This window comes from Amycolatopsis sp. w19 (genome assembly GCF_051373225.1).
GTDB lineage: Bacteria > Actinomycetota > Actinomycetes > Mycobacteriales > Pseudonocardiaceae > Amycolatopsis > Amycolatopsis japonica.
In genome coordinates, this window is sequence record NZ_JBPQFM010000011.1 from 57,672 (window position 1) to 115,342 (window position 57,671).

A 57,671-nucleotide genomic window follows, 5' to 3' on the forward strand; every position below is an offset into this window, starting at 1 on the left:
GGCGCCGTACCCGTGTTCAGCGGGCGGCCTTCGTGTAACGGCGGGCCAGCACGGCGAAAGCCTCCCTGAGTTCGGGCGGCCCGACGACCTCGATGTCGGCGTCGAACCGGCCGATACTCGCCGCGAGCCCGGCCCACGACCACGACCCCAGCACCAGACGGCACCGATCAGGCCCGAGTTCCTCCACGACACCGTCGCGGACGTAGTGGGACACCGTGGCCGCCGGGAGGTCGAGGACGACTTCCCCGCGGCACGGCCATTCGCCGGACTCGGACGCGCCACGGAACCGGCTCGCGACGAAGGTGGCGACGTCGGGGACCGGCAGCTCACGCGGTGTGAACCGCGGGCCGGTCGGGGTGCGCGGAGAGATCCGGTCGGCCCGGAAGGTGCGCCAATCCGCGCGATCCAGATCCCAGGCGACGAGATACCAGCGGCCGTGCCAGGTGACGAGGTGATGCGGTTCGGCGCGGCGCCGCGCGTCCGCGTAGTCGAACCGCAGGACCTCGCGGGCGTGCACCGCCGCACCGAGCGCGAGCAGGACGTCGCCGTCGACGCGGGGCTCCGAGCGGCTCGCGGGCGATTCGACGGCGGTGACCCGCACCGTGTCGATCCGGCGCCTCAGCCGGGAGGGCATCACCTGGCGGACCGTGTGCAGCGCCCGCATCGCCGCCTCCTCGATGCCCGCGCCGCTGGTGGTGGCGATCTGGAGCGCGACGGCCAGCGCGACCGCCTGTTCGTCGTCGAACAACAGCGGCGGCAGCTCGGATCCGGCGTCGAGCCGGTATCCGCCGTCGGGACCCTTGATGGTCGCGATGGGGTAGCCGAGCTCGCGAAGCCTGTCGACGTCGCGCCGCACGGTGCGCGGGCTGATGTCCAGCCGCTCGGCCAGCAGCGCCCCCGGCCAGTCGCGGCGGGCCTGCAGCAACGAGAGCATCGACAGCAGTCGCGCGGAGGTCTTCGGCATGTTTTCCATCATGCCCGCAGTAGCGGCCACAACCTGTCCTCTACCCCTGCGAGAGTCGTGTCGTGCCAGAAAACGACAACACGGAGGGCCCGATGACCGCCACCATCCTCGACGCCGAGCGCGCCGACCTGCTCGAAGCCCTCGACACCGTCCGCGCCACGCTGACCACCACCGTCCAGGGGCTCACGGACGAGCAACTCGACGCGCATCCGACGGTCAGCGAGCTGAGCCTCGGCGGGCTGATCAAACACGTCGCCTCGATCGAGGAGATGTGGCTGCGTTTCGTGGTCGAGGGTCCGTCCGCGATGACCTACGACCTGCCGGAGGGCGTCACCTGGGCGGATCTCGGCGCCGGGACCGCCCGCGAGTTCCCGCAGTGGGCGATCGACCACCAGAACAACTTCAGGATGCTGCCCGGCGACACCCTCGCGGGGATCCTCGCGCGCTACGAGGAGGTGGCCGCGCGGACGACGGAGATCGTCTCGTCGATCCCGGACCTTTCCGCGACGCATCCGCTGCCGGAGGCGCCCTGGAACCCGCCGGGCGCGGTGCGCAGCGTGCGCCGGGTGCTGGCGCACGTCATCGCCGAGACCGCGCAGCACGCGGGGCACGCCGACATCCTGCGGGAGAGCATCGACGGCCAGAAGTCGACCTGATCCTGCCCGCGCCCTCGTGAGTGGCGCCCCACCACGCCACTGCCACGCTCGCTCGCCCCTGCAGTACGTGAAGGCCCCCTTCCTTGCGTCTAGCGCAGTGAAGGGGGCCTTCACGTACTTGCGATCAACTGCCACCCACACCACGAGGGGGCATAGCTTGCTCACAGCTTCCTGCCGTAGGGTCCCGGCCCGTCGGCGGCCGGTGATCATGGTGGTGGTTGTGTGCGGGAGACGGAGCGGCGGTTCCGCCCGGAAATCCAGGGACTGCGGGCGCTCGCGTGTGTGCTGGTGGTCGTCTACCACGTGTGGCTCGGCCGGATCTCCGGCGGCGTCGACGCGTTCTTCCTGATCTCCGGGTTCCTCGTCACCGGTCAGCTCTACCGCGCGGCGGCGCGCGGCAAGATCGAGTACCGGCCGATGTGGGGCCGGATGATCAAGCGGCTGTTCCCGGCCGCACTCACCGTGCTGTTGCTGGTCGTCGCGGTAAGCATGGTGCTGCTGCCGCAGAACCGCTGGTTCCAGACGATCAAGGAGGTCGTCACCTCCGCGCTGTACCTGGAGAACTGGCAGCTGGCGGCGGATTCCGCCGACTACTTCGCCCAGCACAACTCGGCGAGCGTCGTCCAGCACTTCTGGTCGCTGTCGATCCAGGGGCAGTTCTACGTCGTCTGGCCGTTGCTGGTCGGGCTGGTGCTCCTGATCGCCAAGCGGGCGGGCCGCGACGTGCTTCCGCTGCTGGCCACGACCCTCGGTGTGGTGTTCGCCGCCTCGCTCGCGTACTCGGTGTGGCTGACCGCGGTCGATCAGCCGCTGGCGTACTTCGATTCGCTGACGAGGGTTTGGGAGTTCGCGCTCGGTGGCCTGCTCGCCTTGCTCATCGACCGGATCCAGGTGCCCCGTCCGGCGCGGGTCGTGTTCGGCTGGGCCGGGGTCGCCGGGCTCGTTTCCTGCGGGCTGGTGCTCCAGGTCGGGACGGTCTTTCCCGGCTATCTCGCGCTCTGGCCGACCCTGTCGGCCGCGCTGGTGATCCTCGCGGGCGACACCGCGTTCAAAGCCGGCGCCGATCGTTTCCTCAGCAGCCGCCCGCTGAAGTACCTGGGCGATCTGAGTTACGCGCTCTACCTGTGGCACTGGCCGGTCCTGGTCTTCTATCTCGTCGCGCGTGACCGGGAAGAGGTCGGCCTGCGCGGGGGCGCGGTGATCATCGCGCTGGCGTTCGGCCTCGCCGTGCTGACCCATCATCTGGTCGAGAAGCCGGTCCGCGTGTCCGCGATCGGGACCGGGAACCGTTGGGGCGCCTACCGGTTCGGTGCCGCGACGCTCGCGGCCGTGCTCGCCGCGACAGGCGCCTGGCAGTGGGTGAGCGTGAGCCAGGCGGAGAGTTACTCGATCGCGGTCGACGATCCCGACCATCCCGGCGCGCTCGCGCATACCGAAGGGTTCACGTACTGGGGTGCCGCCGACGCCGCGCTCGTCCCGTCGTTCGTCGCGGTGTCCGAGGACTGGGCGGGGATCGACCCGGCCCGGTGCGGAACCTCGCCGCGCAACGCCGATCTCGAAGTCTGTACGTCGCAGACCACGGGGCATCCCACCCGCCGGATCGTCGTCGCCGGCGACTCGCACGCCGGGCAGTTCCTCGGCGCCCTGCTGCCGGTCGCCGAAAAGAAGAACTGGGAGGTCACGTCGATCCTCCGCGGCGGTTGCCCCTTCTCGACCGACTCCGACGCCGTACCGGGTGACCAGTCCTGTATCGACTGGAACACCGCCGTGGTGGACGAAATCGTCACCACCCGCCCCGACGCGGTGATGACGATCGGCACCAGGGACGTGAAGATCGGCGTCGAAGAGCGGGTTCCCGCCGGCTACATCGCGCAGTGGCGCAAGGTCGACGAGGCGGGCATCCCGGTGCTGGCGGTGCGGGACAACCCGCGTTTCGGCCAGTCGCCGTCGGCGTGCGTCGAGAGCCGCGGCGCGGAGTCGCCCGAGTGCGCCACGCCGCGCTACGACCTCTATGCGGCGGAGCCGCCGTACGAGACGCTGCCGGATCTGCCGTCCAACGTGCGGTTCCTCGACTTCAGCGACTACTTCTGCACGGCCGAGGTCTGCCCGCCGGTGATCGGCAACGTGCTCGTCTACCTTGATGACAACCACGTCAGCGGTACCTACATGTCGACGATGTCGGCCATCGCGGAGAAGGCGATCATCGAGGCGCTCGGCTGGGCGGACGATCACGCGGAGGAGCCGCCGCCGGGCGGGTGATCCAGACAACAGATCGCCGCTGGATTGCGTGATACCGCACTGACTCGCTGGTCTGCCAATCTCGTGCGCAACGATTCGCCCTTATCGGTGCATCGAAACGGCGGATATCGTCGTCGGTATGAGGGTCGCCGTCCATCAGGGCTCGTACGCCGAGCTGCCGTCCGCCGTCGAGGCATCGGGCGCCGATTTCGTGATCGCCGCCGAGATGATCACGACCGGCTACCACATCGGCGCTCGATCGCATGAGCTCGCCGAACCCGCCGACGGTCCGACAGCGGCCCGGATATCCGCGCTGGCAACGGAATCCGGCGTCGCACTGGCTTACGGATACCCCGAATCCGACGGCGGCCGCGTGTACAACAGCGTCCAGCTGATCGGTCGCGACGGACAACGTCTGGCGAACTACCGCAAGACGCATCTGTTCGGCGACATCGACCGCGACTGGTTCGAGCCGGGCGGCGAGGCGGTCGTGCAGGCGGAGCTCGACGGACTCCGGATCGGCCTGCTGATCTGCTATGACGTCGAGTTCCCCGAGCTGGTGCGGGCGCACGCGCTGGCCGGGACCGAACTGCTCGTGGTGCCGACCGCGCTGATGAGCCCGTACGAACTGGTCGCGGACACGCTGGTGCCCGCCCGCGCCTACGAGAGCCAGCTGTACGTCGCGTACGCGAACCGGTGTGACACCGAACGGGAACTGACCTACTGCGGCCGCTCCTGCGTCGTCGCCCCGACCGGTGAGGTGCTCGCGCGAGCGGGCGCCGGCCAGGAGCTGATCAGCGCCGAAGTGACCCGTGACGCGCTCGTCGCGTCGCGGCTGGAGAACACCCACCTGGCCGACCGACGGCCCGATCTGTACCGAGGACTTTCCGCATGACCTCCGCCCTCCCGACCGCGATCCACCACGACGAACCGGCGGGCCGCCCGATCACCATGTTCGGCCCCGACTTCCCGTTCGCCTACGACGATTTCCTCGCGCACCCCGCCGGGCTCGGCTCCCTCCCGGCCGAGCGGCACGGCACCGAGGTGGCGGTGATCGGCGGCGGTCTCTCGGGCATCGTCACCGCGTACGAACTGATGAAACTCGGGCTGCGCCCGGTCGTGTACGAGATCGCCGAGATCGGCGGCCGCCTGCGCACGGTGAACTTCCCCGGCTGCCCGGACGACGTCGTCGCGGAGATGGGCGCGATGCGCTTCCCGCCGGCGTCGACCGCGCTGTTCCACTACATCGACAAGGTCGGCCTGGAGACCACGCCGTTCCCGAACCCGCTGGCGCCGGGTACGCCGAGCACCGTCGTCGATCTCAAGGGGGAGAGCCACTACGCGCGCACGGCGGACGAACTCCCCGCCGTCTTCGGCAAGGTCGCCGCCGCGTGGGACAGCACGCTGTCCGAACAGGCCGCGTTCACCGAGATGCAGAAGGCGATCCGCGACCGCGACGTGAAGACGATCAAGCGGCTGTGGAACGAGCTCGTCCCGAAGCTGGACAACCAGACCTTCTACGGTTTCCTCTGCGATTCGCCCGCGTTCGCCTCGTTCCGTGACCGCGAGATCTTCGGCCAGGTCGGCTTCGGCACCGGCGGCTGGGACACCGACTTCCCGAACTCCATCCTGGAGATCCTGCGGGTGGTCTACACCGGCGCCGACGACGAGCACCGCAGCGTCGTCGGCGGCAGCAGGCGGCTTCCGTTGCGGCTGTGGGAACACGCGCCCGAGGACATCGCCTTCTGGCCCGCTGGAACGAGTTTGAGCTCGCTGCACGGCGGGAGCCCGAAGCCCGGCGTCGCCCGGCTGCACCGGACCGCGCCGAACAACATCACCGTGACCGACACCGAAGGCCGCATCCGCACCTATCCGGCAGCGGTGTTCACCGCGCAGAGCTGGATGCTGCTGTCGAAGATCGAATGCGACGAGGCGCTGTTCCCGATCGACCATTGGACGGCGATCGAGCGCACGCACTACATGGAGTCCTCGAAGGTCTTCGTCCCGGTGGACCGGCCGTTCTGGCTGGACAAGGACCCGGAGACCGGGCGCGACACGATGAGCATGACGCTGACCGACCGCATGCCGCGCGGCACCTACCTGCTCGGCGACGACCCGGACGCGCCCGCGGTGATCTGCCTGTCCTACACCTGGGCCGACGATTCGCTGAAGTGGCTGCCGCTTTCGGTGTCCGAGCGGGTCGAGGTGATGCTGCAGTCGCTGAAGGAGATCTACCCCGGCGTCGACGTCCGGCGGCACATCATCGGCGACCCGGTGACCGTGTCGTGGGAGGCCGAACCGCATTTCATGGGCGCGTTCAAGGCCAACCTGCCCGGTCACTACCGCTACCAGCACCGGCTGTTCACCCACTTCAAACAGGACCGGCTGGAGGAGCGCCACCGCGGTCTCTTCCTGGCGGGCGACGACGTCTCCTGGACGGCGGGCTGGGCCGAAGGCGCGGTGCAGACGGCCCTCAACGCGGTCTGGGGCGTCCTGCATCACTTCGGTGGCGAGACGGATCCGGCGAACCCGGGGCCCGGCGACGTCTACGACGACATCGCGCCCGTGGAACTGCCCGACTGAGCCCGGCGGCCCACCAGCCACGCCATACCCGCCGCGAGGAGGGCGCCGATGGTGTTCATCAGCCAGTCATTGGTGTCGCAGGCACGGCCGATCGCGGGCACGAACGCCTGCAGCGCCTCGATCACCGCGGACAGCGCCGAGCCTGCCGCGAGCATCGTCACGGGCCGCCGGGACGCCAGCGCGGCGAAGTAGACCGGCGGCAGGAACAGCGCGACGTTGGCGAGGAGCTCCACCGACCCGAGCGTGGGCAGGGAGAACTGGACCGTGCACAGGATCTCGTCGATCGTGTGCCGGGTGGGCACCAACGTCAGCGCGACGACCGGTATCAGCGCCACTCCCGCGAGCGTCCAGAGGACTCGATGCCTGCCCGCGAACAGCTGGCCAAGGACGGCGCAGACGAGCGCGACCAGCAGGATCGCCACCGGCACGAGGGCGGAGTGGTCGAGCAGGAAGTTCGTGATCATGGCGGGCCGATCCTACGGGCCGGTGAACTCGACTTCCGCCGACGGCACCACGCGCAGCCGTCCGCCGGGATGGATCGCCGTGCTCAGCAGCAGGTTTTGCCGGGCGACGACCTGTTCGGCGGTCAGCCCGGTGGTGGGGTCGCCGTCGGACGAGGGAGCGTGGCCGTCGGCGACCAGCACGACGTCCAGGCCGTGGCTCTGCGCGGACCGGGCGGTCGCGTCGACGCAGTAGTCGGTGGCCAGCCCGGTCAGCACCACGGTGTCGACGGCCCGGTCGACGAGCAGCCCCGCCAGTCCGGTGCGGTAGAAGGAATCCGTCGCGGTCTTGTCGACCACCACGTCGACCGGTTCGAGACCGAGCAGCGCGCTGACCCGGGTGCCCGGCGACTCGGGGTCGAAGTCGGTGCCGGGAGCGCCGATCTGCCGCAGCGCGATCACCGGGACACCGTTCTCGCGGGCCTTCCTGGCGAGTGCGGCGATCCGGGCCGCCAGTTCCTCGCCACGCCAGACCAGGGGAACGAGCATTTCCTGCATGTCGACGATCAGCAGCGCGGCCCTCATGCCGAGAGCCTAGGGCAGCGCGGCGGGTGACTCGGCCTCCGGGATGAGCAGACGCGGCGCGCCCGAGCCGTCTGCGGAGACGGCCCAGACGTCGGAGTGTCCTTGAGTGCGGGGGAGGGCGTAGGCGACGGTCCGGTCGTCGAGCCACGCGGGCTGGTCGTCGACGTTCCTGGTCTCCGCCAGCGGCGTCACGGCGCCGCTCGCGAGGTCGAGCACCGACACCCGCCAGCCCTTCGCGGGATCGCCGTCGATGGCGGCCTTGTAGGCGACACGGGTCTCGTCGGGGGAGAGGGACGGGCATTCGACGTTGTCCCGCAAGGTCTTCACGGTCCGTGCGGTCGAGTCGCCTTCGACGAGGTACCGATGGGAGCCGGTCGACATGGTGGCGTAGAACCGGCCCGGCTGCCGGGTGAAGGTGACACCCCAGAAGTTGAAGTCGGCCGCCTTGTACGGCTTGCCGTCCACGGTCACGGCGAAGTCCTCCAGCGTGCCCTCGACGTTGTCGGTGGTGAGGTCGAGGGTGCCGGCGCGGGTGGAGAACCGGCCGCCGTTGTAGGAATCGCCGGTGACGAACACCGTCCACGCCAGCCGTTTCCCGTCGGGCGAGACCCGCGCCCGGTTGGGCAGGCCGACCAGCGGGATCTCCTGCGTGACCGCGAGACGGCCGTCGAGCACGGCCAGCTGATACGTGGTGAGCCCGGTTTCCGGCCGCAGGCAGATCCCGGTGCCGCCCGCCGCGTAGACCCGGCTGCAGGACACGGTCGACACCGCCCGTGCGCCGCCGGGGTCGGCGGCGCTGACGCTGGACACGTGCCCGCGGTCGGCGTCGGCGGTGCTGCGGAAGAGCAACCGTCCGCCTTCGAGGGTGACGGCGCCGCTGGTGCCCGCCGACGCGGTGTCCTGGTTGCGCGCGCCCGCCACCCCGACGTAGATCACGGCGGCGGCGGCCAGCGTGAGTACTCCGGTGACGGCGATCAGGACGCGGGTGCGGGTGTTCACGGTCGTGCCTTCCTGCGGGGAACCAAGAGAACGAAGGTGGCGGCGACGGCGACGAGCACCGTCCCGGCGGCGATCGTGATCGCCGTGGTCGCGCCCCAGAACTGCCAAGAGAGTCCGAAAAGGACGGACGAGACGAAGTACGCGAGCGCCTGCCCGCTCTGCACGATGGCGATACCGGTGGTGCGCAACGCCTCGGGCAGCAACGGACCGGCCAGCGCCATCAGCACGCCGTCGGTCGCCGCGTAGAACACGCCGTACAGGCCGAGGGTGAGCGCGAACAACGCCCAGCCGGTGAGCGGGCCGAGCAGCAGCAGATAGACGGCGATCAGGGCGCCGTAACCGCCGAGCATCACCGGCAGCCTGCCGATACGGTCGGCCAGCGCGCCGAGCGGCGCGGCCAGCAGCAGGTACCCCAGGTTGGTCCCGACGGCCAGCAGCGGGAACCAGCCGGTGGCGATGTCCTCCTTGTCCTGCAACAGGAGATAGACGAACCCGTCCCCGATGGTGGCCAGGCCGAGGACGCACGCGGCGATCAGCAGCCGCCGCACGCCGGCGCCCCGCAGGAGCCCCGCGGCCGCTCGCAAGGACACGGTGCCGGACGGCGGTTTGGGCGCACGGTGGTCGCGGACGAACAACGCCAGCAGCAGCACTCCGGCGGTGGCGATGCAGAAGCTGGTCACGAAGACCGCGTCGAAGCCCTCGACCCCGGTCGCCGAGCCCGCCACGGCCAGCACCGCGACCGCGGCGAGCGGGCCGAGGAACGCGCCGACGCTGTCCATCGCCCGGTGCACGCCGAACGCGCGGCCCAGCATGTGTTCGGGGGCCGACAAGGTGATCAGCGCGTCGCGGGGCGCGGTCCGCAGCCCCTTGCCCGTGCGGTCCGCGGTCAGCACCACGCCGATCGCGGTCGCCGACGACCCCGCCGCCACGAGCCCCAGTTTCGCCACGGCCGACATCGCGTAGCCCAGCCCGGCGACCGCCTTGCGCCGTCGCACCCGGTCCGCGACGTAGCCGCCGACCAGGCGCAGCAGCGCGGTCGCGCCGGTGTAGAGGCCGTCCACCACGCCGTACGCCGCCGGGCCGAGGTGCAGCCCGAGCACCAGGTACACCGGCAGCACGGCCGTCACCATCTCCGAGGAGACGTCCGTGACGAGGCTGACGGTGCCCAGGGCGAAGACGTTCCCGCCCAGCAGGGCGAAGGACTTCTTGGACACGCCGCCGGGATGCTCCCGGCGGCCGATCGTGGACAGGTACACGCGACGAACCACCCTTCTCCGCCCGCGGGCGCGTCCACAGTGGACACGCCCGCGGGGTTCACCCGGCTACTGCCACACGCTGGTGATCGGCGCCTTGTTGGCCGCGTTGCCGATGCCCGGCAGGCCGAACGACGCCTCCATCGTGCGGAGGATCGAGTAGTGGTTGATGGATTCGCTGTAGCTGCCCGGCTTCACGTGGGCGCCGACGAACGTCGTGAAGATCTGGTTCACCGACGTCCCGCTGTCCTCGTCGAAATTGACGATCAGCAGGCTGTTGTGCGTCTTGGCCCACTGCGCGTACGCGTCGAGGTTCTTCTTCAGCCATTTGTCGCCGGTGTCGACCGAACAGTCGTGCATGTCGCTGCACAGGTCCGGGGTCACGAAAGCGACGTGGGGCAGCTTGGTGAAGTCGCTCGGGAACGACGAGAACCTTTTGTTCGCCGACGACGGCACATTGCTGAAGCTGACCCAGCTGTTGTGCTTGCGGGCGTAATTGCCCTTCGTGCAGCCGGTGTAGCCGTCGGAAGGCATGCTTTCCGCGTAACCGACGAACTTCTTGCCGATCCCCGCCAGCTGGGACGCGATGTTCTCCTTGTTCCCGAGATCCTGGCATTTGTTGCTGTCGACACCGTGCGTCGAACCCGCGAACTGGGCGATGTAGTTCGGCTGGCTGGGGTGCGTCGTCCCGTACGCCTTGGTGAACTTGGCGCCCTGTGAGGCGAGCTTGTTGAAGTACGGCGCCTTGGAGCTGCCGCTGATCTCCTTGTAGTCCTTGTTCTCGAACATCACGAGGACGATGTGGTCGAACGCGGGTACTTTCGCCGCGGCGGGCTCTATCGCGGCGGCGGGAGTGTCCTGATGGGACACCACCAGCGACGTGGCCAAACCGGTCGCGGCCACGGCCGCGACCGCGATCCGTTTCCAGAACATGGAAACCTCCTGGGAAAAGGTTGAAACTTTGACGACCAACCATCGGGTTCAGCGGCGCTCCGCGGGCGTCGACAGAGTTGAGACATCGGATGTCTCTGGTGCATTTAAACGGCAAAGAAGTCCTCGGCCCATCAAGATCGCCTGACTGGAGTAACCGAGGGTCGTGGAACACCCCAAATCAGGCATTGCTTGGCATGAAACCATGTAAACCGGCCGCCGACCTTGCGTTCGTCGCCGGGAACCGATGAACTTATGGCAACTCGCTGATTCAGCCGGTTGACAGTGGTGTCGCCATTGCCCCGGCTCTGTGGTGTACTCATCCGACCATTGGTTAAGCTGTCGGCGTGAAGCCCTTTTCGTCGAGGCCGGCCGGATACACGATCGAAGAACTTTCCACGATCGTCGGCATGTCGGCGCGCAATATCCGGGCCCATCAGACGCGGGGTCTGCTCGCCCCGCCGGTCCGGCACGGCAGGTCCGCCTACTACGGCCCGGCCCATCTGCGGCGTCTGCGACGCATCACGATGCTGCAGAAACAGGGCTTCAACCTGGTTTCCATCGCCGCGATGCTCGGAACGACCACAGTGGACCGTGCCGAGCGGCTGGACGCGGCGATGGCGGACATCGCCCGCGACCAGCCCGCCGTCGCCCGGTGCCTGGAACGCCACGGCGTGCTGGGCAGGGACGACACGGGAGCCCCGGCGGTCGTGCGTCCGTCCGTTTCGCGCGCGGTGACGGACCTCGCCGTGGCCGGGATCCCGCCCGTCGCCGCCCTGCGGTTCCTCGGGCAGTTCATGGACCGGGTCGCGCCCTTGGCCGGCGAACAGCTGGGCGCGCTGAAAGCTCAGACGGGAGGGGGCTCGGCGGCTCCTCGGGCCTGTTTCGCGGACCTCCTTGTAAGCGCTTTCAAGATCGCCGTGGAAAACGCGGCCGAAGTCACTTTCCCGGTCGGGGAACCAGGAACCTGGCCGCCGGGGTGACCGCCGTCGTCGGTCAGGAACGCTGCACGATGATCTGGTCGACGAGGGTGCCGTCGGCGCTGATCGCACGAACGTCCATTTTGGGCGGTGTGGTGCCCGTGCCCGCGACGACGTCGACCGCGACCAGGCTGTAGCCGCGGAACCGGACCCGGGACCAGGTGACCTTCTTGGTGCGGTCCTGGCCGTCGCGTTCCGAGTACTTCATCGGGACCGGGGAGTCGTTGCTCGTCTCATGGCCGAGGTACGTGTCGGGCGCCGGGAACTCGGAGACACTGCCGCCACCGCCGCCCGCGGTGATGTAGGTGGTCCCGTCCTTGACCGGGTCGGTGGTCCCGCGCGAGGGCACCTTCTTGACGGCCTTGCCCGCCCGGATCGGGTCGGTGCGTTCGTAGATGTGGTTGTGGCCGTTGAGGACCAGGTCGACCTGGTACTTGTCGAACAGCGGTGCCCAGTCCTTCTGCGCGCCGAGTTCGGCGCCGTTGGAATGGCAGGTGGAATACGTGCACTGGTGGCAGTAGACGACGATGAAATCGATCGTGGGGTCGGTGCGGAAGGCGGCGAGCGTCTTCCCGAGCCATTTGAGCTGCTTGCCCTTGGTGTAGTCCAGATTGGACGGACTGTTGTAACAGACGTCGTTGCCGTCCAGGCTGATCATGCCGACGTTCTGGTAGCGCCACGAGTAGATGCAGGTGGAGCCGTCCCAGGCGTTGTCCGGCATGGTGAAACGCGCCCGCACGCCGCCGTAACCGTCCTCGGAGTACCAGCCCTCCATTTCGTGGTTGCCGAGCGCCATCATCCACGGGATCCCGGCGGTGACCGGTTCGTTCTGCACGAAGAAGGAGTCCCAGAGCCGCGCGTCGTACTGGTCTTCCTCCGGATGCCCGCCCTCGCCTTCGAGCGCGTAGCTCAGGTCACCCATGGCGAGGTGGAAGGCCGGGTCGAGGCCCGCGATCAGGCTGCTGGTCGCGACGGCGTTGTAGCCGACGCCCTGGTCGCCGAAAGCGGTGAAGGTGAACGTGCCGTCGCCGCCCGGGGCGGGGGCGGTGCGGAAGCTCGCCATCTCGCCGAGCCGGGCGGCGGGGTCGTAGCCCTCGTGTCCGACGACGTAGTAGTACGTGGTGTTGGGCAGGAGGCGGTCGATCCGGGCGTGGAGGTAGTACTGGGTGATCGACTTCGGGCTGTTCGGCGGGACCTCCTCGACCGGGTGCTGCCAGGACATCTGGCTGGTCAGCGCCCGGACCTCGGCCTGGATCGGCGGGCTGAAGTCGCCGGGCACGGTGCCGATCCGGACGAACGGCGCGGTCACCGCCGCCGGCACCTGCCAGGAGACGACGACCTGCTGGGACGGGTCGGCCCCGTAGGCGATGTGCCGTCCGAACGGCCGTAGCGCCGAACCGGCGACCTTGTCGGCGTTGAGCAGCACCATCGGCCCGGGGGAGGCCGCGGCCGCGCCCGGGAGCAGGACGCCACCGGCGGCGAGTGCCGCGCCGCTCACCGCACCCACCCGGAACAGGGTCCGCCGCGAGTACTGATTGACGAACTTGTCGTGTTTCTCGGCCAAGCTGAGCCGACGGTAGGCTTGGGACCTGCTGTTTCGGGGAGTTTCGGCCATGAAATTGAAGTTAAGAAGGCTTCTTAACTAAGTCAAGAGGCCGATGGTCGTTGGATGACCGGCTGCATGGAACCGTGCAAGTGACTTCGGGCATAGGGGACTTTGTGCCCGAACGGCGATCACGCGTGATCAGACGGCGCACACACGTGATTGGACAGCGATCATGCGTGATCAGGCGGCGAGTATCGAGATCGCCGCTCAATCACGCGTGATCGCCGTCTGATCACGTGAGTTGCGGGTTTCGGGACGGTCAGACCAGCTCGGCCGAGACGACGGAGGTCAGCTCGCGCAGCCGGCCCAGCAGGGGCTCGACCTCGGCGGCGTCGATCAGGACGGCGCAGGTCATGGTGCTTTCCCGGACGCCGTCGCGGACGTCGACGGACAGGTCGTGGACCAGGCAGCCGAGCGCCTCGATCAGGCCGGGGATCCGTTCGACGCCGCCGACGAAGTACGTGGCGATCCGGCGGCGGACCAGCATGGACGAGCGAGGGGCGGGAACCTGGAAAGCGGTGATCGACATCGTGGTCTCCAAGGGCGGGAAAACGTACAGGCCATGGAGGGCCAGGTCCCGGGAGATGCCCCGTATCGAGGGGTCGCCGGAATGCGCGCCGGCGACCTGGTTCAGCCGGCGCGCTTGACTACGAGTCGGGTCCAGCGGCGCACGGCGACAGGCTAGCACGTCACGAGAGGCGCAGCCGGGAACCTTGCTCGCGGACGTGCGCGGCGGAGCCGCAGCCGAGGTCCAGTTGCCGCTGCCGCTCGGCGACGAACGCCCGGCCGAGGCCGGTGCGATCCGAAGTGGACAGTGTGCGCCGGAGTTCGTTCAGCAACCCGCGTTCCTCCGCGCGGATATGCGCGTCCACCGAATTCTCCAGTGCTGCCAACGCTTTCTCGGAGTCGCCGGACTCCAGTACGGCCAGCAGTTCGTCCGCGAGCCCGCTCTCCGTCGCATCGGGACGGACGATCCGCTCCGTCGCGGTCGCATGGGCGACCAAGGACGCCGAGAGCTCCGCGATCAGCGCCGGACGGTCGGCCTCGTCGTTGCGGAGGTCGCGGAACAGCTGTTCGATCCGGCGGTGATCGGCCAGGACGACCTCCACCAGGTCGGAGCCCGGGGGAGCGGCCGTCGGGCCGGGACGCATCCAGCCGAACGTCAGCTCCACGGCCTGGCGCCAGTGCGAATACTCACTGTCGCGGCGGGCGGGGTCCATCGTCGGCAGCCACTGCCCGGCGCGATGCCAGTTCCGCCGCAGACCCTCCAGATCCGGCCAGTACCCGACCGACAATCCGGCCGCGTACGCCGCGCCCAGCGACACCGTCTCGGCGACCATCGGACGCACCACCGGCACGTCGAGGACGTCGGCGACGAACTGCATCAGCAGGTTGTCGGCGGTCATCCCGCCGTCCACCTTGAGCGTCGACAGCGCGAGCCCGGAGTCGGCGTTCATCGCGTCGACCACCTCGCGGGTCTGCCAGCCCGTCGCCTCCAGGACGGCCCTGGCCAGATGCCCCTTGGTGATGTACGACGTCAGCCCGGCGATCACGCCGCGCGCCTCGCTGTGCCAGTGCGGCGCGAACAGGCCGGAGAAGGCAGGCACGATGTAGCAGCCGCCGTTGTCCTCGACCGTGCGCGCCAGCGTCTCGATCTCGGGCGCGCTGCCGATCAGTTCGAGCCCGTCGCGGAACCACTGCACCAGCGAACCGGTGACCGCGATCGACCCTTCGAGCGCGTACACGGCGGGCTCGTCGCCGATCTTGAAGCCGACGGTGGTCAGCATGCCGTGCGCCGAGAGCACCGGCGTCGGACCGGTGTTGAGCAGCAGGAAGCTGCCGGTTCCGTACGTGCACTTCGCCTCGCCGGGCGCGAAGCAGGTCTGGCCGAACAGCGCCGCCTGCTGATCGCCGAGCGCCGCCGCGATCCGGATACCCGGGACCACTCGCGACGTCGTCCCGTACACCTGGGTCGACGGGCGGATTTCCGGCAGCATCGCGCGCGGGACGTCGAAGAACTCCAGCAGTTCGTCGTCCCACGACAGCGTGCGCAGGTTCATCAGCATGGTGCGCGAGGCGTTGGTGACGTCGGTGACGTGGACGCCGCCCTCGGGGCCGCCCGTCAGGTTCCAGATCAGCCAGCTCTCCACCGTCCCGAACAGGACGTCGCCGCGTTCGGCGCGTTCCCGCAGGCCAGGGGTCCGTTCGAGCATCCACCGGATCCGCGGCGCGGAGAAGTACGTGGCCAGCGGCAGCCCGCACAGCCGCCGGACACGGTCGGCGCCCGGCTCGCGGGCGAGGTGTTCGAGCATCGCGTCGGTGCGGGTGTCCTGCCAGACGATCGCCCGCCCGACCGGGTTGCCGGTGTGCCTGTCCCACAACACCGTCGTCTCGCGCTGGTTCGCGATGCCGAGGCCGACCACCTGCCCGGCTTCGACGCCGGCGTCGGCCAGCGCCTGCGGCACGATCCGGCCGACGTTGCGCCAGATCTCCGTCGCGTCGTGTTCGACCCAGCCCGGCCGCGGGAAATGCTGCTGGTGTTCGCGCTGCGCGACCGACACCAGCCTGCCGCGCGCGTCGAACAGGATGCACCGCGTCGAGGTGGTGCCCTGGTCGATCGACATCACGTAGCGCTGGACCACGCGAGCACCTCCATCACCATCGGGACGCGCCGAGATCGCGGGAGACCGCCCGTGCCGCGTCGCGCACGTGGCCGAGCAGCCGCGGGAGCGGGCTGCCGTCGGCTTCACAGATCCGTTCCGCCGCGCCGGAGACCCCGATCGCGCCGACCACGATGCCGCCGTGGCCGCGGATCGGCGCGGCTATCCCGGCCTCGCCGGTGATCATCTCGCCGTTCTCGCTCGCCCAGCCCGCCTCGCGCACCTTGCCGCAGGCACGTTTGATCGCGGTCTGGGTGACCAGGGTCCGGCGGGTGTAGGCCTCCGGTCCGCCGGTGCGCAACGATGCCACGAGACCGGTGTCGTAGGCCAGAAGGACTTTCCCGAGCGCCGTCGCGTGCAACGGCAGAAGCGTGCCGACGTCGAGCGTCTGCAGGCTGTCGTCGGGCCGGAACACGTGGTGCACCACCAGGACCCGGCCCTCCAGCGGCGCACCGATGCGGACGGCCTCACCGCTGCGCGCGGCCAGCGCGTCGGCCCAGTTGATCGCGCGGGAGCGGAGTTCGTTGACGTCGAGGTAGCTCGTGCCGAGGTGCAGGAGCGCCGCGCCCAGTTGGTATTTCCCGGTGTCGCGGTCTTGTTCGACAAAGCCGACCCCTTGCAGGGTACGGAGGATCCCGTGCGCCGTCCCCTTGGCGAGTTCGAGGGAATCGGCGATCTCGCCGACCCCGAGACGGCCGGAACCGCGCGCCAGCAACCGCAGGATCGCGGCGGCGCGCTCGATGGACTGGATCGGACCGGGCACGGCCCAACCGTAGCCCGACCGGCCCTGATTCGACAATGTCGAACATCGTCTTCGGGCGTTCGACAATGCCGACCGGCGTCCGTTGACCCCGGGTTTCCGCGAACTTAACTTCGGCCTCAACAGGGCAACGGTGTCCTTTGTGGAGGAAGCAATGGTGCGAAACCTCAAGGCTCGCGGACTGGCGGGCGAACTGGCGGCGGAGTTCGTCGGGACGATGATCCTCATCCTGTTCGGCTGCGGGGTGGTGGCCCAAGTCGTCGCCGCGGGCATCGGGGACCACGACAGCATCGCGTGGGCGTGGGGAATCGGTGTCACGCTGGGTATCTACGTGGCTTCACGGATCAGCGGCGCGCATCTGAACCCCGCCGTCACCGTGGCGCTCGCGGTGTTCAAGGGCTTCTCGTGGCGCAAGGTCGCCCCGTACGCCCTGGCGCAGACCGCCGGCGCGTTCCTCGCCGCGCTGCTGGTGCGCTGGAACTACACCGAGGTGCTCAACGCCGCGGACCCCGGCCTGACGATCAAGACACAGGGCGTGTTCTCCACTCTTCCGGGTAACGGAACCCTGCCGGTGGGTGACTGGGGCGCCTTCCGGGACCAGATCATCGGTACCGCGATTCTGGCTCTGGTGATCTTCGCCATCACCGACCTGCGCAACACCGCGCCCGCCGCGAACCTCGCCCCGGTCGTCGTCGGCTTCCTGGTGGTCGCGATCGGCATGGCCTGGGGCACCAACGCCGGCTACGCGATCAACCCCGCCCGCGACTTCGGCCCGCGCCTGATGTCCTGGCTCACCGGCTACGACACCGCGTTCACCGATCAATACGGCTATCCCTACTGGTGGATCCCGATCGTGGCGCCGGTGATCGGCGCGGTCATCGGCGGGGCGATCTACAAGTTCTTCATCGAGCGTTACCTGCCCGCCGAACCGGCACCGGAAGCCTTGCCCGCCAAGGACATCGAGCGCGTTTCCTAAGGAGAGAAACCCATGTCTGACTACATCGGCGCCGTCGACCAGGGCACCACCAGCACGCGTTTCATGATCTTCGACCACGGCGGCAACGAGATCGCCCGCCACCAGCTCGAGCACGAGCAGATCCTGCCGAAGCCGGGCTGGGTCGAACACGACGCCACCGAGATCTGGGAGCGGACCCGCTCGGTCATCGCCACCGCGCTCAACAAGGCGAAGCTGACCGCCGCCGACCTCGCGTCGCTCGGCATCACCAACCAGCGTGAGACCACTGTCGTGTGGAACCGCCGCACCGGGCGCCCGTACTGCAACGCCATCGTGTGGCAGGACACCCGCACCGACCGGATCGCCTCGGCGCTCGAACGCGAGGGCAAGGGCGACGTCATCCGCCGCAAGGCCGGTCTGCCGCCCGCCACCTACTTCTCCGGCGGCAAGCTGCAGTGGATCCTGGAGAACGTCGAGGGCGTCCGCGAAGACGCCGAAAAGGGTGACGCGCTCTTCGGCACCACCGACAGCTGGCTCATCTGGAACCTCACCGGCGGGCCCGACGGCGGCGTGCACGTGACGGATCCGACCAACGCGTCGCGCACCATGCTCATGGACCTGGAAACGCTGGAGTGGGACGACGAACTGCTGTCGTTCTTCGGTGTCCCCAAGCAGATGCTGCCGGCGATCGCGCCGTCGTCGAACAACGGCCGGTTCGGCGTGACCCGCGCGGACGGCCCGCTCGGCGGCGAGGTCGCCATCACCGGCGTGCTCGGCGACCAGCAGGCGGCGACCGTCGGCCAGGTGTGCTTCCGCCCCGGCGAGGCCAAGAACACTTACGGCACCGGAAACTTCCTGCTCCTCAACACCGGGCACGAGGTCGTGCGGTCGAAGCACGGGCTGCTCACGACGCTGGCCTACCAGTTCGGTGACGAGAAACCGGTGTACGCGCTGGAAGGCTCCATCGCCGTCACGGGTTCCGCCGTGCAGTGGCTGCGCGACCAGCTGGGCATCATCAGCGGCGCGTCCCAGAGCGAGAGCCTCGCGCGTCAGGTCGAGGACAACGGCGGCGTCTACTTCGTCCCCGCGTTCTCCGGGCTTTTCGCGCCGTACTGGCGTTCCGACGCGCGCGGCGCGATCGTCGGCCTCACCCGCGCCACCACCAACGCGCATCTGGCGCGGGCGACGCTCGAAGCGATCTGCTACCAGACCCGCGACGTCGTCGAGGCCATGCAGAACGACTCCGGCGTCACGCTCGACGTGTTGCGTGTGGACGGTGGCGTGACCGCCAACGAACTCTGCATGCAGCTGCAGGCCGACATCCTCGGCGTGCCGGTGTCGAAGCCGGTCGTCGCCGAGACCACCGCGCTCGGCGCCGCCTACGCGGCCGGGCTCGCCGTCGGGTTCTGGAAGAGCACCGACGAGCTGGAACAGAACTGGAACGAGGACAAGCGCTGGGAACCGTCGTGGACGGACGAACAGCGCGCCGAGGGCTACGCGGGCTGGCAGAAGGCCGTCGGCCGCACGCTCGACTGGGTCGAGGTCGAGTGAGCCCGATGAACAGGAGGAACAAGGTGACACCCGTACCGCTTTCCCCGGTCTACCGTGCCGAGACGCTGCGCAAGCTCGCTCGCGAGGAGATCGACGTGCTCGTCGTCGGCGGGGGAGTGACCGGTGCCGGCGTCGCACTCGACGCGGCGTCGCGCGGACTCTCCGTCGCGCTCGTCGAGGCCCGCGACTTCGCCGCCGGAACGTCGAGCCGGTCGTCGAAGCTGATCCACGGTGGCCTGCGTTATCTGGAGAATCTGGACTTCAAGCTGGTCCGCGAGGCGTTGAAGGAACGGAGCCTTCTCCTGCAGACCCTCGCGCCGCATCTGGTCCGGCCGGTGAAGTTCCTGGTGCCGCTCAAGCACCGTGTCTGGGAACGCGGCTACATCGGCGCGGGTGTCACGCTTTACGACACCCTCGGCGGAGCGCGGGCCCTGCCGCGGCACCGGCATCTGTCGAAGCGCGGCGCGGGCAAGGTCGCTCCCGGCCTCGCGGACGACGCCCTGATCGGCGCCATCCAGTACTACGACGCCCAGGTCGACGACGCCCGCCACACGATGACCATCGCGCGGACCGCGGCGGAACAGGGCGCTTCCGTCCTCACTCGGGCGCGGGTGACCTCGCTGATCCGCGACGGCGAACGTGTCGTCGGGGCCAAGGTCGTCGACCGCGAGAGCGGTGCGGAGATCGAGGTCCGGGCGAAGACGGTCGTCGCGGCCACCGGCGTGTGGAGCGACGACATGGCGGAAGCGGCGGGCATCCCCGCGCCGTTCACCGTGCGCGCTTCGAAGGGTATCCACCTGGTGGTGCCGCGCGAGAAGATCGACCTGGACACCGGGCTGATCCTGCGCACCGAGAAGAGCGTGCTGTTCGTCATCCCGTGGGGACGGCACTGGATCGTCGGCACCACCGACACCGAATGGGACCTCGACCGCGAGCACCCGGCGGCCAGCCAGGCGGACGTCGACTACGTGCTCGACCACCTCAACGCCGTCCTCCGCACGCCGCTCACCGCCGACGACATCGAAGGCGTGTACGCGGGGCTTCGGCCGCTGCTGGCCGCGAAGGCGACGTCGACCACGAAGCTGTCGCGGGAGCACGCTGTGGCGCATCCGGTGCCGGGGCTGGTGATCGTGGCCGGCGGCAAGTACACGACGTACCGGGTGATGGCCGCCGACGCGGTCGACGTCGCGGTGGAGGACCTCGGCCGCCCCGCGCCGTCGTCGTGGACCGAGCGGCTGCCGATCGTCGGCGCGACCGGCTATCACGAGATGTGGGGAGCGCGGCACTCGCTCGTGCAGCGCACGGGGCTGCCCATCGCCCGTATCGAGCATCTCCTCCAGCGCTACGGCACCGCGATCGAGGACATCCTGGAGTCGATCTCGGAACGTCCCGAACTGGGCGAAGCGATCCCGGGGACCGCGGAGTACCTGAAGGCGGAGGTCGTTTACGCGGTCTCGCACGAGGGCGCGCTGCACCTGGAGGACGTCCTGACGCGGCGCACCCGGATCTCCATCGAGGAGCGGGATCGCGGCGTGACCGCGGCGCCGGTGGTGGCCGCGCTGATGGCGCCGCTGCTGGGCTGGGACTCGCACAAGCAAGAGCGCGAGGTCGCCAACTACCTCGCGCGGGTCGAGGCGGAACGGTCCGCGCAGGCCCAGCCGGACGACGAGGCGGCGAACGCCGAGCGTCTCGCGGCTCCGGCGCTGCTGCCGAGCTGACGTGGGCTGAAGGGGCCCTTCGCCGCATGCGACGCGGCGAAGGGGCCCTTCGTCGCGTCGCATGCGGTCATGGTTCCCTTCAGCCCGGCTACTTGAGCCAGTCGAGGTAGCGGGTCTCGGCGATACGGGCGCCGTCCTTCGTGGTGAGCACGTCACCCTTGACGGCGGCGAACATGCCCGCGGTCTCGTCGACGGTCACCGGACGCGTGTCTCCCTTGGCGGACAAGGTGATCCGGCCCAGTTCGTCCAGCGGGTAGACGTCCGGGCCGCCCACGTCGAGGGTGCCGTTCAACGGTTTTCCCGCCGAGACCTCGGAAACCGTGGCGGCGACGTCGGCCGCGGCGATCGGCTGGATCGGCGTGCTGGGCAGGCGGACGGCGGTCTCGTCCGAGGTCCAGGACAGCACCGCGTCGACGAATTCCATGAACTGGGTGGCGCGGACGATCGAGTAGGGAACGCCGCTCTCCTTGAGGATGTCCTCCTGCAGGGTCTTCGCCCGGTAGTAGTCGAGCTGCGGCACCTGGTCGACGCCGACGATCGACAGGATCACGAAATGCCCGGTGCCCGCCTTCTTCGCGGCCGCCACGAGGTTGTCCATCGACGTCCGGAAGAACGCCGGGGAGGCGTCGTCGAAAGTCGGCGAGTTCGTGAGGTTGACGACCACGTCGGCGCCGTCGAGCGCGGTGCCCAGGCCCTGGCCGGTGAGCAGGTCGACCCCGGTGGACGGCGAATGCGGCACCGCATCGTGACCCGCTTCGTTCAGGTTGCGCACGACCTGCGAGCCGATCAGCCCGGTCCCGCCGATGATCGCGAATTTCATGACCCAGTGCCCTTCGTCGGTGGCGCCCGCAAACCCGGACACCGCATGTCCGAGATATTACTCGGATACATTGTGTCCGAGTCAAGAGGCGGGTTAGAGTCATCCGGGTGAAGATGTCCGGTGGGGTCGAGTGGGCCCTGCACTGCTGTGTCGTGTTGACCTCCGTCGACGAGCCCGCGCCCGCCGCGCGCTTGGCGCAGCTTCACGACGTCTCGCCGAGCTACCTCGCGAAGCAGCTCCAGGCGCTTTCCCGGGCCGATCTCATCCGGTCGGTGCAGGGGAAGGCCGGCGGCTACGTCCTCACCAGGCCGCCTTCGGAGATCACGGTGCTCGACGTCGTCGAGGCCATCGACGGACCCGGCCCGGCCTTCGTCTGCACCGAGATCCGGCAGCGCGGCCCGATGGCGACGCCGCCCGAGGCGTGCACGACACCGTGCGCCATCAGCCGCGCGATGGCGAACGCCGAGGTTCAGTGGCGCGCGGCGTTGCGCGCCGTCACCATCGCGGATCTGGCCGACGACGTCCGGGGTGACTACGGTCCGGGCGCGCTCGCGGGGATCGGCGCGTGGTTCAAGGCCGCCGAGGGTTAGCGAGCGCGGTCCGGTCCGGTGGTCGTGTTGGACGACACGCGTGACTGAGTGGACGACACACGTGTCCAGCCGGACGACACGCGGCGGGACCGGTCGCGTCCGGGTGTCGTCCAACCGATCACGCGTGTCGTCCGTCGAATCACGCGTGCCGTCCACTCAGTCACGCAACCGACCCGGTTCGGGGCATCAGTGCGGTCGCGGCCATGGTCGCCACCACCAGCACCGCCGCGAGCGAGAACGCCCCCACCACGGAACGACCGTGCAGGAAGACGCTGCCGAACACCGCGATGCCCAGCGTCGCACCGACTTGCTGCACCGCGTTCAGCAGGCCCGCCGCGGATCCGGTCTCCTGGGGACGGACGACGGACAGCGCCGCGGTGAAGAACGGCACCGTGAACAGCCCCAGGCCGAGTCCGCCGATCCCGAGTGCGATCGGCAATGTGCCACCGAGAGCCAGCAGGATTCCCGCGAGCAGCAGCGCAAGACCGGCGAAGGCGACACGCGATCCGTGCCGGGGAACGAGCCATTTGCCCGCCACCCACGAGGAAATCGCCAGCCCGCCCGACCACGGCAGCAGTGTCAGCCCGGACGCGAGTACGCCGAGACCCTCGTCGAGTTGCTGGTGCAGGACCACCACGAGCATCAACCCGTTCATCACGGCGAAGAACAGGGTCGACGCCGCCAGCGCCGCGGGGAAACCGCGGTGTTCGAACAGACTCGGCTCGACCAGCGGGTGACGCCGGTTCCGCTGATGGAACCCGAACAGCACCAGCACGGCGGCGCCCGCGGCGAAAAGCGCCCAGTTCCACCTGTCGAGCAACGGGTACACCACGAGTCCCATGCCGAGCGAGGCGAGCAAGGTGCCCTGCACATCCAGCCGGACCGGATGCTCGGCGCGGTCTTCCCGCAGCAGCCGTCCCGCCACGAGCACCGCGAGCGAGATCGGCACGTTCACCAGGAACGCCGCCCGCCACGACACCAGATCGGTCAGCAAGGCGCCGAGCAACGGCCCGCTCACGGCGGACAGGCCGACCACCGGCCCGTTCCAGCCCAGCGCCGCCGCCAGCGCCGGGCCGGAGAACATGGCCTTGATCAAGCCGAAGGTCTGCGGGATCACCAGCGCCGCCGCCATGCCCTGGACCGCTCGCGCGCCGATGAGGACACCGGTGCCCGGTGCGAGCGCGCAGCACAGTGAGGCCAGGGCGAACATCGTCACACCGCACAGGAACACGCGGCGGCGGCCCAGCAGGTCGCCGAGCCTGCCGCCGGTGATGAGGAGCATCGCGAACGGGAGCGTGTACGCGGCGCCGAACCAGGGGAGGGCGGAAGCGGGTCCGCCGAGGTCGGCGTGGATCGCCGGGCCGGCGACCTGGGTGATCGTCGCGTCCAGCACGTTCATCGCCTCCGCCGCGAGCAGCGTGGCGAGCGGAACCGATCCGGTCTTCGTCAGTTGCATGAACGGGATCGTGCGTCGAAGATGACTTTTGTTCCCTGAAACCCGGATCGAATGGACGAAATTTTCCATGCTCGACGACATCGACCGCGCTTTGATCCATGCGCTGCAGATCGACGCCCGTGCGCCGTTCAGCCGGATCGGGGCGGTCCTCGGTGTCTCGACCCAGACCGTCGCCCGGCGCTATCAGCGACTCCGGGCCGAATCAGGGTTACGCGTGGTGGGCCTGCCCGATCCCGACCGGACCGGGCTGACGCAGTGGCTCGTCCGGCTGAGCGCGCAGCCCGCCGCCGCACGGACGCTCGCTCGTTCGCTGGCCCGGCGGCCGGACACGTCGTGGGTCAAGCTCACCTCCGGCGGCACGGAGATCGTGACGATCGCGCACACGCCGCGGCACGCGCGGAGCGCCATGCTGTTGCACGACATCCCGCGGGCCGCGAGTGTCACGGCGGTGTCCGCGCATTTCATCCTGCACACCTACCTCGGCGGCCCGACGGCGTGGCGCGGCCGGGTCGCCGCGCTGACCGAGGAGCAGCAGGAAGCGTTGCGACCGCCGGAATCCGTCGGCGAGGAGAGCCCGCTGACGGCGGCGGATCACGCGCTGATCGCCGCCCTCCGCCACGACGGCCGGGCCAGTGTCGCGGACCTGGCCGCGGCGGCGGGCCTCGCCCCGGCGACGGCGGCCCGTCGTCTGGCGGATCTGCGCGCGCGAGGCGCGCTCTTCTTCGACGTCGAGATCAGCGCGGCCCTGTACGGCGTGACCACCCAGGCGTTCCTGTGGATGGCCGTCGCGCCGGCGGATCTCGACGAGGTGGCGACGACGCTGGCCACTCACGAGGAGCTGGCCGTCGTCGTCGCCACGACCGGGCCCACCAACCTGGCCGCGCAGGCGTTGTGCCCGGATCCCGCCGCGCTGCACCACTACCTCACGCACCGGCTGGGCGCGTTGCGGGCGATCCACACGGTGCACACCGCCCCGGTACTGGAAATCGTGAAGGCGGTCGGGCCGCTCACGGCCTGAATCGGTCAGCGTGCTCGGCGACCCACTGCGCGAACGTGCGGGCGGGCCGTCCGGTCACCTTCTCGATGGTGTCGACGACGGTGCGCGCCTCCACGGGCGGATCGCTGTGCCAGCCGACGACGTACTCGGCGTCCGCGACCGAGACGCCTTCGGCCAGCAGCCGGTCGATCGCCTGTTGCCGCGTGATCTTCTCCAGTGTGATGTCACGGCCGGCCGCGGAGCCGAGCATCGCGATCCGTTCGCTCGTGGTCAGGGCCTGCGGCCCGGTGAGGTTGTAGACCTTGCCCGAATGCCCGTCCTCCACGAGTGCGGTGGCGGCGACGGCGCCGATGTCGCCCTCGTGTACCACGGCGCTCGGAAGGTCGAACGGCTCCCGGATCACGCCCTCGGCGCGGACGGAGTCGACCCAGGTCAGGGCGTTGGACATGAACTCCTGCGGCTCCAGGCGCGTCCATTCCACCCCGGAGTCGGCCATGGCCTGTTCCGTCGGCCCGACGTAACCGCCCCACACGATGGTCATCCGGCGCACGCCCGCGTCCACGGCGCGCTTGACCAGATCGACGCCGACATCCGCGAGCCCGGCCGTGACGGTGATGTGCAGCTTGGTGACACCTGCCAAGGCCTCGGTCAAGGTCTCCGGCGCGGTGTGGGTGCCTTCCGCGAGTTCGACGCCTGCCGGAAGCCGGGCTTCGGCGGGGTTCCTGGTGAGTGCCCGGACGCGTTCCCCACGGCGGAGGAGTTCGGCCACCACGTGGCGGCCGGTGTTCCCGGTTGCTCCGGTTACCAAGACGGTCATGAGTGATTCCCTTCGTTTTCCGCGACGATAAAAGCTCAAGTAATGTGGAGGTCAAGCGGACCGATCAGGAATCGAGAAGCATCGGTGCCCACGGGATCCCTAGCGTCTTCGCCACAGGCAAAACGACTCCAGGAGGCTCTCGTGAGCAAGCGGATCCGGACGTTCCACAGGTGGACGTCGCTCGTCTTCGTCGCCACCGTCATCGTGTGCTTCGTCGTGGTGGCGCAGGGCGACCCGGCGCAGTGGGTGCTCTACACCCCGCTGCCGCCGCTCTTCCTGCTGATGTTCAGCGGGCTGTACCTGTTCGCGCTGCCGTACACCGCCAAGCGGCGCAATCGGCGGCGGGTGGCCGGGTAGATCTTAGTTCACGGCAAAAATTAACAGGTGGCATATCGGCCGGAAACTCTTGACGTCGCCGCCTGGTCCGGTGAGGATCGGCCGGTCCCCGCCTTCCGCAGAATGGACCAGACCATGGCAAGACGTGCTCGCGCGCGCCGAAGTCCGCTGATCGCCTTGATGAGTCTCACCCTGCTCGGCGGGGCCGTGGTGGCCACGCCCGCCGCCGTCGCCGCCGAGCAGCCGGTGATCGGGAAACCCGCGCTCGACCGGGACGGCTGCGCCCGGATCGAGAAGAGCCTGCCGACGCTCGCCGACTGGCCGAAGGTCGAGAGCCGGTTCAAGGGCAAGGCCGGTGACGAACAGTGGATCGCCAGGATCCTCGAGGGAATGACCTTGGAGGAGAAGGTCGGGCAGATGACGCAGCCCGAGATCGCCGCGATCACCCCCGACGAGGTCCGGCAGTACTCGATCGGCTCGGTCCTCAACGGTGGCGGCTCGTGGCCGAACAAGGACAAGCACGCCTCCCAGCAGGACTGGCTGAAACTCGCCGATTCCTATTGGGACGCCGCGAAGGGCAGCAGGACGAAGATCCCGGTGATCTGGGGCATCGACGCCGTGCACGGCAACAACAACGTGTACGGGGCCACCGTCTTCCCGCACAACATCGGGCTCGGCGCGGCGCACGACCCGTGCCTGGTGCGCGACATCTCCGCGGCGACGGCCCGGCAGATCCGCGCCACCGGCCAGGATTGGGCTTTCGCGCCGACGCTGGCGGTCGTGAAGGACGACCGCTGGGGACGCACCTACGAAGGGTTCTCCGAGGACCCGCGGATCACCAGGGCCTACGGCTACGAGGCGATCAACGGTCTCCAGGACGGCTCGACCAAACGCATCGGCTACAACGGCGTGATCGGCACCGCCAAGCACTTCATCGGTGACGGCGGCACCCTCAAGGGACAGGATCAGGGCGTCAACCCGTCGTCCGAGGCCGAGATGATCAACGTCCACGGCCAGGGCTACTACGGCGCGCTCGCCGCGGGCTCCCAGACGGTGATGGTGTCGTTCAACAGCTGGACCAACGCCGAACTGGGCATCGACGAGGGCAAGCTGCACGGCAGTGACAAGGCGCTGAACCAGATCCTCAAGGGCAAGATGGGCTTCGACGGCCTCGTCGTGTCGGACTGGAACGGTATCGGCCAGGTTCCGGGCTGTACCAACGCCTCCTGCCCGCAGGCGATCAACGCCGGCATCGACATCGTGATGGTGCCGAACGACTGGAAGGCGTTCATCACCAACACGGTCGCTCAGGTCGGCTCCGGCCAGATCCCGCTCGCGCGGATCGACGACGCGGTGACCCGCATCTTGCGCGTGAAGCTGCGCTCCGGGCTGTACGAGTCGCAGAAGCCATCGGACAGGTCCTACGCCAACTCCGATGAAGCGCTGAAGGAGACCTGGCTGGCGCGCGACGCGGTCCGCTCCTCGCAGACGCTGCTGAAGAACAACGGCAACGTGCTTCCGCTCAAGCCGAAGTCGAAGGTGCTCGTGGTCGGCAAGAGCGCGGACAGCATCCAGAACCAGACCGGCGGCTGGACGCTGAGCTGGCAGGGGACCGGCAACACCAACGCAGACTTCCCGAACGCCACGTCGATCCTGGCCGGGCTCAAGCAGCAACTCGGCGATGTCAACGTCACCTTCGACGAGAAGGGCGACACCGATCCGAAGGGCTACGACGCGGTCATCGCCGTCATCGGCGAGACCCCGTACGCGGAAGGCGTCGGCGACCTGACGCGCAAGACGCTGGAGGCTTCGAAGCTCTACCCCGAGGATCTGGCCGTGCTCGACAAGGTCCGTGGGAAGGGCGCTCCGGTCGTCACCGTCTACGTCGGCGGCCGCCCGCTGTACATGAACAAGGAGATCAACCGCTCCGACGCGTTCGTCGCGGCCTGGCTGCCGGGTACCGAAGGCGGCGGCGTCGCGGATGTCCTGGTCAAGGGTGGCTTCAAGGGCACGCTGCCGTACTCGTGGCCGAAGAGCGCGTGCCAGACGCCGCTGAACGCGGGTTCGGCGGACTACGACCCGCTGTTCAAACTCGGCTACGGGCTCAAGACCGGGCAGCGCGTCACGGTCGGGCAGCTCGACGAGACGGCCGGGCCGGTGACGTGTGGCTCGACCGGTGGCGGCGGTACCGCGACCGAGGATCTCGAGGTGTTCAACCGCACCGATGTCGCGCCGTACAAGGGTTTCATCGGTTCCGCGGAGAACTGGGGCGGTACGGAGATCGGCCCCGACGGCACCGCTTCACACGCCGAGATCGACGTCGTGCAGTCGGACGTGAACGTGCAGCAGGACGGGCTCAAGTCGACCTGGACCGGCACCGGCCCGGCGCAGATCTACTTCCAGAACCCGGCCGGTACCAACGATCTTCGGGGTTACCTCAACGCCGACGCGGCGCTGGAGTTCGACACGGTCGTGCACGAGGCGCCGGCCAACCGGACCGTGATCAGCATGCATTGCGTCTACCCGTGCTTCTCCGAGGTGAACGCGACCAAGCTGTTCACCGATCTCGCAGGCGCGCCGAAGTCGACGGTGAAGATCCCGGTGTCGTGCTTCGCGAACGGGCTGGATCTGGAGAACGTGAACACGCCGTTCCTGGTGTACACGGACGGCCGGTTCTCGGCTTCGTTCGCGAACGTGCGGTGGGTGCCCAAGGGGGCGCAGGATCCTGACGCGAGACCCTGCTCGAGCCTGAACTGAGTTTCACCGCGAGGGGTCCTTCCAGAGTCTTGGAAGGACCCCTCATCGTGTCCCGGGCCGTTTGCGGGGAGCGCCTTCCGCAGGTATAAAGTGTAACGACTGTTCAAAATGTAACAGTCGTTCAACTTGTGGGGGTTTGCCGTGCCGGGCCGGTATCGAGAGCTGTTCTCCGCGAAGGGCTCCTTCGCCTTCTTCGCCGCGGGGTTGGTCGCCAGGATGCCGGTCCCCATGACGGGAATCGGCATCATCACGATGCTGGCGCAGACGCGGGGCGACTACGGGCTCGCCGGTCTGGTCTCGGCGACGTTCACACTGTCCATGGCGCTGCTCGGGCCTCAGGTCTCGAGGCTGGTGGACCGCCGGGGGCAGAGCCGGATCCTGGTGCCGGCGACTGGGATCAGCGTGATGGCGCTCGGCGCGCTCCTGCTCTGCGCCCGCTTCGGGGCGCCGGTCTGGACGCTGTACGTGTCCGCGGTCCTGGCCGGGTTCATGCCCAGCATGGCGGCGATGGTCCGGGCCAGGTGGTCGTGGCTGTACCACGGCTCGCCTCGGCTGCACACGGCTTTCGCGTTGGAGTCGGTGGTCGACGAACTGACCTTCGTCATCGGGCCCGCGCTGTCGGTGGCGTTGTGCACCACCGTGTTCCCCGAGGCCGGGCCGCTGGTCGCCGTAGTGTTCCTCGCGATCGGAGTGGTGCTCTTCGTCGCGCAACGCGGGACAGAACCGCCCGTGCGGCCGACGACCGGATCGGCCGGAATCTCGCCTGTCCGGATGGGCGCGGTGCGGGTACTGGTGCTGACGCTGATGGCGGGCGGCATCATCGTCGGCACGGTCGACGTCGTCAGTGTGGCGTTCGCGGAGCGATCCGGATCGCCGTCGGCCGCGGGGGTGGTCGTGTCCGTTTACGCGGCGGGCTCCGCCATCTCAGGACTGGTCTTCGGGACGCTCAAACCGGCCATGACAGCGCCTCGGTTGCTCCTGATCGGTACCGCCGGCACGGCCGCGAGCGCGGTGCCGCTGCTGCTCGTGGACGACGTCGTGGGTCTGTGCGCGGTGGTGTTCGTCGCCGGGTTGTTCTTCTCTCCCACGATGATCGTCGTCATGGGGATGATCGAAACGGTCGTCTCCGCGGAGAAACTGACCGAAGGGATGACATGGGCGATCACGGGCCTCAGCGTCGGGGTCGCGTTGGGCGCCGCGGTGTCCGGTGAGGCCGTCGACCGGTTCGGGCCCGGCGGCGGATTCGCTGTGGCGGTCGCCGCCGGTGCTTTGATCATCCTCGTCGCTCTGCTCTCGTATCCTCTGCTGAGCAGGAAGACCGTGACCAGCGAGGAGGTGGCGTGCTGAACGAGCCGATCACCGACGGCCGTCTCGCCAAGGGGGAGCGGCGCAAACGGGAATTGATCGAGGCCACCCTGCGCATCGTCGCGAGGGACGGGGTTTCGAGGGTCAGCCACCGCACCGTCGCCCGCGAGGCCGGCTTGCCCGCGACTGCGGCCGCGTACCACTTCCAGGGGATCGAGGAGCTGCTGACCGCCGCGCTCACCTGGTGCATGGACGAGGACGCCGAGCGGATGCGGGTACTCGCCGCCGAGGCCGACGGCGGTGAGGACGCGCTGCGGCGGTTCGCCACCTTGCTGGCCGAAGTCGTCGCCAGACCCGGGCACCTGCTGGCGGAGTACGAGCTGTATCTCTTGGCGGCACGAGAGCCGAAGCTCCGCGAGTCGACTGATCGCTGGATGGCGGCGTTGGCGGATTTCGCACGCCGATTCACCCGTGATCCGGTACGGGTCGAGATGCTGGTCGCGTTGGTGGACGGTGTTCTTCTGCAGGGATTGCTGCGCGACGAACCGCCGACGGCGGAGCGGTTCGAGGCCCTCCTGCGGACCGCTTTGGGCTCGTGAGTGCCCCTCTCGAGTCTGAACTGAAGTACATGAAGGCCCCCTTCCTTGCGCTAGACGCAAGGAAGGGGGCCTTCATGTACTTGGGAAGCCTTCACGGACTTACGAAGACAGGGCGTCAGGTGGTCGCCGGAGGTGACCAGGTCAGCCGCGGATCCGTCTGCACGAAACTGCCCAGCAGGTGATCGATCCGCGTCAGCGCGTCGAGGTCCAGCACCACCCCGGCCGCCTTCGCGTTCTCGGTCACCTGGGCGGCGGTGCTCGCGCCCATCACCACCGAAGCGACGGTGTTGTGCTGCAACGTCCACGCGAGCGCCAGCTGGGCCATGGTCAGTCCGGCTTCGTCGGCGACGCCGCGCAGCATGCCGACGCGTTCGAGGAGGTCCGGCAGGAGCAACGGCCGCGTCTCGACCGCCTTCGCGCCTCGTGAGCCCGGCGGGATCTCGCCCGGCCGGTACTTGCCGGTCAGCACGCCCTGCGCGAGGGGGACCGACGCGAACTGGCCGATGCCGGACCGTTCGCAGACCGGCATCACCTGGGCCTCGGCGACCCGCCAGAGCATCGAGTAATGCGGCTGGTTCGCCACCAGCGGGACGCCGTGCCGTTCGGCGATCGGCCGCGCTTCCAGCAGCTGTTCCGCCGTCCATTCCGCGGTGCCGGCGTAGAGGATCTTCCCCTGCCGCACCAGATCCGACAGCGCGAGGAACGTCTCCTCCAGCGGCGTGCGGTAGTCGAACCGCAGCAACTGGTAGACGTCGATGTAGTCGGCGCGCAGACGCCGCAGCGAGCCGTTCACCGAGGTCACCAGGTGCTTGCGGCTGAGGCCCGCGTCGTTGGCACCCGGGCCTTCCGGCCAGAAGACACCGGTACACAGGACGAGATCGTCGCGACGCGCGTGGCTCAGCGCCTCGGCGAGGTTCTCTTCGGCGGCACCGCCGTCCCAGGCGGCCGCGGTGTGGAAGGTCGTGATGCCCGCGTCGAGTGCGGCCTGCACGCATTCCGCGCCGTCGGGGTGCGTGAGCCAGTTGCCGTAGGAGATCTCACTGACGGAAAGCCCGCTCGCGCCGAGCCTGCGGTACTCCATGGTCACCTCTTCCGCGCGCCGGTTTCGAGGATGGTGCGGTCGATCCATTCGTCGAGCCCGGCCGCCTTGCGGGCGTAGGTCTCCCGCACCGATTCGTGCGGCAGGATCAGGAACTCCTCCGACGCAAGCCCGTGCACGACGGACTCCGCGACGTCCTCCGGCTCCAGCAGCGGTGCCGCGGCGGCGATCGCGAGCGCGGCGGGGTGACCGGCGGCGATACCCGGCTCCAGCAGCGCGGTCCGCACACCGAGCGGGCACAGCGCGCTGACCCGCACCCCGCGCGGCCGGTAGGTGATGGCCAGCCATTCGGCGAGCCCGACGGCCGCGTGCTTGGTCACCGAGTACGGCGCGTCGCCGGGAGTGCCCAGCAGGCCCGCGCCCGACGCCGTGATCAGCAGATATCCGTGGCCCCGGCTCAGCATCGCTGGGAGCGCGACCTGTGCGGCGTGCACATGCTGCATGACGTTGATCGCCCACGACCGCGTCCACTGTTCGTCCGCGGCGTGCACGCCCGTCCCGAACGCGGCACCGGCGTTGGAGCAGAAGAGGTCCACCGGGCCGAACGCCGCGCGGGCCTCGGTCACCAGCATCTTCAAGTCCTCTTTGGACGACGCGTCGGCGTGGCGCGCGATCGCGGTGCCGCCCGAGGCGGTGATCCCGGCGACGACCTCGTCCGCGGCCTCGAGATCGAGATCGGAGACCACCACCCCGGCCGCGCCCTCGGCGGCGAACCGCCTGGCCATGGCGGCGCCGATACCGTGTGCCGCGCCGGTCAGCACGACGACCCGTCCTGTCACTTCCACATGCGCTCCATGGTTATCGATTCTGCGTTCTATGACAATTCTTCTGTTTTGTCATGCCGGTGAGCAATGATTTCTTCAAATCGCCGACGACCGTGATAAAAGTGCAGGTCAGGGGCTCGTTCTGCACGTGTCGACATATTTGTTTCCGGCGCCGGACTTTAGCATGCGTTCCCTTGTTTTCCGAGTTTTCACACGAGAGTATTGCGCTCTCTGCGGCAAGTAGGTTATTTCTTGGGAATCCCGCTGAAAGATCGCCGAACCCGGCGAGGTTCGACCAGCCCCAGCCGAACAGGAGGACCGCCGGTGAGTCATGCGACGGCGCGCACGCGGGTACTCGGCGTCAACCCGCTCGGATGTCCGGATCCGGGCCTGGCGGCCGCGGTCGCCAGGGGCGGCGGCCTCGGGATCGTCGAAATCGGGTCCACAGTAGACGGACGCATCCCGTTCGGTGTCCGGATCCCGGCCGGCCGCACCGTGCGGGACGAGGAAGTGCGGGAAAGCGGCGCGGGGCTCGTGCTGCTGGCCGAGGGGGCGGTCTGGCGGGGCAGGGCCGGCCTCCCCGTGCTGGCCGAGGTGACCGGTGTCGAGCAGGCCGTCCGCATGCTCGACGCCGGCGCCTCCGGTCTGGTGGCGAAGGGGGCCGAAGCGGGCGGTTCCGATCTCACCACGTTCGTCCTGCTGCAGCGGTTGCTGGAGCGGTTCGGCGAGGACGTCCCCGTGTGGGCGTACGGGGGCATCGGGCCGCGTACGGCGGTGGCCGCGATCGCGGGCGGCGCGGCGGGCGTGGTGCTCGACGGGCTCGGCCTGTTCCCCGACGCCGACGTGCCCGCGGCGGCCCGGAACGAGCTCGCCAGGGCGGACGACGGGCTCAGCGCGTTGTTCGCGAAACGCTTCGAGGACGCGGAAAGCGCTGTCCGTTCGGTCGTGCGCTCGCTCGCGGCGCCGTCGGCGGTCCCCTCGGACCAAGGCGTACGGCTGTGCCGCACGTTGGGGACCCGGCTGCCGGTCGTGCAGGGGCCGATGACGCGGGTGAGCGACCAGCCCGGTTTCGCCGCCGCGGTCGCCGCGCACGACGGCTTCCCGTTCGTCGCGGTGGCCACCGCGAACGGCGCCAAAACCGCCGAACTGCTCGGCCGCACCGCCGAAGCGCTCGGTGAACGGCCGTGGGGAGCGGGCATCCTCGGGTTCGTCCCGGAGGCCCTGCGTGCCGAGCAGCTCGCGGCGATCCGGGCGGCGCGCCCGCGCTGCGTGCTGATCGCGGGCGGAAAACCCGCGCAGGCCAAAGCGCTGGAGGCCGAGGGCATCGCGACCTTCCTCCACGTGCCGTCGCCGATCCTGCTGCGTCAGTTCCTCGACGCCGGGATCCGCCGGTTCGTCTTCGAGGGCGCCGAATGCGGTGGGCATATCGGCCCGCGGTCGAGCTTCGTGCTGTGGGAGCAGCAGCTGGACGTCCTGCGCGAACACGGCGCCAACGACGTCGAGGTCCTGTTCGCAGGTGGGATCCATGACGCCCGCTCCGCTGCCATGGTCTCGGCGATGGCGGAGCCCCTGAGCGGCGGCGTCGGCGTCCTGATGGGCACCGCGTACCTGTTCACCGAAGAAGCCGTGACCCACGGCGCCATCACCGAAACGTTCCAGGATCGCGTGCTCGACGCGGGGTCCACGGTCACCCTGGAGACCGCGCCCGGGCACCTCACCCGCTGCCTGCCCAGCCCGTACACCGACGAGTTCGCCGCGCTGAAGGCCGGGCTCCGCGCGGACGGCGTCCTACCGCAGGAGACATGGCAACGGCTGGAGGAGCTGAACACCGGACGGCTGCGGATCGCCAGCAAGGGCATCAAGCGGCAAGGCGACACGCTCGTCGAGGTCGACACGCTCGGGCAGCTCGCCGAGGGGATGTACATGGCGGGACAGGTGACCGTCCTGCGTGAGGACCGCACCGACGTCGCCGCCCTGCACCGGGAAGTCACCGACGGCGCGGCGGAGCTGCTCGCCGCCCGTGTTCGCGACGAAGAGTCCGTTGTGGACAGTGACATCGCGATCGTCGGGATGGCGTGCGTGTTCCCCGGCGCACCCGATCTCCCGGCCTTCTGGTCCAACGTCCTGCACGGCGCGGACGCCGTCACCGAGGTGCCGGATCAGCGCTGGGACAAGGACGTCTACGCAGACCAGTCGACGTCGAAATGGGGCGGCTTCCTGCCACCGGTGGACTTCGATCCGCTCGCGTACGGCATCCCGCCCAAGTCGATGGGCAGTATCGACCCGGCCCAGCTGGTCTCCCTGCAGACGGCGCGGCGGGCCCTCGAAGACGCGGGCTACGGCGAAGGCGGCTTCGACCGTGAGCGCACCAGCGTCATCTTCGGCGCCGAGGCCGGGGGAGACCTGGCCAACGCCGGTGTCCTGCGCGCGCTGCTTCCCAGCTACCTCGAAGACGTCCCGGAGGAGCTGCTCGCGCAGTTGCCGGAACTGACCGAGGACTCGTTCCCCGGCACGCTCGCCAACGTCATCTCCGGCCGGATCGCCAACCGGCTCGACCTCGGCGGCACCAACTACACCGTGGACGCCGCGTGCGGCTCCTCGCTGGCCGCACTGGACCTCGCGGTGAAGGAACTGCGGGCGGGCACGAGCTCGATGGTCCTGTGCGGCGCCGTCGACCTGCACAACGGGGTCAACGACTACCTCATGTTCACCTCGGCCGGTGCGCTGTCGCCGACCGGGCGATGCCGTCCGTTCGACGCGTCGGCGGACGGGATCGCGCTCGGCGAGGGCGTCGCGTGCCTCGTGCTCAAGCGGCGGTCCGACGCCGAACGCGACGGCGACCGGGTGTATGCCGTGGTCAAGGGTGTCGGCGCCGCCAGCGACGGCAAGGCGCTCGGCCTCACCGCGCCGCGCCCCGAGGGGCAGCGGCGGGCCCTGGCGCGGGCCTATCGCGACGCCGGGGTGTCGCCGGCGGACGTCTCGCTGGTGGAAGCGCACGGCACCGGCACAGTCGTCGGCGACGCCACGGAACTGACGACGCTTACCGAGTTCTTCCTCGCCGCGGGCGCCGGGCCGGGCACCTGCGCGCTGGGTTCGGTGAAGAGCCAGATCGGGCACACGAAATGCGCCGCGGGGCTGGCGGGCCTGATGAAGGCGGCGCTGGCGCTGTGGCACGAGGTCGTGCCGCCCACGCTGCATCTGAGCAGGCCGAACCCCGCCTGGGACGCCGAGAGCAGTCCCTTCACCTTCTCCACCGGAGCCCGGCCGACGCCGGTGCCGCGCGGCCGCGAGTTCGCCGGAGTGAGCGCGTTCGGGTTCGGTGGGACCAACTTCCACGCGGTGCTCGCCGCCCCGGGGGTCCCGCCGGCACGGCGGCACGGCCCGCGTGACTGGGATGCCGAGCTCGTCCTGCTCCGCGGCGCCGACGTGGAGTCCGCTCGTGCCGTGCTGCGGGATCTGCTGGCCGCCAGCGAAGGACGTCCGCTGCGGGAGATCGCCGCCCTCGCCGCCGAACGAGGCGGATCCGACCCTGTGCGGCTCGCGATCGTCGCGAGCGACCTCGCGGAGCTGCGTGAGGCCGCCGCGAACGGTGGGATCGTCGCGGACGACACCGAAGCCGGTGCGGTCGCGTTCCTGTTCCCTGGTCAGGGCAGCCAGCGGACGGGGATGCTGGCGGAACTGTTCGTGCACTTCCCCGAACTGGCTGACGTCCTGGGGCTCGCTCCCGACGTCGCCGCCACCACGTTCCCGCCGCGCGCCTTCACCGAGGAAGCCCGTACCGCGCAGGACGAGGCGCTCAAGGACACGCGGGTCGCGCAGCCCGCGCTCGGACTCGTCGAATCGGCGGTCTGCCACCTGCTCGCCGACCTCGGCGTCCGGCCGGATCTGCTGGCGGGGCACAGCTATGGCGAACTGACCGCGCTGTCGGTGGCGGGCGCGTTCGACACCGCGACGTTGGTGGCGCTCAGCCGGGCCAGGGCCCGCTCCATCGCCGAAGTGGCGGGCGCCGACCCAGGCGCGATGGCCGCGGTCAAGGCGTCCCGTGAGGAACTGGCCGCCGCCCTCGACCACCCGGACGTCGTGCTGGCCAACCACAACGCACCCGGCCAGACCGTCCTTTCCGGACCGACGGCCGCCATCGAGGAGGCGGTCCGCGAACTGCGGGCACAGGGGATCGGCGCCAAACGGATCCCGGTCGCCTGCGCCTTTCACAGCCCGCTGGTGGCTGGAGCGAGCGACGTGTTCGCCGTCGATCTCGACAACGCCGAGATCGGTGAGCCGGGGCAGCCCGTGTGGTCGAACCGCACCGCGCGACCGTACGAAGCCGGCACGGTGCGTGCCGAACTCGCCGCGCAGATCGGCTCGCCGGTGCGCTTCGTGGAACTGATCGAGGACATGTACGCGGCGGGCGCGCGCACGTTCGTCGAGGCGGGCCCGGGACAGGTGCTTTCCCGGCTGGCCAAGGAGATCCTCGGCGATCGTCCGCATACCGTGATCGCGTGCGACCCCGGCGGCCCGGGGTTGCGCGGGTTCCTCACCGCGCTCGCGCGCCTGGCGCTCATGGGCGTCGATGTGCGTACCGAACGGCTCTTCCGCGGCCGTGTCCGTGTCGGCCCGCTCCCCAAACCCGCCTGGACCGTGGACGGCCAGACCGTCCGCGCGCCCGGCGGCGAGGTCCCCGCCCACGGGCTCGTGCCCGCCCGACGAATCCCGAGGACGACCATGAACCAGCCCGCGCCCGGTCGTGACCAGGCCGTCGTCGAATTCCTCCGCACGAGCCGCGAAATGCTGGCGGCGCAACGGGACGTGATGCTGGGGTACCTCGGCACCGCCCCGCCCGCCCCCGCTCCGGTGCGGACGCCGGTCGTGCCCGCGTTGCTGCCGCCGGTCGAAGCCCCGGTCGTCGTGCCCGCGCCGGAACCGGTCGCGGAGGCCCCTGTCACGGACGTCCTGGCCACCGTGATCGGCGCGATCAGCGAACGCACCGGCTATCCGGCCGAGATGATCGACGCCGATCTCGATCTGGAAGCGGATCTCTCCATCGACTCGATCAAACGCACCGAGATCGCGGGCTCGCTGCTCGCCAAGCTCGGCCTCTCCGGCCGGGTGCACGACGACGCCCAGGATCAGCTCAGCCGCGACCGGACGGCGAGCGCGCTGGCCGCGCGGCTGCGGAAGTGGCTCGAACCGGCCGTTCCGGTCGCCGTGGCGGCGGCCCCCGATGAGGCCCCCGCCGGAACCGCGCCAGACCGGTACCTGCTCGATCGCGTGTCCGCGCCGCTCGGCACGCCCGACCTCGCCAAGGTGGCGGGCAAAACGGTCTCGGTGAGCTTCGAGCCCGGCCAGGAGGAACTGGCCGAGTCGATCCGCGCGGTGTTCGCCGACGCGGGCGGCCTTCCGGCGGAAGGGGGTGGCGCCGACATCGCCATCCTGCTGAATCCGTTGTCGGACGTCGAAGAACCCGTCGCGGCGCAGGTGTTCGGCCTCGTCAAGAGCGCCAAGGGCGCGGTGGTCGTGGTGGCGAAGACGGGCGCCGGGCACGCCGCCGGGCTGCGCGGTCTCGTCCGCGCCGCGGCGCGGGAACGGAGCGAGCCGACCAGGCTGGTCGAGCTGGAGTCCACTGTGGACCTCGGAAGGATCGTGCTGGAGGAGGCGATCGCCGACGGGCCGTCCGCTGTCCGCTACGACACGGCGGGACGCGCGGTGTTCGAGCCGTCCGCGGGCTCCCTCGGTTCTGTCGCGTATGCGGGCGCGGGCCCCGGCGGCGGAGAGGTCAAGGCGCTCGGCCTCGACGCGGATTCCGTGCTGCTGCTGATCGGCGGCGCCCGCGGGATCACCGCGCGGGCGGCGGTCGCGCTGGCGGCGAGCGGATGCCGGATCGAGCTGGCGGGCCGCACCCCGTGGCCCGCCGAACCGGGCGACGAGGACCTGCCCGGTGACGCGCCGGCCATGCGTTCGGCGCTGGCCGCGCGGGGTGGTTCGCTGGCGGATATCGAACGCCGGGTGCGCACCGTGCTGGCCCAGCGTGAGATCGCGCGGACGCTCGACCAGATCGCCGCGGCGGGCGGTACGGCGGCGTACCGGTCGCTCGACGTGCGCGACGCCGCCGCCGTCCGGCAGGTGGTCAAGGATCTGCACACCCGTTATGGCCGCATCGACGGCGTCGTCCACGCGGCCGGGGTGATCGACGACAAGTTGATGGCCGACAAGGACGAACAGTCGTTCCGCACGGTCTACGGGACCAAAGTGGACGGTGCGCGAGCGCTGCTCGACGCGCTGGAGCATTTCGGCATTCGGCCCGGGTTCGTGACCTTCTTCGGCAGCATCGCCGCGGTGCTGGGAAACCGGGGTCAGACCGACTACGCGGCGGCGAACGACGCGCTCGAAACCCTCGGCGGGCAGTGGGCGGACCGCACCGGCTGCCGGGCGCTGACCGTCCATTGGGGACCGTGGGCGCCCTCGGACGATCACGCGGGCATGGTGTCACCGGAACTCGCGCGCGAGTACGAGCGCCGCGAGGTGGCGCTGATCGATCCGGACGAAGGCACCACCGCGCTCCTGCGCGAGCTGGCCTACGGTCCGGCCGACGTCCGCTCGGTGCTGTACACGGCGTCGCTGTGGTGAACCAGGAGCCGGTCGCGATCGTCGGGATGGGCGTCTTCCTTCCCGGCTCGTCCACTGTGGACGAATATTGGCAGAACATCGTTTCGGGTACCGACGCGATCACCGAGATCCCGCCGCACCGCTGGGATCCGAGCTTCCACGACGGCGACGGCCGCACGCCGGACCGCACCTACGGCAGGCGCGGCGGATTCGTCGCCGACAGCCTGGACTTCGACGCGACGGCGCTCGGTATCGCGCCCAGCACCGTCGCCGGGATGGAGCCGGACCAGCTGGTCGCGCTGGCGGTGGCCGCGTCCGCGGTCGACGACGCCGGTGGTCTCCGACGGCTGGGCGACCTCGAACGCGTGGGCGTCATCCTGGGCAGGGGCGGTTATCTCTCGCCGGGGCTCCAGCGGTTCGACCAGCGGGTCCGGTCGGTCCGCCAGATCACCGGCGCCGTCCGGGATCTTCTGCCGTCGGCGCGTCCGGAGATGCTCAACCGGCTCCGGGACGCGTTGCTGGAGCCGCTCGGCGAGTTCCGGCCGGACACAGCGATCGGGCTGGTGCCGAACCTCGCCGCGTCGCGGGTCGCCAACCGGCTGGACTTCGGCGGCCCCGCGTACACGGTCGACGCCGCCTGCGCGTCCTCGCTGCTCGCCGTGGACCAGGCGATCGGCGAACTCGCGCGCCGTCGCTGTGACGTCGTGCTGGCCGGCGGCGTGCACCACTGCCACGACGACACGCTCTGGTCGATGTTCACGCAGCTCGGCGCCCTTTCGCCGAGCCAGCGGATCAGCCCGTTCTCGCGCGACGCGGACGGTCTCCTGATCGGCGAGGGCACCGCGATGGTCGTGCTGAAACGGTTCTACGACGCGCGTCGCGACGGCGACCGGGTCTACGCGGTGCTGCGCGGCTCGGGGACATCGAGCGACGGGAAGGGCGCGAGCCTGCTCAGCCCGGCTGTCGCGGGCCAGACGCTGGCCCTGCGGCGCGCGTGGGCCTCGGCGGGCCTCGACCCAACGGCGCCCAACGCGCTCGGCCTGCTGGAGGCGCACGGGACCGCGACTCCGACCGGGGACGCCGCCGAACTGGCCACCCTCGCCGAGGTGTTCGGCCCGCCGGACGGTCCTCGCGCGGCGATCGGCGCGGTGAAGGCGATGATCGGGCACACCATGCCGACCGCCGGCGCCGCCGGTCTGGTCAAGGTGGCGCTCGCGCTGCACCACGCCGTCCTGCCACCGACGCTGAACTGCGCCGACCCGAGCCCGCTGCTGGACAAGACCCGCTTCCGCACCCTGCCCGACGCCGAGCGGTGGCGGTCGGGTGACGTCCCGCGCCGGGCGGCGGTCAACGCCTTCGGTTTCGGCGGGGTCAACGCGCACGTGGTGCTGGAGGAGGCCGACCCGGCGCCGTCGCGGCCGAGGCGGGCCAAGGTGACCGGGGAACCCGAGCGAGTCCTCCTGCTCGCGGCGCCCACACTCGACGGATTGCGCACCCTGCTCGATCGCCCGGATCCGGAATCCGGCGGCCACGGTCCATGCCGGATCGGGATCGTCGGGCCGACCGGGAAACGGCTCGAAGTCGCGCGGAGGGTGCTGGCGAAGATCGCGGCCGAGGGCGGTTCCTGGCACGGGCCCAACGACATCTGGTGCACGACGGCGCCCTTGCTGGAGCAGGCCGGGGCGAAGACCGCGTTCGTCTATCCGGGGCTGGAAGCGGACGCGGAACCGCGCTGCGCCGACGTCGCCCGGCATTTCGGTCTGGAACGGCCCGAATGGTCGACGGCGAGCGTGCTCGCCCGCGCCTCCAGCGTGTCCCAGGTCGGGTTGCTGCTCGACACCGCGCTGCGGCGGCTCGCGATCACCCCCGACGTGCTCGCCGGGCACAGCGTCGGCGAATGGACCGCGATGCAGGCGGCGGGGATGTACCCCGGACAGTCCACAGAGGACATGCTGAACCGGTACTGGCCGCAGGGATTCACACTGCCGGACGCCGAGTTCCTCGTGCTCGGCTGTTCGGCGGAGCGGGCCGAGGCGCTGCTCACCGCCGAGCCGGAACTGATGATCTCCCACGAGAACGCGCCGCGGCAGACGATCGTCTGCGGTGACCCGGCCGCCGCGGGGCGGCTCGCCAAATTGTGCGCCCAGCACGGCGTCGTCGCCAGGACGCTGCCGTTCCGGTCCGGGTTCCACACCCCGCTGATGCGGTCGCGGCTCGGCCCGTTCACCCGGCTCGCGGCCGAACTGGACCTGAAGCCGCCGCGGGTCCCGGTGTGGTCGGCGACCACTGCCCGGCCGTATCCCGCGGATCCGGTGGAGGTCCGCGAGCTGTACCTGGCCCACCTGGTGCGCAAGGTCCGGTTCCGGGAGCTCGTCGACGCGCTCTACGCCGACGGCGCCCGGGTCTTCGTGCAGGCGGGCGCCGGTCAGCTGGGTTCGTTCGTGTCGGACACGCTGGGCTCGCGGCCGCATCTGGTCATCCCGGCGTCCTCCGGTACGAGGGCGGGCCTCGCCCAGTTGCGCCGGGTCGCGACCGCGGTCTGGGTGGAGGGCGGGCGGCCCGCGTTCGACGCGCTGGAGCCGCGCCGGACCCGGATCGACACGGCGGGCACGCTGCTCTCGGTCGAAGGCGACGTCAAGGGCATGTTCGCGGGCGCCGGTGATATGCCCGAACTGGGCGATGGAATCCCGGACGCGATCGTCGCGGAGTTCACCGCGCTGCTGGCGGAGACCCGGGCCGCCGCGGCGAGTGTCGCCAACGCGGCGGCACGACGAACGGTCGAGTCCACTGTGGACGTATCCCTCGCGACGATGCCGTATCTGGTCGATCACCGGTTCTTCCGCCAGCGCGAGGACTGGCCGGAGGAGGCGGACTTCCGTCCCACCGTGCCCGCGACCACACTGGTGGACCTGGCCTGCCGGGAAGCGGAACGGGCCTGGCCGGGCACGGTCGCGACCGGGGTGAGCAACGCGGCGTTCTCCCGCTGGCTGATCGCCGCCCCGGCGGTGCGCGTACCGCTTTCGATGACCCGCGAGGGCGATCGGATCAGTGTCCAAATCGGACCGCACGCCAGTATGGACGTCCACCTGGCGCAGCGTTATCCCACGGCCCCGCGGCCGTCTCCGCCGCCGGGCCCGGAAACGGCGCCGCCGCTGAGCGCCGCGGAGATCTACACCCGCCGCGAGATGTTCCACGGCCCGGCGTACCAGGGGCTCGACAAGCTCATCGGGCTAGGCGAGCGGCACATCCGCGGCGACCTCGTCGTACCGTCGGCGCCCGGCGCGCTGCTGGACAACGTCGGCCAGCTGCTGGGCTGCTGGCTGATGGCGACCAAGGCGGACGCGCTGCTGGCGTTCCCGACGTCGATGGGCCGGGTCACCTGGTTCGCACCGGAACCGGCGCCGGGCACCAAGCTGCGCTGCGTGGTCCGGGTCCGGCTGCCGCGGCCGGACGTGCTGGAGATGGACGCGGAACTGGTGCTGGACGGCGCCGTGCTGGCCAGGATCGAACAGTGGCGCGACATCCGGTTCCCGTGCGACCGGCCCGCCCACCGCGTCTACGCCTTCCCGGACCGGCATCGGCTGTCCGAGGATCACCACGGCGGCTGGACGGCCGTCACGGACCGGTGGCCGAGCCCCGCCGCACGGGACATCTACGCCGGCGTCTACCTCGGGACGGCGGAACGCGCCGAGTTCGCCGCCTGCGCGCCGCGACGGCAGCGCGGCTGGCTGCTGGAACGGATCGCGATCAAGGACGCGGTCCGCGCGAAACTCGGCCTGGACGGCGTGTACCCGGCGGAACTCCGCGTGAGCGCCGACGGGACCAGGGTGACCGGCCTGCACGGCCTGGTCGTGCCGCCGCTGGCGGTGGCCGTCGCCTCGGCGGGCGAGGTCGCGGTCGCGCTGGTGCGGGAAGAGTCCGCGACGCCTCCCCGGATCGCGGTCCGGGCCGAGGGCGAACTGGCGGGGCTGGCCGAGGAGATCGGTATCGGGGCGGAATTCACCGGAATCCCCGGGCACGTGGTGGCCTGGAACCGCGGCTAGAAAGAGGAGCACAGCATGACCATCGAACAGCAGAGTCCGGCGTCGGTCTTCGGCACCGTGGCCGAGTTGCTGAAGGAACTGGTCGGGGACACCGACGTCCTCGGCATCGAGATCACTCCGCAGACCACCTTCCACGAAGATCTCCAGCTGGAGAGCATCGATCTGGTGACCTTCGCGAGCATCCTCGCCGAGTTCTTCGGCGCGGACGTCAACCTCGCGGAGTTCCTGGCGGAGAAGGACCTCGACGACGTGATCGAGCTGCGGGTCGGCGACATCGCCGACTACGTGGCCGCCCGCCTCGGCGAACGGGGCTGAGGCGGTGCCGACCATGACCGTCAACGGGCTGCGCACCAACGTGCAGCTCGTGCCCGGCGGGGGCACGGAGACCGTGGTGTTCCTGCACGGGATGGGCACCGACAGCCTCGCGAGCTTCTACCTCACGCTCGCGCCGCCGGTCGCCGCCGCAGGGGTGGACGTGATCAGCTACGACCTGCGCGGGCACGGCAAGACCGAACGCCCGGAGCGCGGGTACACGATCGCGGATTTCGTCGCCGATCTCGACGACCTGCTCGACCAGCTCGACCTCGACCGGCCCGTGCACCTGGTCGGCAACAGTTTCGGCGGCACCCTCGCCTACAGCTACGCCGTGGCGAAACCGGAGCGGGTGCGCAGCATCGTGTGCATCGAGTCGGAGCCGGCCACCGAACTGTGGGCGGACAAGATGTCGCAGATCCTCGAACACACCGTGCGGTTCTTGAAGGTCGAGGAGAGCTTCGACTGGATCGAGGCCAACTACAGCGCGCATCACCGGCGGCTGGCGAGAATGGCCGCCGAGCGGATCATGTCGACGTCGATGGCCGAGGAGGTCCCGCTCGGTCCTTTGCTGACGCTGGACCAGGTCGCGGGGATCGGCTGTCCCGTACTGTCCATTTTGGGCAGTCACGGCTACCAGGCCGACGATCTCACCGCGCTGACCTCGTTGCTGCCCCGGGGCGAGCTGCACGTGTTCGAGGGCCAAGGGCATTCGGTGCTCGTCGAGCAGCACCGCGAGGTCCGTGAGCTGCTGCTGAACTGGATCGACCGGCACGGGAGGCCACGCGGATGAGCCGGTTCCTGCTGGTCGTCCCGCCGCTCACCGGACATGTGGCGCCGTTGCGCGCGGTGGCCGCCGAGCTGGTGGGCCGCGGCCACGACGTCGCCTGGTGCGGTCCGGAACCCACGACGTCCGAACTGACCAGGGCGGGCCGGGTGTACGCGGCGGGAGACGCGCTGGAGTTCGCCGTCGAACGGCGTCCCGAAGGCCTGCGCGGGTTCGCGGCGCTGAAGTACCTGTGGGAGCAGTACCTGGTTCCGCTGGCGGATGCGATGGTCCCGGGTGTCGAGAAGGCGGTGGAGGCTTTCCGGCCCGACGTCGTACTCGCCGACCAGCAGGCCTTCGCGGGCGCCCTCGTGGCGAGCCGCCGCTCCCTGCCGTGGGTGACGTCGGCGTCGACGTCCACCGAACTCGGCGATCCGCTGGGCGCCATGCCGAAGATCGCCGCCTGGGTCGACGCATTGCAGGAGGGCCTGCGCGCCCGGCACCGGGTGTCGTGCGGGGACCTGCGGTTCTCGCCGGAGCTCATCCTGGCGTTCACCACCGTCTCCCTGACGGGCCCGATCGCCGACGTCGGCGCGGTCCGGTTCGTCGGCCCCGCGCTGGCTCCCGCGCCGCCGGTGGGTTTCTCGTGGGACCGCCTCGACGGCCGTCCGCTCGTCATCGCCACCCTCGGTACGGCCAACGCCGCTCTCGGCCGCCGGTTCCTGTCCGAATGCGTCGACGCCCTCGCCGGGATGCCGGACGTCCAGGGCCTCGTCGTCGACCCGACCGGCGAACTGCTCAGCGACGACGTGCTGGTCGTCAAGCGGATCCCGCAGGCGGAAGTGGTGCGGAAAGCGGCGGCGGTGCTCTGTCACGGCGGGCACAACACCGTCAGCGAGACGCTGGCGTCCGGCCTGCCGCTGGTCATCGCGCCGATCCGGGACGATCAATCGATGCTGGCTCAGCAGGTCGAAACGGCCGGTGCCGGGCTGCGTCTGCGTTTCGACCGCGCGAAGGCGCCCGACATCCGCCGCACGGTCACCGAAGTGCTGACCGACCCCGCCTACGCCGCGGCGGCCGCGCGGGTGCGGGCCTCGTTCGCGGCGGCCGGGGGAGTCGTGGCCGCCGCGGACCACCTCGAGTCCTTGCCGCACTGACGCCTACCCGGATCATGCGTGCCTGGAGACGGAACTCGCGTGATTGGAGACGGAACCCCGAGTTCCGCCTCCAATCACGCGAGTTCGGTCTTCGATCACGTGAGTTCCGGGCTCAGGTCATCGGGGTGACGTCGCGCGGGGTCCGGAAGGTGCGGGCCGCGATCCATCCACCGGCGGCCGCGGCGACGGCGGCGATCGCCAGCGACACCGGGATCGACCAGCCCGACGGCCGTCCGAGCGCGAGTGCCCGGGTCGCGTCGATCGCGTAGGTGAGCGGGTTCAGCGCCGAGACCACCCGCAGCCAGGACGGCATCGTCTCCAGCGGCATGTACGCGCTGGAGGAGAACATCAGCGGGAACATCACCACGAACGACGCCATCTGCAGGGTTTCGGCCTTGCGCAGCCAGGTCGTGATGGCGACGAAGATCCAGCTCAGGCACCAGCCGACGACGAGCGTGAGCAGCAGCGCCGCGGTGATACCGAAAACGCCGCCGGTCGGCCGGAAACCCAGCAGCACCACGCTGGCGAGCGTGGTCACCAGCAGTTGCACGCCGAGCCGGGCGGAATCCGAAATGGTGCGCGCCACCAGGACGGCGGAAAGGCTGATGGGCATGCACCGCAGACGTCCGGTGAAACCGCTGTAGATCTCCGCGAGCAGGCCGGCGCCCGAACTCATCGCCGTGGTCATCGCGATGTTCACCAGTGTCGCCGGGACGAGGAAGTTCACGTATCCCTCGTACGCCGCGACTCCGGGCAGCGTGCTGACCCCGGTGAAGACCTGGCTGAACAACAGGAGCAGGACGATCGGTTGCAGCAGACCGAAGAACACCAGCCTGCGGTCGCCGAACGCCGTCTTCAGCGAGCGGACCGCGAGCACCCGGACCTGAGTCGTGAAGGTGCTCGGCGGCCAGGTCGCCGGATTGGTCAGCACCGGCTGCGACGGTGCGCGGTGCCGTGCCTCGGTCATGGCGCGGCCGCCGGATTCCGGTGCAACGAAAGGTAGACGTCGTCGAGGGTCGGCTCGGCGACGGTGAGGTCCCTCATGGGCGCGCCCGCCGCGTCGAGCGCGCGGACCAGCACGGTGATGTCGGCGGGCCCGGACAGCGCGACACCGATCACCAGCCCGGAGGCCGACGTCGTGCAGCCCATGCCGAGCCGGTGCAGCGCGGCCAGCGCCCGGCGGGCGGCCAGATCGGTGCCGAAGGTCAGTGTCGCGGTCCTTTCCCCGAGCCGCGCCTTCAGTTCCGACGGCCGCCCGGACACCGTGACATGCCCCAGCCCCAGCACGATGACGTGATCCGCCAGTCTGTCCGCCTCCTCGAGGTACTGCGTGGTGAGCACGACGGTGGTGCCGCGCGCGGCGAGCCGTTCGACGCCGTCCCAGAGCCCCGCCCGGCTGAGCGGGTCGAGCCCGGTGGTCGGTTCGTCGAGGAAGAGGACGTCGGGGGAGCCGACCAGGCCGGCGGCGAGATCGAGCCGCCGCCGCATCCCGCCGGAATACGTCCGCGCGGGGCGGTCCGCCGCGTCGTCGAGGCCGAACATGGCGAGCAGTTCGGCCGCGCGGGCCCTGGCCTGGCGCCGGTTCGCGCCCAGCAGCCTGGCGACGAGTTCGAGGTTGCCGCGGCCGGAGAGCGCGTCGTCGACCGCCGCGAACTGGCCGGTGACCCCGATCCGCCGCCGGACGTGATGCCCGGCGCGCACGACGTCGAAACCGCACACCTTCGCGCTTCCGCCGGTCGGCTTGACGCGGGTGCTGAGAATGTCGATCAACGTCGTCTTGCCCGCGCCGTTGTGGCCGAGTACCGCGAGCACGGTGCCGCGGCCGACCCGGAGACTGACGCCGGCGAGGGCCGTCACTTCACCGTAGTGCTTGGCGAGGCCGGTCACCTCGATGGCAGCCTGCTCCATTCGCCGAACGTAGCGGGGTTTTCGGTGCGGCCGCAATGAAGGCAAGAGGACTCAGGATGCGCGTGACAATTCCACGACCACGGCGGCTGACGGGGGTGACAAAAGTGATCACCTGCGGTGTCGTGAGTGACAAGGACGGTTGGAACCGTCATTAACACTCATGGGACACAAGGCAAAACAGTTACCGCCATAACAACCTTGACCCCTCCCTGGCATGCCATTGTCGAATTACTTGTCTCCCTGATCTTCCGCCAGTAGCGTGCAGCCAGAGTTGGCCGTTCGGCCGGAGAAGTAGAAGTGAGGAAGCCCGAATGTCAGTGATGACCGGGCGCGTTCCGCGCGCCTTCCCGCGCCCGGCGATGCCGGGACCGGAGGCGCTTTCCTCGGCTTCCGTCGACGGATGCGGAGCCTGACGATGGCCAATCCAGCCGCCCTGCTCGCCCGCGCACCGGAGAAGGCCGCCGCGGGACTGCGCGAATTCGGCCGCATGTGCGCCATGGGGATCGACGTCGTCATCGCGATGTTCCGCCGTCCCGTGCAGGTTCGCGAGTTCATCCAGCAGTTCTGGTTCATCGCGAGTGTGTCGATCACGCCCGCGATCCTCGTGTCGATTCCGTTCGGTGCGGTCATCTCGCTGCAACTGGGATCGCTCACGAGCCAGATCGGCGCGCAGCAGTTCAACGGTGCCGCGAGCGTTCTCGCGGTGGTGCAGCAGGCCAGCCCGATCGTGACCACGCTGATCATCGCGGGCGCGGGCGGGTCGGCGATCTGCGCGGATCTGGGCGCACGCTCCATCCGCGAGGAGATCGATGCGATGGAGGTGCTCGGCGTCTCGCCGATCCACCGCCTGATCGTACCCCGCGTGCAAGCGGCCATCGGCGTTTCGGTGCTGCTGAACGGTTTGGTCAGCGTCGTCGGCGTGCTCGGCGGTTATTTCTTCAACGTCATCGTGCAGGGCGGCACCCCGGGTGCGTACCTCGCGAGTTTCAACGCGCTGGCCCAGCTGCCCGACCTCGTCGTCAGCTCGATCAAGGCGTTCATCTTCGGTTTCCTCGCCGGTGTCGTCGCGGCCTACCGGGGACTGAACCCCAGAGGCGGCCCCAAGGGGGTCGGCGACGTCGTCAACCAGTCGGTGGTGATCACGTTCCTGCTCCTGTTCTTCGTCAACACGATCCTGACCGCGCTGTACCTGCAGCTCGTCCCCGCGAAGGGAACCTGATCCCGTGACCAGCGTCCCCGAACGGGCCCGCGAGGCGTTCAAACGCCCCGGCAACAGTCTTTTCGAGCTGGGCGACCAGTTGCTGTTCTACATCCGCGCGCTCGCGGCGATCCCGATGGCCGTCACCCGCTACTTCCGTGAAGTGGTGCGCCTCCTGGCCGAAGTGACCTTCGGCAGCGGGGCGCTCGCGGTGATCGGCGGCACCGTCGGCGTGATGGTCGGCCTGTGCGTCTTCACCGGGATCACGGTGGGGCTGCAGGGCTTCAGCGCGCTGAACCAGATCAACATCTCCGCGATGACCGGTTTCCTCACCGCGTACTTCAACACCCGTGAGATCGCGCCGCTCTCGGCCGGGCTCGCGTTGTCCGCGACGGTCGGCGCCGGGTTCACCGCGCAACTGGGCGCCATGCGGATCTCCGAAGAGATCGACGCGCTCGAAGTGATGGCCGTACGCAGCATGCCCTATCTCGTCACCACCCGGATCGTGGCCGGGTTCATCGCGATCATCCCGCTCTACGTGATCGGCCTGCTGATCTCGTACCTGGGCTCGCGGGTGACGACGGTGGTCTTCTTCGGACAGTCCGGCGGAACCTACGACCACTACTTCTCCCTGTTCTTGCCTCCTGAAGACGTGTTGTGGTCGTTCGGCAAGGTGCTCGTGTTCAGCGTCGGCGTCATCCTCACGCATTGCTTCTACGGCTATCGCGCCGCCGGTGGCCCGGCCGGTGTCGGGGTCGCGGTCGGCCGCGCCGTGCGGACGTCGATCGTGCTGATCAGCGTGCTCGATCTCTTCCTCAGCCTGGCGATCTGGGGCGCGACCACGACGGTGAAGGTCTCCGGATGAGCGCGCGGGCACGGACGCAGGCGGCAGGGGTGATCTTCCTCGTCATCCTGGTGCTGCTGGGCTGGCTCGCCGTCGCGATCTTCAACAAGGACTTCGAGCGGGCGGAAATGGTCACGCTGAAGGCCGACCGCGTCGGCAACCAGCTGGCCCCGCCCGCCGAGGTCAAGGTCCGGGGCGTCCCGTTCGGCGAGGTCAGGGCGGTCCGGGGCACCGCGGAAGGCGCGGAGATCGATCTGGCGATCGACCCGGCGAAGATCGATCAGCTGCCGCGCAACGTCTCCGCCCGGCTGCTGCCGAAGACGGTGTTCGGCGAGCGTTACGTCAACCTCGTGCTCCCGGAGCGGCCCGCCGGCGGATCACTGCGGGACGGCGACGTCATCGGCCAGGACCGGTCGGCCAACGCGATCGAACTGGAACGCGTGCTCGGCGACCTGTTGCCCCTGCTGCGGGCGGTGCAGCCGCAGAAGCTGAACAGTTCGCTGGGCGCGATCTCGCTCGCGCTCGACAACCGCGGGAAGTCCTTGGGGGACAGCATCGTCCAGCTCAACGACCTCCTCAACCAGGTGAACCCGCTGATGCCGCAGTTCAAGGCCGACGTCAGCGGTCTCGCCGACGTGGCGGATCTGTACACCGGCGCGGCGCCGGACATCCTCAAGGCCCTCTCGGATCTCTCGACGACCGCGAAGACCATTGTGGACACTCGCGCGGACCTCGACAAGCTGTACACGAGCGTCACCACCGCGAGCGGCGACATGAACAAGTTCCTCGTGCAGAACAAGGACAACATCATCGGTGTCAGTGTGAAGAGCAGGCCGACCCTGGAACTGCTGTCCCGGTACTCGCCCCAGTTCCCCTGCCTGTTCGACGCGGTCAACCGGCTCAAGCCGGTGATGGAGAAGGCCTTGGGCAAGGGCACCGGTGAACCCGGGCTGCACGTGACGCTGTCCGTCCACGACCCGCGCGACAAGTACGTGCCGGGCCGGGACGATCCGCGGTTCGACCAGAAGGGCGGGCCGCGCTGTTATGGCGGCGGTGGGTCTTCGGCGGCGGTCGCGTTCGCCGCCGATGGGGACCTCGGTCCGGCCAATTCGAAGGGGGAGCGGGGGCTGGTCGCCGAGATCCTGGCGCCGTCGCTCGGGATGAAGCCGGCCGAGGTCCCGGACTGGAGCAGCGTGCTCGTGGGCCCGGCGCTGCGCGGTACGGAGGTGACCGTCCGATGAGGAGTATCGCGGGGCCGGCGATCAAGGGCCTGATCTTCTTCGTGATCACCGTGGTGGCGACGGGGATCCTGGCCATCACCATCGCCAACTCCGGGGTCGGCACGACGGTCGGCTACACGGCGAGGTTCACCGACGCGACGTCGGTCAACCCCGGCGACGAGGTCCGGATGTCCGGTGTCCGCATCGGCCAGGTCGATTCGGTCGGCGTGGTCGAGCGGCGGCTGGCGGACGTGCGGTTCTCGGTCGAGAACAAACGCCGCCTCACGGCCGGGGCCACGGTCACCATCCGGTACCGCAACCTCGTCGGCCAGCGGTATCTCTCGATCGACCCGGGGCCGGACGGGCCTGCCGTGCTCGACGAAGGCGCGCTGATCCCGCCGGAGCGGACCCATCCCGCGCTCGATCTCACCGCGTTGTTCAACGGGTTCAAACCGCTGTTCCAGGCGCTTTCGCCGAACGACGTCAACCAGTTGTCGTTCGAGATCGTCCAGGTGCTGCAGGGCGAGGGGAGCACCATCGACAGCCTCATCGAGCACACCGCGTCGCTCACGAACACCCTGGCGGGCAAGGACCAGGTGATCGGCCAGGTGATCGGGAACCTCAACACGGTGCTCGACACGCTCAACTCGCAGGGCGACCAGTTCGACAAGCTCGTCGACGTCACGGCGCAGCTGGTCTCCGGGCTCGCCGGCGACGCGAAACCGATCGGGCAGGCGATCGGCGGGCTCGGCGAACTCACCACGGCCACCGCGGATCTGCTCCAGGACGGCCGCAAGCCGTTGAAGGACAGCATCAACACTCTCGGCGATCTGTCGAAGAACCTCGCCGACAACACCCCGGTGTTCGAGCAGTTCTTGGCGAACCTGCCCAAGAAGCTGGACCGGATGGGCGCGATGGTCTCGTACGGTTCGTGGTTCAACTTCTACCTGTGTTCGGTGAAGTCGGACGCGCCGCCCGCGCCCGGCGGCCCGCCGGTCGGTATCCCGCTGACCCAGGGACGGTGCCGATGAAAGCGCCGAGGATCAAACCCTTCCGCAGCCGCAACCCCATCGTCGTCGGCGCCGTCACGGCCTTGCTGATGACCGTCACGGGTTCGGCGGTGTTCTTCTCCGACGACCTCCCGCTGATCGGCGGCGGCACGACGTACGCGGCGGAATTCACCGAGGCGGCCGGGCTCAAACCCAACGACGAGGTCCGGGTCGCCGGGGTGAAGGTCGGCGAGGTCTCCGACGTCCTGCTGGACGGTGCCAAGGTCAAGGTCCTGTTCCGGGTCAAGGACACGTGGGTCGGGAACCGCACCACCGCGGCGATCAAGATCAAAACCCTGCTGGGGCAGAAGAACCTGGTCCTCGATCCGGTCGGCAACGCGGAACTGGATCCGGACGAGCCGATCCCGGTGCAGCGCACCAGTTCGCCCTACGACGTCACCACGGTCTTCAACGACCTCGCGAACACGGTGGGCGCGATCGACACCGATCAGCTGGCGAAGGCGTTCGGCACGCTGTCGGAAACCCTCGGCGCTTCCACCCCGCAGGACGTCCGGACCGCTTTCGACGGCATCACCGCGCTGTCCAAGACGCTCGCTTCCCGGGATCAGGAGCTGGTGAAGCTGTTCGCGAACACGAACAAGGTGTCCAAGACCCTCGGGGACCGCTCGCAGCAGATCGAGGCGCTGATCCGCGACGGCAACACGCTGCTCACGGAGCTGAACGCGCGCAAGGACGCGATCGCGAAACTGTTCAGCGGGGTGAAGAACCTGTCGATCCAGCTCAAGGGGCTGGTGGCGGACAACCAGAAGACGCTCGGGCCCGCTCTCGACCAGCTCGATCGCGTCGCCACCGTGCTGCTGCGCAACCAGGACAAGCTCAACGAGAGCCTGCGCCTGGCCGGTCCCTTCTACCGGCTGCTCGGCAACGCGGTCGGCAACGGCCGGTGGATCGACACCTACATCTGCGGGCTCGTCCCGACCGGCGGCACGCCGGGCAGCTGCATGCCTTCGAGGCAGGGAGGACGCTGATGGGACGCCACTTCACGCTCACGGATCTCGGCGCCCACGCGCGGCGGCGGGCCTGGCTGCGGCGGCTCGCGGTCGCCGTTGTCGCGGGCCTGCTGGTGACGGCGGCCTGGCCGCTGCTGACCCGGCAGGCCGATCGCGTCGTGACCGGGTTCTTCACCGCGACCGTCGGCGTGTACCCGAACACCGAGGTGCGGGTGCTCGGCGTCCCGATCGGTTCGGTCACCAAGGTCGAACCGCGCGGCACGAACGTCGAAGTGACCATGACGGTGCGGCCCGACGTCAAGCTGCCCGCCGACGTCGGCGCCGTCGTGATCACGCCGAGCCTGGTCGCCGACCGGTACGTGCAGCTCACCCCGGTGTACCTCGGCGGACCGGAGCTGGGCGGCGACGCGCGGATCCCGCCCGAGCGCACCGTCACCCCGGTCGAGGTCGACGAACTCTTGGGCAGCCTCAACCAGCTGATGACCGCGCTGGGACCGAAGGGCGCCAACCGGGACGGCGCGGTCAGCGACGTCCTCACCAAGGCCGCGACCTACCTCGACGGCAACGGTGGCAAACTCGGCGAGGCGATCAAGAACCTCGGGGAGTTCGCCAGGACGGCGAGCGACTCCAAGGACGATCTGTTCAACTCGGTCGACAACATCAGCAAGTTCACCGCGATGCTGGCGGCGAACGACGGCAAGGTGAAACAGGCGATCCAGCAGATCTCCTCGCTCAGCAAGATCCTGGCCGATCAGCGGGACCAGTTCTCCGGCGCGATGACCGAACTCACCGAGGCGCTCAGCGTGGTGCAGGGCTTCATCAAGGACAACCGGGGCAAGGTCAAGTCCGATGTGGACAAACTCGCCGAGGTCACCAAACTCCTCACCCAGCAGAAGGCGTCGCTGAGCGAGGCGCTCGACGCCGCGCCGAACGCGCTGGCGAACGTGCTCGGTGCGTACAACCAGGGCGCGGGAACGCTGGACGGACGAGGGAACATCACCGAATTCTCGGGGGCGAAATGAAAACCCGGATCGCTGCCGTACTCGTCCTCGTTCTGGCCGCCACCGGCTGCAGCGACGGTGTCGACGTCTACGACATCCCGCTGCCGGGCGGGGCCGCGCTGGGGGAGCGCCCGATCCACGTCACGGCAAGCTTCACCAACGTGCTGGACCTCGTGCCGCAGTCCGGGGTGAAGGTCAACGACGTCCCGGTCGGCCAGGTGCGGACCGTCGATCTGGCGCCGGACGGCCGCAGCGCGGTGGTCGGCCTGCTCATCAACGGGGATGTGAACCTGCCGGCCAACGCCGTCGCGCGGCTGCGGCAGGCGAGCATCCTCGGCGAGAAGTTCGTCGAGCTCGCGCCGCCGCCCGAGGGCACGCCTAGCGGACGACTGGCCGACGGCGCCGTGATCCCGTTGGCCGGTTCTTCGCTGACTCCGGAGATCGAGGAGGTCTTCGGCGCGCTTTCCCTGCTGCTCAACGGGGGTGGTGTCGCGCAGGTGCAGAACATCACCCGTGAACTCAACGCCGCGCTCGGCGGCAAGGAGAGCGCGGCACGCAGCCTTCTGTCCAATTTGGACGTGTTCGTCCGCGGACTCGACGAGCACAAGGCGGAGATCACCCGTGCCATCGAGAGCGTCAACAAGCTCGCGGCGACGCTGAACGCGAACACCGAGGAGATCAAGGCGACGCTGAACGGGCTCACTCCCGGGATCGAGGTCCTGAACCAGCAGCGTCAGGCGCTGGTCGGGATGCTGAAGTCGTTGGACGGGCTCACTTCGGTCGCGGTCGAGACGGTGAATCGCAGCAAGGACGACCTCGTCGCCGACCTCAAGGCGCTCGAACCGTTGCTGCGGAAGCTGGCCGAGTCCGGGGACAAACTGCCGAAGGCGATGGAGATGATCTTCACCTTCCCGTTCCCCGACGCCGCGCTCGAGGCCATCCGCGGTGACTACCTGAACACGTTCCTGACCTTCAAGAACAATGGTGGCCGCTGATGTTGACCAAGTTCGTCCGCGTGCAGCTGGTGGTCTTCGTGACCATCGCGGTCCTCGGCGTCGCGTACGTCGGCGCGACCTACGCGGGGCTGGACAAACTGGTTCTTGATCGCGGGTACACCGTCAAGGTGCGACTCGCGACCGGCGGCGGCATCTTCAGCAACGCCGAGGTCACCTATCGGGGCGTGCCGATCGGTCGCGTCGGGGACCTGCGGCTGACCGCCTCCGGGATGGAGGTGGACCTCGAAATCGAGCCCGGCGGCCCGGAGGTGCCCGCGGACACCGAAGCCGTCGTCGCCAACCGATCCGCCGTCGGCGAGCAGTACGTCGACCTGCGGCCGCGCCGCGACAACGGAGCCATGCTGCGGGACGGTTCGGTGATCGCCGAGGCGGACACGAAGATCCCGCTGCCGGTGGACGTCGTCCTGTCCAGTGTGGACTCTTTCGCGAACTCGGTGCCGAAGCCGGCGCTGCGGACCGTGGTCGACGAGCTGTACAACGCGACTTCCGACGCCGGCCCGGCGCTGGACCAGCTCGTCGGCAGGGGGATCGAGTTCGTGCAGGCGGCGAGCGCGCACGTCGGCCCGCTGACCAGGTTCGTGACCGACGCGCAGACCGTGCTCGACACCCAGGTCTCGCAGGCGGACGCGATCCGCTCGTTCGGCGCGAACGCGAAACTGCTCGCCGCGACGTTGAAGAGCTCCGACGGCGATCTGCGACGGCTGATCCCGGCCGTCCCGGCGGCCGCGAACGAGGTCAGCACGCTGCTGAGGGAGACCGGCCCGAGCCTCGGCATCCTGCTGGCGAACCTGCTGACCACCGCGGACGTACTGGAAACGCGGCAGGACGGTATCGAGCAACTGCTGGTCACCGCGCCGAAAGCGGTCGCCGCCGGACACGCGATCATGGGGCCGGACGGCGCGCACGTCGGCCTCTCGCTGACGTTCTTCGACCCGCCGCCGTGCGTCACCGGTTACGGGACCGGCTATCGCGACGGACTCGATGCTTCGCCGCGTCCGCTGAACACCGCGGCGCGCTGTGCCCTGCCGAAGGGCAACCCGACGAACGTGCGCGGCTCGCAGAACGTGCCCAGGAGGTGAAGGCCATGACTCGGATCGCCGCATTTTTCGCCGCCGTCGCCACCGCGGCCGCGGCCTGGTCCGGCTACTCGTGGTGGGACGCGAGCCACGACGACGGCGTCGCGCGGGCCACGGTCCGCGACGAGGCCTTGCAGGTGGGCAGGCAGTCCGTCGCCGCACTGACCACTTTGGACTATCGACAGGCGGAACAGGGTTACCAGAACTGGCTGAACCTGTCCGGCGGCGCGCTGCACGAAGAGCTGGCGCGGGACCGGGAAGGCGGCCTCGGCCGGATCGGTCAGGCGAAGACCGTCACCACCGGCCGGGTCGTCGACGCCGCGGTGACCGAAGTGGACAGCGGTGGCGGGACGGCCGAGGTGATCGCTTCGGTCGAACTCGAGGTGCGGCCCGAAGGCGGGGAAGCCGTGACCAAGCACAACCGGTTCCGCGCCGGCCTGAACCGGACGCCGGACGGGTGGCGCGTCACGTCACTCGGCCAGGTGCCGGTGACCGACACCGGAAAGCCCTGACGGAGGACGCGATGACCACGAAACGAGCCGATAAACCGGCGCGGCGCGCGGTGAAGGTGGCCGGGAAGATGGGCGGGAGCACCCGGGTCGCCGTGCTTGAGGAGCCTGAGGAGGCTCCCGTCGCCGCTCCGGTGCGGCGGCGGGGTGCGGTGGTGTTCGGCGCCGTCGCGCTGGTGATGGCGGGCCTCGCGGGGTGGTTCGCCATCGAAGCGCGGGACGCGACGGCGGCGCTGACGCACAACACCGCGCTGACCGACGTCGCCACCACCGCGGAGGTGAGCGACCAGATCGGCAAGGCGCTCGGCACGGTCTTCTCCTACCGCTACGACGATCCCGCCAAGAGCGAGCAAGCCGCGAAGGCGGTCCTCACCGGGCCGGCGCTGGGGCAGTACGACCAGCTGTTCGCGCAGGTGCGGGGGCTCGCGGCGGAGCAGAAGCTGGTCGTGACCTCGACCGCGGTGGTCTCGGGCGTCAAGGTCCTCGACGGGGATCGGGCTTCGCTGCTGGTGTTCCTGGACCAGACCGGTGTTCGGGGGGACGGGCAGCGGAGTACGGGAGCGGCTCAGTTGAGCGTGAGCGCGGAACGGGCTGAGGGGAAGTGGCGGGTGACCGCTTTGGCGGCCGCCTGATGTCGGGGAGCCGAAGTACATGAAGGGGGCCTTCATGTACTCGGGAAAGGGAGCCCATGGCTGGGGAGTGCGTACAGTCCGTCTGACAGGTCGGGCGGCGACTGTGTGGGTTTGGTGCGTTAGGTGACCCGAAATCCACACGGTCCGGCATCAACCTGCTGTGAGCGGTCGCCTTGGTGAGGGGTGTGTGGAAATAGGGACATTCAACGTCCCTATTTCCACACACCCCTCACTCAACGCAACCAAGGTCCCCCAGCCGCTTCCGTGAGTGACTTTCCCGTACCTCTAGCACGCGGCCGGGTGTCATGCCTGGTCCGAAGTTTGCGAAAGCCACTTTCGCAACCTTCAACGTTGCGAAAGTGGCTTTCGCAACCTCGGTTGCGGCCGGGCTCGCGACTGCTCAGCGATCTCGTCGCGAAAGCCACTTTCGCGACGTTAGATGTCCCGAGAGTGGCTTTCGCGACACCGGCGCAACGTCGGTCGCCTCGCGGAACCCAAGTCGCGCCAGCGCGTGAAGGCCTCCTTCCCTCGGCTCAGCCGAGGGAAGGAAGCCTTCACGCGCAAACCGTCAAGAAGGAGCAGCCCGCAAAGCCAGGATCATCTCGAACCGCCGCTCCGGATCCCGCAGCCCGTCCGCGAACAGCGCCTCCAGTTCCTGAGCGCGAGAACGCACCGTCTGCGGATGTACCGCCAGCCGTTCCGCCACCTCGCGCACGTTCCCGCAGGTCTCCAGCCACGCCAGCAGCGTCCCGGCCAGCCGCGAATGCTGCTTACCGGTCAATCCGGCCAGCGGCCCGAGCCGTTCCCGGACGAGCTCGGCGGCCAAGAACGGTTCCTTGAGCAGCCACAGGCGCGAAAGGTGGTCGACGCACCACGTCACGGGTTCGTCCACGAGCGCGCCGGAGTCGATGAGGCGCAGGGCCTCTCGGGCGGCCCGCAAGGAACGGG

47 protein-coding genes (1 of these 47 only partly in view) are annotated in these 57,671 nt (G+C 69.5%); 29 read left to right on the forward strand and 18 right to left on the reverse strand.

Translation table 11 applies throughout. The features are described 5' to 3' along the window. Nucleotides 1–16: 16 nt before the first annotated feature. Nucleotides 17–964 carry a helix-turn-helix transcriptional regulator gene (locus ACSMFO_RS21970; RefSeq protein WP_436460316.1) on the reverse strand — a complete coding sequence of 316 codons (948 nt, stop codon included), beginning with the start codon at nt 962–964 and terminating at the stop codon, nt 17–19. 92 nt (nt 965–1,056) lie between these two features. Here ACSMFO_RS21970 and ACSMFO_RS21975 point away from each other — a divergent pair, with 92 nt between their 5' ends. The 4 genes from ACSMFO_RS21975 to ACSMFO_RS21990 all read left to right on the forward strand — a co-directional run bounded on the left by ACSMFO_RS21975 (nt 1,057) and on the right by ACSMFO_RS21990 (nt 6,441). Then, nucleotides 1,057–1,620 (forward strand): DinB family protein, encoded by a 564-nt coding sequence (locus ACSMFO_RS21975; RefSeq protein ID WP_400568255.1) that lies wholly within the window; start codon nt 1,057–1,059, stop codon nt 1,618–1,620. A 222-nt stretch (nt 1,621–1,842) separates the two neighbouring features. Continuing rightward, nucleotides 1,843–3,879 (forward strand): acyltransferase family protein, encoded by a 2,037-nt coding sequence (locus tag ACSMFO_RS21980; protein ID WP_436460317.1) that lies wholly within the window; start codon nt 1,843–1,845, stop codon nt 3,877–3,879. Between the two features lie 118 nt (nt 3,880–3,997). Continuing rightward, a complete protein-coding gene (locus ACSMFO_RS21985; protein ID WP_436460318.1) occupies nt 3,998–4,753 on the forward strand; it encodes a carbon-nitrogen hydrolase family protein in 756 nt (251 codons plus the stop codon). Then, a complete protein-coding gene (locus ACSMFO_RS21990; RefSeq protein WP_436460319.1) occupies nt 4,750–6,441 on the forward strand; it encodes a flavin monoamine oxidase family protein in 1,692 nt (563 codons plus the stop codon). The genes ACSMFO_RS21985 and ACSMFO_RS21990 overlap by 4 nt, the downstream gene beginning before the upstream one ends. On the opposite strand, the gene ACSMFO_RS21995 is transcribed toward ACSMFO_RS21990, so the two are convergent. The 5 genes from ACSMFO_RS21995 to ACSMFO_RS22015 all read right to left on the reverse strand — a co-directional run bounded on the left by ACSMFO_RS21995 (nt 6,405) and on the right by ACSMFO_RS22015 (nt 10,651). After that, on the reverse strand, nt 6,405–6,905 hold the full coding sequence (locus tag ACSMFO_RS21995; protein ID WP_436460320.1) for a VanZ family protein: 501 nt from the start codon (nt 6,903–6,905) through the stop codon (nt 6,405–6,407). The two genes, ACSMFO_RS21990 and ACSMFO_RS21995, sit on opposite strands and share 37 nt — an antisense overlap. 12 nt (nt 6,906–6,917) lie before the next feature. Further along, nucleotides 6,918–7,466, reverse strand: coding sequence for a cysteine hydrolase family protein (locus ACSMFO_RS22000; RefSeq protein ID WP_436460321.1), 549 nt, complete (start codon nt 7,464–7,466; stop codon nt 6,918–6,920). Between the two features lie 9 nt (nt 7,467–7,475). Beyond that, on the reverse strand, nt 7,476–8,465 hold the full coding sequence (locus ACSMFO_RS22005; RefSeq protein WP_436460322.1) for a TolB family protein: 990 nt from the start codon (nt 8,463–8,465) through the stop codon (nt 7,476–7,478). After that, the gene (locus ACSMFO_RS22010; protein ID WP_436460434.1) at nt 8,462–9,721 is read right to left on the reverse strand and encodes an MFS transporter; all 1,260 of its coding nucleotides are present in this window, start codon (nt 9,719–9,721) and stop codon (nt 8,462–8,464) included. The genes ACSMFO_RS22005 and ACSMFO_RS22010 overlap by 4 nt, the downstream gene beginning before the upstream one ends. A gap of 66 nt (nt 9,722–9,787) precedes the next feature. After that, complete coding sequence (locus tag ACSMFO_RS22015) at nt 9,788–10,651, reverse strand: alkaline phosphatase family protein (protein WP_436460323.1); 864 nt, start codon at nt 10,649–10,651, stop codon at nt 9,788–9,790. 344 nt (nt 10,652–10,995) lie between these two features. Between ACSMFO_RS22015 and ACSMFO_RS22020 the strand changes: the two genes are divergently transcribed. Then, nucleotides 10,996–11,631 carry a MerR family transcriptional regulator gene (locus tag ACSMFO_RS22020; RefSeq protein WP_038511930.1) on the forward strand — a complete coding sequence of 212 codons (636 nt, stop codon included), beginning with the start codon at nt 10,996–10,998 and terminating at the stop codon, nt 11,629–11,631. Nucleotides 11,632–11,644: 13 nt separating this feature from the next. Here ACSMFO_RS22020 and ACSMFO_RS22025 read toward each other — a convergent pair whose 3' ends face one another. From ACSMFO_RS22025 to ACSMFO_RS22040, 4 genes are all read right to left on the reverse strand, one after another. Beyond that, entirely contained in the window at nt 11,645–13,192 is a 1,548-nt protein-coding gene (locus ACSMFO_RS22025) for a purple acid phosphatase family protein (RefSeq protein WP_436460324.1), read from the reverse strand. 301 nt (nt 13,193–13,493) lie between these two features. Beyond that, nucleotides 13,494–13,763: a hypothetical protein gene (locus tag ACSMFO_RS22030; RefSeq protein ID WP_436460325.1), complete on the reverse strand. Its 270-nt coding sequence runs from the start codon at nt 13,761–13,763 to the stop codon at nt 13,494–13,496. A 160-nt stretch (nt 13,764–13,923) separates the two neighbouring features. After that, nucleotides 13,924–15,876: a glycerol kinase GlpK gene (gene glpK, locus ACSMFO_RS22035; RefSeq protein ID WP_436460326.1), complete on the reverse strand. Its 1,953-nt coding sequence runs from the start codon at nt 15,874–15,876 to the stop codon at nt 13,924–13,926. Nucleotides 15,877–15,889: 13 nt separating this feature from the next. After that, the gene (locus ACSMFO_RS22040; protein ID WP_436460327.1) at nt 15,890–16,657 is read right to left on the reverse strand and encodes an IclR family transcriptional regulator; all 768 of its coding nucleotides are present in this window, start codon (nt 16,655–16,657) and stop codon (nt 15,890–15,892) included. A 151-nt stretch (nt 16,658–16,808) separates the two neighbouring features. On the opposite strand from ACSMFO_RS22040, the gene ACSMFO_RS22045 reads away from it, so the two are divergent. The 3 genes from ACSMFO_RS22045 to glpD are packed head-to-tail and all read left to right on the forward strand — an operon-like array spanning nt 16,809 to nt 20,878. Further along, nucleotides 16,809–17,630 (forward strand): MIP/aquaporin family protein, encoded by an 822-nt coding sequence (locus ACSMFO_RS22045; protein ID WP_360091790.1) that lies wholly within the window; start codon nt 16,809–16,811, stop codon nt 17,628–17,630. Between the two features lie 12 nt (nt 17,631–17,642). After that, complete coding sequence (gene glpK, locus ACSMFO_RS22050; RefSeq protein WP_436460328.1) at nt 17,643–19,160, forward strand: glycerol kinase GlpK; 1,518 nt, start codon at nt 17,643–17,645, stop codon at nt 19,158–19,160. Between the two features lie 5 nt (nt 19,161–19,165). Continuing rightward, nucleotides 19,166–20,878: a glycerol-3-phosphate dehydrogenase gene (glpD, locus tag ACSMFO_RS22055; protein WP_436460329.1), complete on the forward strand. Its 1,713-nt coding sequence runs from the start codon at nt 19,166–19,168 to the stop codon at nt 20,876–20,878. 88 nt (nt 20,879–20,966) lie between these two features. Here the strand turns inward: glpD and ACSMFO_RS22060 are convergent, their stop codons facing one another. Further along, complete coding sequence (locus ACSMFO_RS22060) at nt 20,967–21,698, reverse strand: SDR family oxidoreductase (RefSeq protein ID WP_436460330.1); 732 nt, start codon at nt 21,696–21,698, stop codon at nt 20,967–20,969. A gap of 113 nt (nt 21,699–21,811) precedes the next feature. Here ACSMFO_RS22060 and ACSMFO_RS22065 point away from each other — a divergent pair, with 113 nt between their 5' ends. Then, nucleotides 21,812–22,288 carry an RrF2 family transcriptional regulator gene (locus ACSMFO_RS22065; RefSeq protein ID WP_350595312.1) on the forward strand — a complete coding sequence of 159 codons (477 nt, stop codon included), beginning with the start codon at nt 21,812–21,814 and terminating at the stop codon, nt 22,286–22,288. Between the two features lie 160 nt (nt 22,289–22,448). On the opposite strand, the gene ACSMFO_RS22070 is transcribed toward ACSMFO_RS22065, so the two are convergent. After that, a complete protein-coding gene (locus ACSMFO_RS22070) occupies nt 22,449–23,744 on the reverse strand; it encodes an MFS transporter (RefSeq protein ID WP_436460331.1) in 1,296 nt (431 codons plus the stop codon). A gap of 67 nt (nt 23,745–23,811) precedes the next feature. On the opposite strand from ACSMFO_RS22070, the gene ACSMFO_RS22075 reads away from it, so the two are divergent. Further along, entirely contained in the window at nt 23,812–24,762 is a 951-nt protein-coding gene (locus ACSMFO_RS22075) for an Lrp/AsnC family transcriptional regulator (protein WP_360091775.1), read from the forward strand. Here the strand turns inward: ACSMFO_RS22075 and ACSMFO_RS22080 are convergent. After that, nucleotides 24,752–25,558: an NmrA family NAD(P)-binding protein gene (locus ACSMFO_RS22080; protein ID WP_436460332.1), complete on the reverse strand. Its 807-nt coding sequence runs from the start codon at nt 25,556–25,558 to the stop codon at nt 24,752–24,754. The two genes, ACSMFO_RS22075 and ACSMFO_RS22080, sit on opposite strands and share 11 nt — an antisense overlap. 141 nt (nt 25,559–25,699) lie before the next feature. Between ACSMFO_RS22080 and ACSMFO_RS22085 the strand changes: the two genes are divergently transcribed. The 4 genes from ACSMFO_RS22085 (at nt 25,700) to ACSMFO_RS22100 (ending at nt 30,555) form a co-directional block, all read left to right on the forward strand. After that, nucleotides 25,700–25,915, forward strand: coding sequence for a hypothetical protein (locus ACSMFO_RS22085; protein ID WP_073844200.1), 216 nt, complete (start codon nt 25,700–25,702; stop codon nt 25,913–25,915). A 159-nt stretch (nt 25,916–26,074) separates the two neighbouring features. Beyond that, nucleotides 26,075–28,651 carry a glycoside hydrolase family 3 protein gene (locus tag ACSMFO_RS22090; RefSeq protein ID WP_436460435.1) on the forward strand — a complete coding sequence of 859 codons (2,577 nt, stop codon included), beginning with the start codon at nt 26,075–26,077 and terminating at the stop codon, nt 28,649–28,651. Between the two features lie 141 nt (nt 28,652–28,792). Beyond that, complete coding sequence (locus tag ACSMFO_RS22095) at nt 28,793–29,998, forward strand: MFS transporter (protein WP_436460333.1); 1,206 nt, start codon at nt 28,793–28,795, stop codon at nt 29,996–29,998. After that, nucleotides 29,992–30,555, forward strand: a complete 564-nt coding sequence (locus ACSMFO_RS22100) for a TetR/AcrR family transcriptional regulator (RefSeq protein WP_436460334.1) — start codon at nt 29,992–29,994, stop codon at nt 30,553–30,555. The genes ACSMFO_RS22095 and ACSMFO_RS22100 overlap by 7 nt, the downstream gene beginning before the upstream one ends. A gap of 115 nt (nt 30,556–30,670) precedes the next feature. On the opposite strand, the gene ACSMFO_RS22105 is transcribed toward ACSMFO_RS22100, so the two are convergent. After that, nucleotides 30,671–31,636, reverse strand: a complete 966-nt coding sequence (locus ACSMFO_RS22105) for an aldo/keto reductase (protein ID WP_436460335.1) — start codon at nt 31,634–31,636, stop codon at nt 30,671–30,673. Between the two features lie 2 nt (nt 31,637–31,638). Continuing rightward, nucleotides 31,639–32,439, reverse strand: coding sequence for an SDR family oxidoreductase (locus ACSMFO_RS22110; RefSeq protein ID WP_038511966.1), 801 nt, complete (start codon nt 32,437–32,439; stop codon nt 31,639–31,641). Between the two features lie 303 nt (nt 32,440–32,742). Between ACSMFO_RS22110 and ACSMFO_RS22115 the strand changes: the two genes are divergently transcribed. The 5 genes from ACSMFO_RS22115 to ACSMFO_RS22135 are packed head-to-tail and all read left to right on the forward strand — an operon-like array spanning nt 32,743 to nt 45,299. Next, a complete protein-coding gene (locus ACSMFO_RS22115; RefSeq protein ID WP_436460336.1) occupies nt 32,743–39,042 on the forward strand; it encodes an SDR family NAD(P)-dependent oxidoreductase in 6,300 nt (2,099 codons plus the stop codon). Continuing rightward, the gene (locus ACSMFO_RS22120; RefSeq protein ID WP_436460337.1) at nt 39,036–43,064 is read left to right on the forward strand and encodes a beta-ketoacyl synthase N-terminal-like domain-containing protein; all 4,029 of its coding nucleotides are present in this window, start codon (nt 39,036–39,038) and stop codon (nt 43,062–43,064) included. The genes ACSMFO_RS22115 and ACSMFO_RS22120 overlap by 7 nt, the downstream gene beginning before the upstream one ends. Before the next feature lie 15 nt (nt 43,065–43,079). After that, complete coding sequence (locus ACSMFO_RS22125; protein ID WP_038511975.1) at nt 43,080–43,379, forward strand: phosphopantetheine-binding protein; 300 nt, start codon at nt 43,080–43,082, stop codon at nt 43,377–43,379. A gap of 4 nt (nt 43,380–43,383) precedes the next feature. After that, nucleotides 43,384–44,169 carry an alpha/beta fold hydrolase gene (locus ACSMFO_RS22130; RefSeq protein WP_038511978.1) on the forward strand — a complete coding sequence of 262 codons (786 nt, stop codon included), beginning with the start codon at nt 43,384–43,386 and terminating at the stop codon, nt 44,167–44,169. After that, nucleotides 44,166–45,299, forward strand: a complete 1,134-nt coding sequence (locus ACSMFO_RS22135; RefSeq protein ID WP_436460338.1) for a glycosyltransferase — start codon at nt 44,166–44,168, stop codon at nt 45,297–45,299. The genes ACSMFO_RS22130 and ACSMFO_RS22135 overlap by 4 nt, the downstream gene beginning before the upstream one ends. A gap of 112 nt (nt 45,300–45,411) precedes the next feature. Here the strand turns inward: ACSMFO_RS22135 and ACSMFO_RS22140 are convergent, their stop codons facing one another. Continuing rightward, complete coding sequence (locus tag ACSMFO_RS22140) at nt 45,412–46,266, reverse strand: ABC transporter permease (RefSeq protein WP_360091753.1); 855 nt, start codon at nt 46,264–46,266, stop codon at nt 45,412–45,414. Beyond that, a complete protein-coding gene (locus tag ACSMFO_RS22145; RefSeq protein ID WP_360091750.1) occupies nt 46,263–47,207 on the reverse strand; it encodes an ATP-binding cassette domain-containing protein in 945 nt (314 codons plus the stop codon). The genes ACSMFO_RS22140 and ACSMFO_RS22145 overlap by 4 nt, the downstream gene beginning before the upstream one ends. Before the next feature lie 415 nt (nt 47,208–47,622). On the opposite strand from ACSMFO_RS22145, the gene ACSMFO_RS22150 reads away from it, so the two are divergent. The 10 genes from ACSMFO_RS22150 to ACSMFO_RS22195 are packed head-to-tail and all read left to right on the forward strand — an operon-like array spanning nt 47,623 to nt 56,723. Beyond that, entirely contained in the window at nt 47,623–48,426 is an 804-nt protein-coding gene (locus ACSMFO_RS22150; protein WP_038523080.1) for an MlaE family ABC transporter permease, read from the forward strand. Between the two features lie 4 nt (nt 48,427–48,430). Continuing rightward, nucleotides 48,431–49,270: an MlaE family ABC transporter permease gene (locus ACSMFO_RS22155; RefSeq protein ID WP_007033208.1), complete on the forward strand. Its 840-nt coding sequence runs from the start codon at nt 48,431–48,433 to the stop codon at nt 49,268–49,270. Beyond that, nucleotides 49,267–50,490 carry an MCE family protein gene (locus ACSMFO_RS22160; RefSeq protein ID WP_038511990.1) on the forward strand — a complete coding sequence of 408 codons (1,224 nt, stop codon included), beginning with the start codon at nt 49,267–49,269 and terminating at the stop codon, nt 50,488–50,490. The genes ACSMFO_RS22155 and ACSMFO_RS22160 overlap by 4 nt, the downstream gene beginning before the upstream one ends. Beyond that, nucleotides 50,487–51,500, forward strand: coding sequence for an MCE family protein (locus ACSMFO_RS22165; protein ID WP_436460339.1), 1,014 nt, complete (start codon nt 50,487–50,489; stop codon nt 51,498–51,500). Before ACSMFO_RS22160 ends, ACSMFO_RS22165 begins: the two co-directional genes overlap by 4 nt. Beyond that, nucleotides 51,497–52,507 carry an MCE family protein gene (locus tag ACSMFO_RS22170; protein WP_436460340.1) on the forward strand — a complete coding sequence of 337 codons (1,011 nt, stop codon included), beginning with the start codon at nt 51,497–51,499 and terminating at the stop codon, nt 52,505–52,507. Before ACSMFO_RS22165 ends, ACSMFO_RS22170 begins: the two co-directional genes overlap by 4 nt. After that, on the forward strand, nt 52,507–53,511 hold the full coding sequence (locus tag ACSMFO_RS22175; protein WP_436460341.1) for an MCE family protein: 1,005 nt from the start codon (nt 52,507–52,509) through the stop codon (nt 53,509–53,511). Before ACSMFO_RS22170 ends, ACSMFO_RS22175 begins: the two co-directional genes overlap by 1 nt. Then, a complete protein-coding gene (locus ACSMFO_RS22180; RefSeq protein WP_436460342.1) occupies nt 53,508–54,485 on the forward strand; it encodes an MCE family protein in 978 nt (325 codons plus the stop codon). The genes ACSMFO_RS22175 and ACSMFO_RS22180 overlap by 4 nt, the downstream gene beginning before the upstream one ends. After that, entirely contained in the window at nt 54,485–55,585 is a 1,101-nt protein-coding gene (locus ACSMFO_RS22185) for an MCE family protein (protein ID WP_038512005.1), read from the forward strand. Before ACSMFO_RS22180 ends, ACSMFO_RS22185 begins: the two co-directional genes overlap by 1 nt. A 5-nt stretch (nt 55,586–55,590) precedes the next feature. Then, nucleotides 55,591–56,094, forward strand: coding sequence for a hypothetical protein (locus tag ACSMFO_RS22190; protein WP_436460343.1), 504 nt, complete (start codon nt 55,591–55,593; stop codon nt 56,092–56,094). Nucleotides 56,095–56,105: 11 nt separating this feature from the next. After that, nucleotides 56,106–56,723: a hypothetical protein gene (locus tag ACSMFO_RS22195; protein WP_436460344.1), complete on the forward strand. Its 618-nt coding sequence runs from the start codon at nt 56,106–56,108 to the stop codon at nt 56,721–56,723. 568 nt (nt 56,724–57,291) lie between these two features. Here the strand turns inward: ACSMFO_RS22195 and ACSMFO_RS22200 are convergent. Next, nucleotides 57,292–57,671, reverse strand: the final stretch of a protein-coding gene (locus tag ACSMFO_RS22200; RefSeq protein WP_436460345.1) for a PucR family transcriptional regulator. 856 nt of this gene lie beyond the right edge of the window; only the last 380 of its 1,236 coding nucleotides appear in the window; its start codon lies beyond the right edge, outside the window — the gene reads right to left on this strand; its stop codon occupies nt 57,292–57,294.

What these genes read in the sequence shown, in the direction of transcription:
- ACSMFO_RS21970 (WP_436460316.1), bottom strand. Translation starts at nt 964, where the DNA reads ATGCCGAAGACCTCCGCGCGACTGCTGTCGATGCTCTCGTTGCTGCAG.
- ACSMFO_RS21975 (WP_400568255.1), top strand. Translation starts at nt 1,057, where the DNA reads ATGACCGCCACCATCCTCGACGCCGAGCGCGCCGACCTGCTCGAAGCC.
- ACSMFO_RS21985 (WP_436460318.1), top strand. Translation starts at nt 3,998, where the DNA reads ATGAGGGTCGCCGTCCATCAGGGCTCGTACGCCGAGCTGCCGTCCGCC.
- ACSMFO_RS21990 (WP_436460319.1), top strand. Translation starts at nt 4,750, where the DNA reads ATGACCTCCGCCCTCCCGACCGCGATCCACCACGACGAACCGGCGGGC.
- ACSMFO_RS21995 (WP_436460320.1), bottom strand. Translation starts at nt 6,905, where the DNA reads ATGATCACGAACTTCCTGCTCGACCACTCCGCCCTCGTGCCGGTGGCG.
- ACSMFO_RS22000 (WP_436460321.1), bottom strand. Translation starts at nt 7,466, where the DNA reads ATGAGGGCCGCGCTGCTGATCGTCGACATGCAGGAAATGCTCGTTCCC.
- ACSMFO_RS22015 (WP_436460323.1), bottom strand. Translation starts at nt 10,651, where the DNA reads ATGTTCTGGAAACGGATCGCGGTCGCGGCCGTGGCCGCGACCGGTTTG.
- ACSMFO_RS22030 (WP_436460325.1), bottom strand. Translation starts at nt 13,763, where the DNA reads ATGTCGATCACCGCTTTCCAGGTTCCCGCCCCTCGCTCGTCCATGCTG.
- ACSMFO_RS22045 (WP_360091790.1), top strand. Translation starts at nt 16,809, where the DNA reads ATGGTGCGAAACCTCAAGGCTCGCGGACTGGCGGGCGAACTGGCGGCG.
- glpK (WP_436460328.1), top strand. Translation starts at nt 17,643, where the DNA reads ATGTCTGACTACATCGGCGCCGTCGACCAGGGCACCACCAGCACGCGT.
- glpD (WP_436460329.1), top strand. Translation starts at nt 19,166, where the DNA reads ATGAACAGGAGGAACAAGGTGACACCCGTACCGCTTTCCCCGGTCTAC.
- ACSMFO_RS22060 (WP_436460330.1), bottom strand. Translation starts at nt 21,698, where the DNA reads ATGAAATTCGCGATCATCGGCGGGACCGGGCTGATCGGCTCGCAGGTC.
- ACSMFO_RS22065 (WP_350595312.1), top strand. Translation starts at nt 21,812, where the DNA reads ATGTCCGGTGGGGTCGAGTGGGCCCTGCACTGCTGTGTCGTGTTGACC.
- ACSMFO_RS22070 (WP_436460331.1), bottom strand. Translation starts at nt 23,744, where the DNA reads ATGCAACTGACGAAGACCGGATCGGTTCCGCTCGCCACGCTGCTCGCG.
- ACSMFO_RS22075 (WP_360091775.1), top strand. Translation starts at nt 23,812, where the DNA reads ATGCTCGACGACATCGACCGCGCTTTGATCCATGCGCTGCAGATCGAC.
- ACSMFO_RS22080 (WP_436460332.1), bottom strand. Translation starts at nt 25,558, where the DNA reads ATGACCGTCTTGGTAACCGGAGCAACCGGGAACACCGGCCGCCACGTG.
- ACSMFO_RS22090 (WP_436460435.1), top strand. Translation starts at nt 26,075, where the DNA reads ATGAGTCTCACCCTGCTCGGCGGGGCCGTGGTGGCCACGCCCGCCGCC.
- ACSMFO_RS22105 (WP_436460335.1), bottom strand. Translation starts at nt 31,636, where the DNA reads ATGGAGTACCGCAGGCTCGGCGCGAGCGGGCTTTCCGTCAGTGAGATC.
- ACSMFO_RS22125 (WP_038511975.1), top strand. Translation starts at nt 43,080, where the DNA reads ATGACCATCGAACAGCAGAGTCCGGCGTCGGTCTTCGGCACCGTGGCC.
- ACSMFO_RS22135 (WP_436460338.1), top strand. Translation starts at nt 44,166, where the DNA reads ATGAGCCGGTTCCTGCTGGTCGTCCCGCCGCTCACCGGACATGTGGCG.
- ACSMFO_RS22140 (WP_360091753.1), bottom strand. Translation starts at nt 46,266, where the DNA reads ATGACCGAGGCACGGCACCGCGCACCGTCGCAGCCGGTGCTGACCAAT.
- ACSMFO_RS22145 (WP_360091750.1), bottom strand. Translation starts at nt 47,207, where the DNA reads ATGGAGCAGGCTGCCATCGAGGTGACCGGCCTCGCCAAGCACTACGGT.
- ACSMFO_RS22150 (WP_038523080.1), top strand. Translation starts at nt 47,623, where the DNA reads ATGGCCAATCCAGCCGCCCTGCTCGCCCGCGCACCGGAGAAGGCCGCC.
- ACSMFO_RS22160 (WP_038511990.1), top strand. Translation starts at nt 49,267, where the DNA reads ATGAGCGCGCGGGCACGGACGCAGGCGGCAGGGGTGATCTTCCTCGTC.
- ACSMFO_RS22165 (WP_436460339.1), top strand. Translation starts at nt 50,487, where the DNA reads ATGAGGAGTATCGCGGGGCCGGCGATCAAGGGCCTGATCTTCTTCGTG.
- ACSMFO_RS22170 (WP_436460340.1), top strand. Translation starts at nt 51,497, where the DNA reads ATGAAAGCGCCGAGGATCAAACCCTTCCGCAGCCGCAACCCCATCGTC.
- ACSMFO_RS22175 (WP_436460341.1), top strand. Translation starts at nt 52,507, where the DNA reads ATGGGACGCCACTTCACGCTCACGGATCTCGGCGCCCACGCGCGGCGG.
- ACSMFO_RS22180 (WP_436460342.1), top strand. Translation starts at nt 53,508, where the DNA reads ATGAAAACCCGGATCGCTGCCGTACTCGTCCTCGTTCTGGCCGCCACC.
- ACSMFO_RS22185 (WP_038512005.1), top strand. Translation starts at nt 54,485, where the DNA reads ATGTTGACCAAGTTCGTCCGCGTGCAGCTGGTGGTCTTCGTGACCATC.
- ACSMFO_RS22190 (WP_436460343.1), top strand. Translation starts at nt 55,591, where the DNA reads ATGACTCGGATCGCCGCATTTTTCGCCGCCGTCGCCACCGCGGCCGCG.
- ACSMFO_RS22195 (WP_436460344.1), top strand. Translation starts at nt 56,106, where the DNA reads ATGACCACGAAACGAGCCGATAAACCGGCGCGGCGCGCGGTGAAGGTG.